This window comes from Longispora fulva (assembly GCF_015751905.1).
Classification (GTDB): domain Bacteria; phylum Actinomycetota; class Actinomycetes; order Mycobacteriales; family Micromonosporaceae; genus Longispora; species Longispora fulva.
On record NZ_JADOUF010000001.1, the window covers coordinates 5710095 to 5766049 of the forward strand.

Consider the following 55955-nt stretch of genomic DNA (forward strand, 5'->3'; position numbering starts at 1 on the left):
CGGATACCAGGAAGCCGACCCTCGTGGCCGGTTCGTTGTGCCTGGAACGCGCCGCTGCCGCGCCACCATCGTGGCTGGATGACCGCCGCGCGAGGTGCCCATTCGCGGGACTCCCGGACGAGCTGGGCGAACACCGGCAACAAGAACGACTCGGTCTTACCCGAGCCTGTGCCCGTGCCGACGATGACGTCCTTTCCCGCCAACGAGGCGCGGAGAGCCTGCTCCTGATGGATGTAGGCCCGCTCATGTGGAAGCAGCCCCGCGGCGACGAGGTCAGCAGCCTCGCTGAGGCCGATGGCAGCGAAGGTCTCCGCCAGGGAATTCTCGGCGGAGGGAAAAGTGGGCATCAGCTCCACATAGGGGTCTGTGAACACCGAGCCGCCACGCTTCAGGAGCCGTCGACGTTCCCGTTCGATCTCGTTGTCCCGCAGCTCATAGGCTGTTTCGTAGTATCGAAGAAAGGCATCCTCGAGATATTCCTGCAGGCCGTCGAGTGTCAGGGAACTGCGAGCCTTCGGCGTGGTCACCGTTTGAATACTAGTGTTCCGTCGCTGTCCCGGAGGTCCTGTTTGAGCAGTGCCGCGACCTGATGTGCAGTCGGAGCATCAACATTTTCGTATACCAAACATGGCTGATCCGCGCGGCCCAAGCGGCCGCGGCAAGGCGGAAGGCCGGTACGTAGCGTAAGGGCACGATCGATGAGCTCCGGCAGCCGCGCGTTGGCCGGCGCCAGCAACCGCCTCGCGATCGGGTCATGCGTCAGGAGCTCGGTGTGGCCGTAGCTCGCCCGGGCAAGCCATTGACCGTTCTGACTCGAGACCAGAGTCATGATGCCCTCCGCGTCACGCCAGGCATGCTTCTTCTGGCCGTTCACTGTGTACTGATAGAACCCAGATGGCGCATCCGTGTTTCGTTGCACCCACTGCCAACCACCGGACGGCGTGGGACTCCATCGGTGCGGATCGGCCCCCGGGCTGACTTCCATCTGCTGACCGACGACAACCGCCTGGTCCAAGGAAGGCTGCATCTCCAGCAACCGCACAGGTACCTGACCGGAGAGACTCACGCCCAGCACGCCCAGGCCTGCACGGACACGGTCGCGGCAGCCACCATCCCACTCGACGTAGACGACAGTCGGCCCGAGCGGCTGGCCCGCCGCTGTTCTCGGATTTCGATAGTGGACAGTCAGGCTGATAACCGCTGCCGCAACCGCAGGATCGTCGTCATCCGGATCGTCGATGCGCTCAAGGAGTCGAAGGGGGCGGGCACCCGCGAGCACATGCAGGCCGGCGGCGGCCGGCAGTGCCACCAGTACCGCAGGCGAGACCGCCACCTGGCGCCGCGACCAGTCCGGTTCGACGTGGCCCAGTCGCATGAGCGTCAGGAGAGCCGACCGTGCTTGTCCAGCCGAGCTTTGCATGTCGTACCGGCCACACGCCCACGACCAGCTCTCCGCGAAGGCGTCGTACGACGCGCGACCATCCTCACGCTCGGACAGCCACTTGAGCACATCGTCGTAGGGGTTCCGCGGGTCGACCGCGTGTGTCACGTCGGCCCGGAGCGGCAGCTCGACGTGCTGCATCGGAGGCTCCGGAGGTGCCGTCTGTCGTCGACGCATCGCCGCTTCCAGGACCCGTGCCATCCCCTTGTCGGGCTCGCCCACCCACCGCCAACCGCGCTCCGCGACGAACTCGGGGACGAGATCCTGACGGGATTGTGAACGCGCGTGGCCCGGCAATCGGGCGGCACCGGATGGGATCGCCAGGACGTGCTTGACATGCTGGAGCCCGGAGCGGACCACAAAATACGCGGCATGGCTGAAGCTCGACCGGATCGTGTGCATGACATCGACGGAGGCCGGTTCGAGGCCAATCTCGCGAAGCCACTGCGGCGTGGACGGCCAGACCTGCCGGATGTCCCCTTCCGCGGTCAGCACCAGGCACTCTCCGCCGGGTGGACAACGCACCGTGAGTGCCTCGGGGATCGACACCCCGCGCAGGTCGGCTCCACTCAACGAGGCGGCGTGAGCGGCTCCGTCGCGTGCGGGTTCACCAAACTCATACCCTGCGTCATGGGGGCGGATCGGTCTGGCGAGTCGGCCGGTCCTTGCCGTCTCCCGGGCAAAGGAGATCGTCTGGAACCTGATCCGGCCGAACTCCGACGAGAAGACATGATCACCCGGTTCGGGTATGAACTCAGACAAGCTGACCCTGCGCTGATTCGGCGCGATGCTCAACATCTCCCCGTCGAAGCGCACCGACGACAGGCCGCCAACGGGGAGGTCGACATCGGGCTCGCCACCCACCAGATAGGTGTGGGGGCCGATCGGCAGGCCTCCGACCACAGATATCCGCTGACCGGACGCCGCCCCGAACCGGGCCAGATTCAGAGAGGTCAGCAGGTCGGACTCCGGATCAAGGCGGAGATCGAGAAACCACGACCAGCCGGCCACGTCGGCCGCCTGGGGCACAGCGCGAAGACCCGCTTCTCGCAACGCCGCCGCCACCTTGGCCGTCTGCCTCCTATGGGCCAGGACATGACAGGTGGTTGGCTGGTCGATACCTCGGCACTGCAATCGACCACCCAGTGACGGATCATTGCGGAACACATAGATTTCACGACCACCGAACTGAACCGCTGTCCGGTCAGTCAGTTCGTGCAGGTAGCCGATCTCCAGGAGTTGTGCGGCCGGGGTGTCTATGCCGACGATGGCGTACCGGTCGAACGAGTCGAACTCCTGGGACTGGCCGTGCCCGATGTCCAGGGGGACACCGTGCCACGCCGGGGCGACTTCGATCACGCCGCTAAAGACGCCCTCCCACTCGTCATACTGAAGCAGTCCCCGCCGGGGACTCGAAAGCCGCACCCGGAATCCGTCCCGCCGCCACCGCTTCGCCTCGTCGGCCAGGACCTCCTGCAGAATCTCGCGCGTTGACTCGTGAGCGAACCTTTGCAGCAGGCCAAAGGCCGTCGCGCCGCGATATCGCAGCCACTCCAGGAATTCCTGCACTGGCGGCGCTCCGTCACCCGGGAATGCCGACTCGTCGAGGAACTCCTCGATGAAGCGGCGCTCCGAATGACGGATCAGGCCTTGGCTGCGGGCCCAACCCTGGAGCGTCCAGCGCGGATGCGCACGGGCGGTGCGGGCCCCGTAAGCGGCGCCGGGCCCGTCCAGCCAGTCGTTCCACACCTGCCACAGCACCGGCACATGATGGTCGTAGCCGGGTGGAGCCGTCGCAACGGCGTCCAGGCCCAGGAGCTGGTTCTGCCTCCGGTAGATGCCATAGGGCCCCACCGGCTCCTCTGTCACGGCCAGAACGGTCATGGCGAGGTGGGCGGCCAGAGGCGGAGCGCCGGCAAAGCCCAGGCGCCGCCAGCGTTGTGCGGCCTCGGCTCCTCGACGGAATGGTTCCCTACCGGCATGCGCCTGAAAATCTCTCACGAACTCGCTGACGGCTTTCGCCGGCTCCAGTCCTGACAGCTTGCCGAGCAGTTCCCGATCAACATAGAGATAGAGCGGCACGCCGGCCTGACCACGCGCCATGACGTCTTCGAGCAGGGCTTTGTTCCACTGCTCAAGGCCCATCACCGCGGTCCAGCGATACACCGTACCGACGAAGGCTCAGAAGGAGATCCGGTGCCAGCAGTGCTCTCGAACTCTTGGCAGGCTGTGGAACGACATGATGCACCTGTCGTCAAGGAATTCCTCCCCGACACGTGATGGACGACGGGAATCTCCGCCGCACCTGGATATTATTCCATTGTCGACCTGCCAGTGAAATTCGTGGATCCTCCACTTGTCGGCAAGGACCGACCTGGTCGCCAGTCTTCCCCAACCGGGTGGCCGATCAGTTGGGCCAGGTCGGACGTCAGCGGGTATACCTGTTCCTCCGGCAGAGTGCGCACGGCACCGGCCTCATCACCACCTCGCACCAGCCCACGAATCCTGTTCGCGAGTCCTGTGACGTCGATGATTCCCACGATCCACTCATCGACATACCGACTCACCGCCTCGCCACCCAGTCCAACCTGGAGGGACCGGTGCGGCAACGGAGCCAGGCTCAACGACCGCTCCGGATCCCACTGCACCCGCACCGGACTGTTCCGCAACTCCCGCGCCCACTCCTCCCGGCTCGCGTGCCGATCGCGGTCGAAATGGCTGAGACAGGAGTGCGCCAGGGCCCGCTCACACCCGGGCCGCGTGATCTCCACAGCCAGGACGTGCTCCTGCCCAGGCTTGGTCCCCCAACCATCGTGCACCCGCCCGCCACCGGTTTTCCGATCAAACCCATCATGCGGTTACGAAAGGTCCCTCACCCGGGTTCCATCGGCGACACCGGACCCGCCCTGCGGGGCCCAGTCAGCAGGGACTCACGGGGCCAAGGTGTCCAGGATCCCCTGGCCGTACTTGGCCAGCTTGTTCTCGCCCACCCCGCTGATCGTCCCCAGCGCGGCCAGTGACGTCGGCTGTTCCGTCGCGATCTGGCGCAGGGTCGCGTCGTGGAAGATGACGTACGCCGGGACGCCCTGCTCCTTGGCCTGGGCGGCCCGCCACGCGCGGAGCGCCTCGAACACGGGCACGGCCTCGGGGGCCAGGTCGGTGACGGGCGTGCTCTTGGAGACCCGGGACGAGCGCGAGGCGCGTTCCGGTTCGCGGCGGAGCATCACCTGGCGGCGGGATTTCAGGACGTCGTCGCTGGACTCGGTGAGGACCAGGGTGCCGTAGTCGCCCTCGACGGCGAGCAGGCTCTGGGCGAGGAGCTGGCGGACGACGCCGCGCCACTCGGTGTCCTTGAGTTCTGTGCCGATGCCGAAGACCTTGAGCTGGTCGTGGTCGTGCTGGACGACCTTGTCGGTGCGCTTGCCGAGCAGGATGTCGATGGACTGGCCGGCGCCGAACTTCTGGTTGCGTTCGTTGCGGAGCCGGTAGACCGTGGAGAGGAGTTTCTGGGCCGGGACGGTGCCGTCCCAGGACTCGGGCGGGTTGAGGCAGGTGTCGCAGTTGCCGCAGGGGTCGCTCTTCTGGCCGAAGTAGGCGAGGAGTTGGACGCGGCGGCACTGGACGGTTTCGCACAGGGCGAGCATGGCGTCGAGGTGGGTGCCGAGGCGTCGGCGGTGCGCGGCGTCGCCCTCGGACGTGTCGATCATCTTGCGCTGCTGGACGACGTCCTGCAGCCCGTACGCGAGCCAGGCCGTGGACGGGAGGCCGTCGCGGCCTGCCCGGCCGGTCTCCTGGTAGTACCCCTCGACGGATTTTGGCAGGTCGAGGTGGGCCACGAAGCGGACGTCGGGCTTGTCGATGCCCATGCCGAAGGCGATGGTGGCGACCATGACCAGGCCGTCCTCGCGGAGGAAGCGGGACTGGTTGGCGGCGCGGACCCGGGAGTCGAGCCCCGCGTGGTACGGCAGGGCCGGGACGCCGTTGGCGACCAGGAACTCGGCGGTCTTCTCCACGGAGGCCCGCGACAGGCAGTAGACGATGCCGGCGTCGCCCGGGTGCTCGGTGCGCAGCAGGTCGAGGAGCTGCTTCTTCTGGTCATTCTTCGGCGCGATCCGGTACTGGATGTTGGGCCGGTCGAAGCTCGCGACGAAGTGCCGGGCGTCCTCCAGGTTGAGCCGGGTCGCGATCTCCGCGTGGGTGGCCTCGGTGGCGGTGGCGGTGAGCGCGATCCTGGGCACGTCCGGCCAGCGCTCGTGCAGCATCGACAGCGCGAGGTAGTCGGGGCGGAAGTCGTGGCCCCACTGCGCGACGCAGTGCGCCTCGTCGATGGCGAACAGGGAGATCTTGCCCTGGTCGAGGAGCCGGACCGTGGAGTCGACCCGCAGCCGCTCCGGGGCCAGGTAGAGCAGGTCGAGGTCGCCGGACAGGAAGTCCCGCTCGACCTGGCGGCGGGACTCGGCGTCCTGGGTGGAGTTGAGGAAGCCGGCGCGCACGCCGAGCGCGGTCAGCGCGTCGACCTGGTCCTGCATGAGCGCGATCAGCGGCGACACGACGACGCCGACGCCCGCGCGGACGAGCGCGGGGATCTGGTAGCACAGGGACTTGCCGCCACCGGTGGGCATGAGCACGAGCGCATCGCCGCCGGCCACCACCTGGTCGATGATCGCCTGCTGGTTGCCCCGGAAGGCGTCGTAGCCGAAGATCCGGTGCAGAACCTCGAGAGCGTCATTTCCGGTACTGGTGACAGCCATCCACCGATTCTACGGTGGCCCGTTTCCGCCGCCAACGGGCGTTTCGGCACTAGCATTGTCGGCATGATGAGGCGTGTGAGGTCGGGTGTCGCCGCCGTGGGCGGGTTGTTCGCCGGTGCGCTGGTCGCCGGCCCGGCCTGGGCCGACGGTCTGGAGGAGTCCCGGCGGGGAATGGGGGCGATCCGGGGCGTCGGGCTGGTGTGTTGCCTGGTGGTGGTGGGTCTGGTCGTGCTCGGGGCCCTGATCGGGATCTCGGTCACCCGCAAACGGCGCAAGTAGAAAGGGGTGCGTCCGATTCCTTCAAGACCTCCGCCCGGGCCGGGTCCTACGGTGGTCGTATGACAGCGCAGCTCAGTTTCGTCGGCATCGTCGTCGCCGACATGGCCAGGACTCTCGCCTTCTACCGCCGCCTCGGGCTGGACCTGCCGGCCGCGGCGGACAGCGAGCCGCACGTGGAGTACGACCTGCCCGGTGGGTTCAAGCTGGTCTGGGACACCGTCGACGTGGTCCGGTCGTTCGACCCGGACTGGACGGCGCCGGTCGGGGGGCACCGCACCAGCCTGGCGTTCCGGTTCGCCGACCCGGCGGAGGTCGACGGGGCGTACGCCGACCTGGTCGCCGAGGGCTACCGCGGCCACAAGGAGCCGTGGGACGCGTTCTGGGGTCAGCGGTACGCGGTGCTGCTGGACCCGGACGGCAACGGCGTCGACCTGCTGGCACCTCTGGCGTAGCCGTCAGCGCAGCTCGCCCAGTGTCACCCCGGTGAGCGCACGCACCTCCCGGGACAGGTGGGCCTGGTCGGCGTACCCGGCGGTCGTCGCCACGTCGGCGAACGCCCGGCCCGACCGGGCCAGCCCGAGCGCCCGGTCGAGGCGGAACACCCTGGCCAGGGTCTTGGCCCCGTACCCGAATCCCGCCAGGCTCCGGCGGTGCAGCTGCCGGTCGCTGAGCCCGACGGCCGCGGCGGTGCCCGCGACGGTGTGACCGGCGCGCAGCCGGCCGGCGACGGCCGCCAGCAGGGGGTCGGGCGGCCCCGTCTCGCCGAGCAGCTCCGCGACCAGGGACTCCAGCTCCCCGGGCCGGTCGGTCGAGCCGGTGATCCGGTCGGCGTACCGCCGGACCCGGGCCGCCGGCCACAGGTCGGCGAGCGGCACCCGCTGGTCGCGCACCTCGCAGGCGGGGACGCCGAGGACGGTCGGGCCGGTACCGGGCGCGAACCGCAGCCCGACGAACCGCGCTCCGGGCGCGGAGACCGCGAGGTGCGCCGTGGTGTCCGGTCCCGCGACGAGCAGCGTGCCGTCGGCCCAGATCAGGTCGAGGGAGCCGTCGGGGAGGATCCGGGACGTGCCGGCGTCCCCGGCGGGCACGGTGACGGCCCACAGGACTCCGCCGACGGCTGGACGTTCCCGGTACACCCCGGCAGTATCGCAGTCCGCGGAGATCACAGCCGGCGCACAGGTAACCGAAAGACCTCGCACAGCCTTCCCCGGCTCACTGGACGGGAACTGACGCGAGGGAGGGAACCGCCATGACGCACGACCACGATCAGGGCCTGTCCTGGGACCTGCCGAGGCTGGTGGACCGCCGGCTGGCCCTGGGCCTGCTGGGCGGGGTCGGCGTGGCCTCGCTGCTCGGCTGCTCGACCAGTGAGACAACGACACCGACAGCGACGCCGTCAGCCACCGGCACCACCGCCGACTGCGCCACGAAGATCCCCGAGGAGACGGCCGGGCCGTACCCGGGCGACGGCTCCAACGGGCCGAACATCCTCACCCGGTCGGGCATCGTCCGCGGCGACATCCGGTCCAGTTTCGCCGGTTCCTCAGGCGTCGCGCGGGGCGTGCCGCTCACGATCCGGCTCGCGGTGCTGCAAGATTGCACACCCCTGGCCAAGGCGGCCGTCTACCTGTGGCACTGCGATCAGGAGGGGCGGTACTCGATGTACTCCAACGGGGTCACGAACGAGAACTACCTCCGCGGCGTGCAGGAGACCGACGCCCAGGGCCAGGTGGCGTTCACGAGCGTCTTCCCCGCCGCGTACTCCGGCCGGTGGCCGCACATCCACTTCGAGGTGTACCCCAGCCTGTCCGCTGCCTCGACCGGCAAGGGCAAGCTGGTGACGTCCCAGCTCGCGCTGCCCTCGGCGGCCTGCCAGGCGGTGTACGCGACCGACGGCTACTCCGCCAGCGTGCGCAACCTGTCCCAGACGTCGCTCGGCTCGGACATGGTGTTCCGGGACGGCTACCAGACCCAGCTGGCGACGGTGACCGGCGGCGTGTCGGAGGGCTTCGTCGCGACTCTGTCCATGTCGGTCTAGCACGCGCTGACCGCCACGCTGGCACCGTCCGGCGCGGCCCGCAGATCTCGGCTCACCGTGCCGTACACCGCGAGGACCAGCATCAGGGCCGTGTCGACCAGGACGGTGCCGTGCGGGCCGAGCCAGGCGATCAGGGCCCCGGTGCCCAGGGTGCCGACCGGGAGCACGGCGTAGGACAGCAGGGTGACGAACGCCTGGATCCGGCCCAGTTCGTCCTCGGGCATGCCGGTGAGCATGTAACGCATCTGGATCACGTTCATCATCGAGATCGCCACGCTCAGCCCGGCCCAGACCAGGCCCACCCACACCGGGGCCAGGCCCAGCGCGAGCAGCGGGAACAGCGCGACGGTGGCCCAGCCCCGGAGCACCACTGCCGCGACGAGCCCGATGTGCCGTTCGATCCGGGGCGCGAGCAGCGCGCCGAGCACCCCGCCGGCCGCGGCGATCGCGAACACCACTCCGGTCCCGGTCGGGCTGCCGCCGTCCCGCCGGACCAGCAGGGTGATCAGGATGGCGATCCCCGCGAACGGCAGGTCCCCGGCGACCGTGATCAGGGTCAGCGCCCGCAGTCGCCGGTTCGTGGCCACCCGGTGCGCGCCGAGGGTGAGGTCGGCGCGCCAGTCGACCGGCGCGGGCGGGGCCTCGGCGTTCAGCCTGGCCCTGACGAGCGCCACGCAGCAGGCGACGACGCCGAAGGACAGCGCGTCCACGACGAACGGGCCGGTCGCCGACCGGGTGATCAGCAGCCCGGCCAGGGGCGGGCCGAGGATGGACGCCAGGTTCCAGATCACCTCCGACTGCCCGGCCGCCGCGCCGAGCCAGTCCTCGGGGACGATCCGGGGCAGCGCGGCGACCTGCGTGATGCTGAAGACGACGCCGGCACAACCGTTGACGAGAGCCACCCCATATATCAGGTACGACGTGAGCAGCCCGAACCCGTGCGCCAGCGGGATCGTCCCGGTGGCCGCCAGGCTGGTCAGGCTGGCCGCGATCAGGAGCGCCCGGCGGGGCAGCCGGTCGACGAGCGCGCCGACGGGCAGGCTGAGCAGCGCGTACGGCCCCACCTCGCACGCCGCGGCGATCCCAGCGCCGAGCGCGGAGCCGGTCACGTGCAGCACGAGCAGCGGGTAGGCGATCAGCGACATCGCCGTGCCGACGGTGGAGACCAGGTTGCCGAGCCACCACAGCCGGTAGTCCCGGCTCCCCCAGAGGTTCACCGCCGGATTGTGTCGTCCGGCGCATCGGCCGGCAACGGAATTCGACCGTCCCGCGCGGCCGTATCTATGATCAACTTGCTGACATGACGAACTCTCAACTCGATCAGGCCAGGGCCCTGCACGCTCTGCACCGTTCCGGGCGGGTGCTCGCCCTGCCCAACGCGTGGGACGTCGCCAGCGCCCGCGTCGTCGAGGACGCCGGCTCGCCGGCCGTCGCCACCACCAGCGCCGGGGTCGCCTGGAGCCTCGGCTTCCCCGACGGCGACCACCTGGCCGTCGACCGGGCGCTCGACCTGGTCGCCCGGATCGTCGCGGCCGTGGACGTGCCGGTCACGGCCGACATCGAAGGCGGGTACGGCGACGTGGCCGCCACGATCACCGGCGTCATCGCGGCGGGCGCGGTCGGCGTCAACCTGGAGGACAGCGGCACCGCCCGGCCCGAGCGGTACGCGACCGCCCGGCGCGCGGCCGAGGCCACCGGGATCCCGCTGTTCCTGAACGCGCGGATCGACACCTACCTGTTCGGCAACCCGGACTTCGAGGAGACGGTCAGCCGGGCGCATGCGTACCTCGCGGCCGGCGCGGACGGCATCTTCGTCCCCGGCGTCGCGGACCCCGAGGTGATCGCCGCGCTAGTCAAGGCGATCCCGGCCCCGGTGAACGTCCTCGTCGGTCCCGGTTCGCCCACTGTGGACGAGCTGGGCGCGCTCGGCGTGGCCCGGGCCAGCCTCGGCTCCTCGGTGGCCCAGGCGGCGTACGGCCTGGCCCGGCGGGCCGCCACCGAGTTCCTGTCCACCGGGGGCTACTCGGCGCTCACGGAGGCCGAGGACTACGGCCGGCTCAACGGCCTGCTCAGTCCGAAGAAGGACAACTAGCCGCGCGCCCGGCCGGGTCCCCGCTCCCGGCCGGGCCGCACCGCCGGATTCGGCTTCGGGCCCCGCCGGGCCCTGCGATGATCAGGGACGTGGCCGAGACGACTCCCCTGTGGTACCGCAGAATGACCTCCCGCACGTCCGACGAGCGGCACCGGGCGGCGACCCCGCTGGAGCTGTTCTTCGACCTGTGCTTCGTGGTGGCCGTCGCCCAGGCCGGGTCGAAGCTGCACCACGCCCTGTCGGAGAACCACGTCGGCCACGGCGTGCTCAGCTACCTGGCCGTGTTCTTCGCGATCTGGTGGGCGTGGATGAACTTCACCTGGTTCGCCTCGGCCTACGACACCGACGACGGCGTGTACCGGATCACCACCCTGGTCCAGATCGCCGGCGCCCTGATCGTGGCGGCCGGCGTGCCCCGGGCGTTCGACAGCGCCGACTACGGCGTGGTCACCTTCGGGTACGTCCTGATGCGCCTCGCCATGATCTTCCAGTGGCTCCGCGCGGCGCACGGCGACCCGGAGCACCGCCCGGTCGCGCTCCGCTACGCCCTCGGCGTCTTCCTGGTGCAGCTCGGCTGGGTGGCCCGCCTCGCGCTGCCGGAGAAGGTGTTCCTGCCGGCGTTCGCGTTCCTGGTGGTCTGCGAGCTGGCCGTCCCGGCGTGGGCGGAGCGGAGGAACCCCACCGCCTGGCACCCGCACCACATCGCCGAGCGCTACGGGCTGTTCACCCTGATCGTGCTGGGCGAGTCCGTCCTCGCGGCCACGCTGGCCATCCAGACGGCCCTGGACAGCGGACAGGCCGGGGCCGGGTTGTTCTCGCTGGCCGGCGCCGGCCTGGTGATCGTGTTCTCGATGTGGTGGATCTACTTCGACAAGCCGGCCCACGCGCTCCTGACCTCGCAGGGCACCGCCCTGCGCTGGGGCTACGGCCACTACCTCGTACTCGCCTCGGCGGCCGGTGTGGGCGCCGGCCTGGCGGTCTCCGTCGACTACGACGCGCACCAGGCACACATCTCCGGGACGGTCGCCGGTTTCGCGACGGCCGTACCGGTGGCGGTGTTCCTGGTGAGCGTCTGGTTCCTGATGGTCTGTCCACACCTGCGCGGCCCGGTCGCGGCTGCGATGCCGGTGACAGCGTGCCTCGTGTTGGCCACCCCGTTCACCGGCGCCCCGGTACACGTCATCGCCGGGTTGTTGGTGGTCCTGGTCGCGGTGCTGGTGGTGGACAGCCGGAGGACCCGGCTACTAGCGTAACCAGACTCCGTCTCGGACTACGGTGAAAGTGCCCATTGTTCTTTCCTCCATCGTGCAGGAAAGGGCACACCTGGGCGCGCGAAACTGAGCCAACATGCGTGGCAAATGAATTCCCCCGTGGTGCCCTACAGCGTTTACGTCTTGGCTGTCGCGACATCCACAATGGTGCCAGGGGATTTCACCATCGCCAATTCATTTCCGTTCGCGCAGAGCGTGACCGGCCCAGCGGATCGCCATCGCGAGGCCGAAGACCACGATCGCGATCACGGCGGAGGTCATCGCGACCCGGCCGTACCCGCCGTCGCGCCGGGGGTCGAGGAAGGGGTAGGGGTACCAGTGGACGATCGGGCCTCTGACCAGGGAGTACCCCAGGTAGGCGATCGGGAAGACGAGCCAGAGGAGTACCCGGCGGAACTCCAGGCGGCGGTGCGGCGGGTCGAGCACCCAGTCGAGGAGCACCACGACGGGCATCAGTCGGTGCACCACGAAGTTGCACCACGGCACCGTGGTGTCGACCTTGATGCCGGAGAGCAGGATGGCGTACACGATGCCGGTCGTCGTCATGTAGAGCGTGACGGCCCCTCTGAGCTGGTCGAATCGCCGGGAGCCGTATCTGGCGCACAACAGGAACGTCACAACCGTGAGAAGATTCGACAGGATCGTGAAGAAACTGAAGAAGTTTCCGATCCGATAGTCGGGAATGTTGCGCAACAGATACCCGAGTTGCCATCCGACGGCGAACAGGATCAACAAAGCGCCAAAGACACGGTATGCGCGCACCCAGTTGCTCATCACACCATTTCACCTCAATCGAGGCCCGGGTATGCTCGAAACCACTGTGACTACCATCGACACCAGCATCCGCACGTTCTACCCGCGCCGTGGCCGGGTGAGCCCCCTGCACGAGGACTCCAGCGCCCGCCTCTGGCCGGTCTACGGAGTGGCCCTCGACACCGCGACCACCTCCTTCGGGCGGGTCGCGCCCCTCGTCATGGAGATCGGCTCCGGGATGGGCGACGCGACCGCGGCGATGGCCGCCGCCGACCCCGACCGCGACTATCTGGCGGTGGAGGTGCACTTCCGGGGGGTGGCGAATCTGCTCCGCCTCGTCGAGGAGCGCGGCCTGACCAACGTCCGGGTCTTCGACGGCGACGCCCTCGACCTGGTCCGGGCCCTGCCCGAGGCGAGCCTCGACGCGGTGCACGTCTACTTCCCCGACCCGTGGCCCAAGGTCCGCCACCACAAGCGCCGGCTGATCCAGCCCGCGAACACCGCGCTGCTGCGCTCCCGGCTCGTGCCGGGCGGCACGCTGCACTGCGCGACGGACTGGGCGGAGTACGCCGAGGGGATGCTGGCGACCATGACCGCCGACCCGGAGCTGGTCAACGCCTTCGAGGGGTACGCGCCGCGGCCGGAGCACCGGCCGCTGACCAACTTCGAGAAGCGCGGCATCAAGCAGGGTCGCCGGATCTTCGACCTGATCTACCGCCGCACCGGCTGAACCGCAGGTGCCTGGCCGTTAGGTCTCGCGTTCCCGGGACCGGGCCGGCCGGTGCTCCTCGAACTCCACGGGCCCCACACTACCGACCGGTACCGGCGCGCCCGCACGGGGCCACAATGGCGTACTCGCAGGTCACAACGGTCGAAACGATGCCGTAGGCCCCCCAGCGCGTGGTAGGGCCAGTCCCGCCACGTGCCTCGTTCACCTTCCGATCACCGTGCGGTCACCCCGCCTCTCTAGCGTCCGGAGGGTAGAGCCCACTTCCGACAGAAGTCCTGATTGGATCGCCCGCCACGGCGTGATCTGACCGGGCGGGCCCATCCTCAGGGCCGGGCCTATCCGAACCTAAGGAGACGCGCGATGCAGCGCTTGCGCAACAGGGCGGTCACGGCGGGGGTTGTCCTCGCGGCGGCCGTCGCCGGACTGGTCGTCACCACGGCCGGGAGCGCCTCGGCCACCGACGAGCTGAGCGTCAACAGCAAGGTCCACAACGTGATCTACCTGCTGGGCGACGGCATGGGCCGCACCCACATCACCGCAGGCCGTCAGCGCTACTACGGCGCGGCCGGCAAGCTGAACATGGAGACGATGCCGTTCACCGGAGTGGTGTCCACCTACGCTGTCGAGCGGGGCACGTCCCGTCCGTCGCTGGTGACCGACTCGGCGAGTTCCGCGACCGCGTGGTCCTCCGGCGTGAAGACCTACAACGCCGCGCTCGGCATCGACAGCTTCGGCAAGCGCATGCCGACGCTGATGGAGCAGGCCAAGGCCGAGGGCTTCGACACCGGTAACGTCAGCACCGCCGAGATCACCGACGCCACCCCGGCCGGCATGTTCAGCCACGCGCTGCTGCGCGGCTGCCAGGGCCCGACGTACTCCGACGCGTCCTGCCTGATCAAGAAGGCCGACGGCACGTACGAGCCGGCCCCGGCCGACAAGACCCTCGTCACGCCGATCGCCGAGCAGATCGCTCGCAACAACACCGCCGACGTCATCTTCGGCGGCGGCCTGGCCCGGTTCGAGCCGGACGACCAGAAGGCCATGCAGGACAACGGCTACCAGGTGCTGGGCAGCTTCGGCGACCCGGCGCTGCCGTCGCAGACGGCGGCCAGCCAGAAGGTCGCCACCCACGCCGACCTCGACGCGGCCAAGGGCAAGAAGGTCATCGGTCTGTTCAACCGGGGCAACCTGACCGTCGAGGCCGCCAAGGGCGCGCTGCCCGACGGCGCGCCGCAGAAGGCCGAGCCGACCCTGGCCGAGTTGACCCGCAAGTCGATCGACCTGCTCGACGCCCGCCAGCGCGGGGTCGAGCACAAGGGCTTCCTGCTCCAGGTCGAGGGCGCGCAGATCGACAAGCGCTCGCACGCCAACGACGCCGCCCAGACCCTCGGTGAGGTGAAGGCGTTCGACGACGCGGTCGCCGTGGCACTGGACTTCGCCCGCCGCGACAAGCACACCCTGGTGATCGTGACGGCCGACCACGAGTGCGCCGGCTTCAACATCATCGAGAAGGGCAGCTACACCAACGCCGAGGCCGTCGCGCCGCCGGCCAACGTCGACGCGGGCAACCCCGCCAACAACAGCACTCCTTCGCGTCCCTCCTCGGGCGCCAAGGACCCGGTCCGCTCGTCGGGCTTCGTCAACGCTCCCGACGCGCCGAGCGGCAAGGACCCGAAGAACTTCGGCCCGGCCACGTTCCGCACCCCGGACGACGCGGCTGATGTGAAGGACGGCACGGCCGACGCCAGCCTGTGGCTGACGTACCTGTCCGGTAACCACACGGGTGCCGACGTGAATATCTTCGCGTTCGGGCCTGGCGGCCAGCAGTTCGCCGCGAGCCAGGACAACACCGAGCTCTACCGCAAGATGTACGTGGCGCTGCTCCACAAGACGCCGTAGTCACGCCCGGTGGGGGCGGGCTCCCCGCCCCCACCGACCACCCCTGAGGACTGTCGATGAGAGTTACCCGTGTCGTTGTGGCCGCCCTGTGCTGCCTCACCGCCGTCGCGCTGACCGGCTGCGACGACCAGAAGACGCCCCGTGTGGCGCAGCCCGCCGTCACGCTCACCCCGCGAGCCGCCCCCTCTCCGGCTGCGACCCTGGCCAGCCCGCCCCCGGCGGGCAGCGTGGTGATGGAGAGCGGACCGTTCAACGACCGGGTGAAGATCACTGGACTTGTCCTGAACGGCGGGGTCAAGCCGACCGTGCACGGTCACCTCGCGGTGACCTCCGACATCAGCTACCTGCTCGCCCTGGACGTGCGCGCGGCGTTCTACGACGCCAGCGGCGCGCTGGTCTGCGTCGGCCACTTCGAGTACCACGAGGAGGAGGACCAGCCGGGCGGCCTGGCGGCTGAGCACGACGGGATCGACTTCACGGTCACGCCTCCGGTCGGGGCGGCTTCGGCGGCCACCAGCGCCGTGCTGGCCATTCCCGTGCTCGTCAACGAGTAGCTCACACCACGTCGAAGTTGGCCATCATCGCCATGTCCTCGTGTTCGAGGTTGTGGCAGTGCAGCATGTAGCGCCCCTTGTAGCCGGCGAAGCGGACCAGCACCTCCACCACCCCGTACGGCCGGATGTCCACGGTGTCCTTCCAGCCGCCGTCCGACTCCTCCGGCTTGCGCCCGGTCCGGCTCAGGACCTGGAACTGCGCCAGATGCACGTGCACCGGATGGTGGAAGTCGCTGGTGAACCGCCACAACTCGACGGTGTCAAGCTTCGGCGCCGCGAGCGAACCTGACGGGTCGTAGGGCTGACCGTTGATGGTCCAGCGCCCTCCCTGGAGCCGGAAGTCGAACTGCCGGGTGGCGACCGCGTCCTCCCGCCGGAGCACCGGGACGGACCCCAGGGTCGCGGGGACCGGCGAGGAGGCGTCCCGCTCCGCGCGGGCCACCCGGAAGCGGAGCACGTCGCGGGTCCGGCCGTCGCCGAGCGCGTTGGTCCAGGTCAGCTCGGTGCCGACCGGGTATCCGGAGAAGTCGACGACGACGTCGTAGCGTTCGCCGGGGGCGAGGGTGACCGCGTCCAGCCGGACCGGCGCGGCGAGCAGCCCGCCGTCGCTGCCGATCTGGGTGAGGGGCAGGCCGGTGAGCTGGTAGCGGCGCGCGTTGGAGCCGTTGATCAGGCGGAACCGGTACCGGGTGTTGGCCACGTCCAGAACCGGCCACGGCGCGCCGTTGACGAGGATGACGTCCCCGAAGACGCCGGACATGTAGTCGTCGGTGACTCCCGGGTTGGTCAGCGTGGAGTCCAGTTCCGGGTAGCGGAACTCGCCGTGCGCGTCGAAGGACCGGTCGCAGATCAGGAGTGGGATGTCCTTGTCGCCGGTGGGGAGGCCGAGGCGGTCCTCGTCGTTGTCGCCGACCAGGAACGCCCCGGCGAGCCCGCGCCACACCTGCGGAGCGCTGAAGTCCATCCGGTGGTCGTGGTACCAGAGCGTGGCGGCGCGCTGGGTCATCGGGTACACGTAGTCGCGGGTGCGGTCGTGGATCGTGTAGTCGGACGGCTTCATGGCCATTCCGGCGTGACGGGTGTGCACCGGGTAGCCGGCGGGGACGACCAGGTCGGTGGGGAAGCCGTCGGAGTCGGGGGGCGTGACGCCGCCGTGCAGGTGGGTGGACGTGGGGACGGGCAGCTCGTTGCGGACCGTGACGACGACTTTGCGGCCGGCCCGGGCGCGGAAGGTGGGGCCGGGGAAGGTGCCGTCGTACCCCCAGATGGTGGTTCTGCTGCCCGGCAGGATCTCGACCCTCGCGACCTTCTGCACCACCTCGTAGTAGTCGGTGGTGTCGTCGCGGCGGACGGTTCTCGCGACCTGCGGGATGGGCAGCGGCACCTTGAAGGCCGGCGGGACCGGTGCCGTGCTGGGCAGCGCCTGGCCGGTGCCGGCCCCGTCCGTGGCGCAGCCGGCCAGGGTCGCGATCCCGGCGGCCCCGGCCAGTCCGAGCAGCCCGCGCCGGCCGATCACGCGCCGGTCCACTTCGGACGGTAGCGGAAGGACCACACGGTCAGCACGGCCAACACCCCGAAGATCGACATTCCGAGGGGTACGTGCCCCTGGAGCACCCGGCCGTAGCCGAGTCCGATCTGGGTGACGATCAGGATCCACAGCCCGGCCGAGGCCGGCACCGGCCACCACGGGCCGCGTCCGGGGCGCACCAGCAACGCCGTGCACGGCACCAGCACCGTGGCGATCAGTGCGATCAGGATGGCGTTGGCACTGTGGATGCCCAGCAGCGCCACGTGCCCGCTGATGAAGCCGCCGGCCAGGGCCGCCTGGGTGAGGACCAGTGCCGCCAGGAGCAGGCACAGCACCCGGACCGGGTAGATCGGCCACCGCTGGCCGCGTCTGAGGGGGGAGGACATATGTTGATCATGGTCGCCGGCCTGGTCGGGCGCCATCCGTTATTCCCCGGACCGGCCCCCTAGGGGAAGCCGCCCGCCGGTCCGGCGACGAACCGGGACTATCCCCAGCCCTCGCGGGCCGCGTACCAGCCGAGTTGGATTCTGGTCTGGACGCCCGCCAGCTCCATCAGGAAGTGCACCCGGCGCTGGACGGTGCGCATCGACATCCCCAGGTGCACCGAGATCGACCGGTCGGTGAGGCCGGCGAGCATCAGGGACAGGATCCGGGCGTCGTCGGGGGCCAGCGCCGCGCTGTCGGTGGGCCGCAGCGGCCGGGCCCGGGCCCAGGTGCCCTCGAACAACGCGATCAGGGCCTCCAGTAGCCCGCTGGCGTGCAGCATCACGGCCCCGGGCTCGCCGTGCTCGGACCTAGCTGGCTCAGTGGCGGGCAGCGACACGAGGGCCAGCTCCCGGTCGGCCATGATGAGCTTGACCGGCAGCTTCTCGACAACCCGGATCTCCTCGCCTGCCGCTACGGATGCCAAGGCCGCTTCAGCCGTGCCGGGTTCATCAAGTGCCGCTCGTTCGATCACCACCCGATAGCGGACACCTTTTGCGACCAATTTGTCCTCGGCGGCGTTCTCCTCGCGGGGCACGGCCACCGGCCGGGAGGTGACGAAGGCGCGGACCTCCTCGCGGGCCGAGCGCTGGATCTGGTCGAACCGGTGCCGGACGCCGTCCACGCCCGTGATGACCTCGATCAGGTCGCTGATCGCCCGGCCGGCCACGGCGCGCCGGTGCTCCTCGGCGAGGGTCGCGACCGCCAGCTCCGCCCGGCGCAGGTCGTCGTGCCGCTGGCCGAGCAGGGTGCCGAGCGCGACGGTCGGGGGCGCGGCGACGAACCGGTCCCGGTCGCCGCCGGAGCGGGCGGCCAGTCCCCGGGCCGCGAGGGTCTCCAGGGCGTGCATGATCTCGGCTGTACCCCGGCCGAGCAGCTCAGCGAGGTGCGGGGCGGTGGCGGAGGGCAGGGCGACCAGGCCCCGGTACGTGTCCTCCGCCAGGGCGTCGAGCCCCAGTACGCCCAGCGGGGTCGTCACCTGGCGAGTATGAGTCAGGGCGTAAATACGTCACAAGCAGTGTGTTCAGATTGTGACGCCTAAGTGCCAGGGTTACGCGCCTGGGCACCGGCGGGCGGGCGTCAGGTGAGCAAGCAGTCTACCCATACCCCCCAGGGGGTATGGGTAGACTGGACGGTATGACCACCCCGACCCGCGGCTACACCGCCACCAAGGATCAGCTCCTCGCCCGGCTCCGGCGGATCGAGGGCCAGGTGCGCGGGATCGAGAAGATGGTCGAGGAGGACCGGTACTGCATCGACGTCCTCACCCAGATCTCCGCCATCCAGGCCGCCCTCGACAAGGTCGGCCTGGGCCTGCTCGACGGCCACGCCCGGCACTGCATGCACGAGGGCGCGACGGAGGGCAAGGCCGAGGAGATGGCCGACGAGATGCTCTCCGCCGTCGCCCGGCTCATGCGGCGCGGCTGACGCCGGCCGGATGAGCCGGAACGACGGCTTCGCGGCGTGCGCTTCGCGCGACGCCGCGCGACATCACGGCCTGGTAAGGGCCGCCACCGGGTAGTTCGGGGTGAGGCTCGGCAGCTGCCCGCCGGTGAGGCTCCGCACCGCCGGAGGCCTCTCCAGCTGGTACGGCGGGATGTCGAACGTCCCGCTCACGTCGATCACCAGGTGCGTGTTCCCGGCGTGGTTGTACACGTTGAACCGGTTGTCCGTCCCGAGCAGGGTGATCGTGGCATTCGGCACGGTCTGCCCGCGGGCCGGGTTGAGGTTACTGGCGGTGGGCCGCTCCGGCAGCCCGGTGCGCCACAGGGTCAGGAAGGTGTTGTCGGTCGGGGTGACCCCCGTGACGTTGAGCCCGACGGCGACAGTCTTCGGTCCGGCGATCGCGCCCGGCACCTCGATGGGCGTGATGGACTGCGGGCCGAGGACGTGCGCGCCCTGACCCTCGCGGGTGTCCGCGATCCGGGTCGGCGTCAACGGGTTGAACCGTAGGCCGGTCTCCAGGCTGCCGCTGACGTACACGCCCACGATGTCCACCACGATGTGGGTGGTGGAGGTGAGGTGGTTGTACACCGAGAAGGACATGAACTCGGAGCAGTTCTGCAGCGGGCAGGGCATCACCGGGACGACGGCCAGGTTCGGCACGATCGTGTGCGGCGCGAAGTTCAGGGTCGAGGACTCCGGCGGGAGGTTGTTCCCGTTCCACGCGGTGAAGAAGCCCGGGCCCGTCGGGTCCACGGCCGTGATGTTCACCGCGACCGCCCGGATGTCGGGGGTCAGTCCGGTGTAGCCGAGCGGGATGGTGACCCAGTCGCCGCCGCCGAGCGGGCCGTAGCCCCACTCGCGGGAGTCCAGCAGCCGCTGCACCTTGACCGGGACGTACTCGTTCCCCAGGCCCCGGTTGTTGAGCACCTCGTTGTTCGCGGCGTAGAAGCCGACGACGTCGACGATGACGTGGGTGTTGCCGCCGTGGTTGTAGATCGACACCTGGCCGCCGTCGCCGACCCGGACGGTGACCGAGTTGGCACCGGTCCATCCGGCCGGGAAGTTGAGGTTGGACGCGGTCGGGCGGCCGACCCCCTTCGGGTAGACGGTGAGGAAGCTCGCGGAGGTGCCCTCGGTGACGGTCACGTTCAGCACGACGGAGGACACGCCACTCGACGGGATGTTCCCCCGGCCGGTGACCTGGAGGTTCAGCGTCGCGCCGGCCCCGACCTTGGCGGCGGGGGCGCCGTTGCCGGAGCGGGTGTCCAGGATCCGCGCGGAGTCCACCGGGTAGTAGGTGCCCTCGGCGCCGATGATGCCGTAGCCGTGCAGATCCACGGCCCTGCGGGTCCCGGCGGTGTCGTCGGGCATCGTCAGGGTGGCGGTCTGGTCGCCCTTGGCGGTGGGGTGTGCGGCGACGCTCACCGTGCAGCTCTTGCCGACGGCGAACACGTGGCCGGAACAGGTGTCGGACTTGATGCGGAAGGCTCCCGGCGCGGAGCCGGCGAAGGCCGCCTGGCCGAAGGTCACTGGCCCGGTGCCCCCGACCGTGAAGGTCACGTCCTTTGCCGGGGCGTCCCGGCCGATGTCGGTGCCGTCCCAGCCGAGGAACTTGGTGCTGCTCCGGGCGAGCTTGTAGCCCACGCTGGAGTTCCACCGCAGCTCGCCGGACATGCCCTTGCAGTTGGGGAACCGGTAGGACGCGGCGAAGACCGTGATGTCCCCGGCCTGGTTGCGCTGCACCTCGTGGATCGTCAGGGTCCCGGGCAGCTCGTTGTCCATGCACGCCTGGCCGTCGATCCCGTTGTCCAGACCGGCGTGGGTCGCGTCGGCGAACCGGGTCGTCGGGAACGTGCCGGGCACCAGCGCGGTGCCGGTCGGCGGCGTGATCCAGAGGTAGAGGTTTCCGCCGCCCTGGCCGTACGCGTACGTGCTGACGCCGTCGGTGCCGTAGCGGGAGAAGTTGATGTCCGACTCGAACGTGTAGTCGTGCCAGGTGCTCTCGACGGCCAGCACGTTGTAGGGCGCGCTGGGCGCCGCCTGAGCTGCCGTTCCGGTGGTCAGTGACGCGCCCAGGACAAGGGCCGCCAGGGCAAACATGCGCAATCCGCGCATTTGCACTCCCCGTGAAGTACTATGAAGGGTTTTGAAAAATCACGGTAACCGCGCGTTCTTCAGTGACGCAAGTGGATAGCCGACAGACGCTCAGTCGCCCGGCGACAACGCCACCCACAACGACAGGCCCGCGAGGACCGCGCACAGTGGGGAGTAGATGCGCAGGTCGAGCGCGTTGAACTCCGGCATCGAGGAGCCGCGCACCCCCGCCCCGACGAGCCCGCCGACGCCGCGCAGGCCGAGGACGGCCGCGACGGTGAAGGCTCCCGCCGCGTACACCCATCGGGGTCCGATCTCGGGGACCAGGCCCGCGCGGGCCGCGACCACGTAGCCCGCGACGGCGATCAGGCCGGCCACCAGCCCGGTGAGCGCGCCGGACGGCGTGCGGTCCTCGGGGACGCCGACGACGAGCCTCGCGAAGTCCGCGCGGGTGGCCAGCGGCCACGGCGAGAAGATCCAGATCACGTGCAGGGCCGAGATGAGCGCCAATGTCACGGCCGCGACGCCCGCTGCGATTCTCATCGGGTACTCCGATCCATACAGTTGTGTACGGAAGACCATACAGTACTGTATGTTGTATGCCGAAACCCCGACTGACCAGGGAAGACTGGACCCGGGCCGCCCTGGCTGCGATGTCGCGGGGCGGTCCAGCTGCGGTGGCCGTCGACCCGCTGGCCAAGATCCTCGGCGCGACCAGGGGCAGCTTCTACTGGCACTTCACCGACCGCGAGGCCCTCCTGGTCGCCGCCCTCGAACTGTGGGAACAGGTCGCCACCGAGGACCTGATCGCGGTGATGGAGAAGATCCGCAACCCGCTCGACCGGCTCCGCACCCTGCTGCACGAGGCCCTCCGGGACCGCCGGCCGAACGACGTCCACCTGGAGCCGGCGATCGTCGCGCACGCCCACGACCCGGTCGTCGCCCCGGTGCTGCGCCGGGTCACCGAGCGGCGGATCGGCTATCTCACGGAGTGCTACCGGCAGCTCGGCATGGCCCCGGACGCGGCCCGCCGGCAGGGCGTCGTGGCGTACGCGACATATCTGGGCTGGGTCGAACTGCGGGCCGCCGCGCCGGACATCGTCCCGGAGGTCACCAGGGACGCCTCCGCCATGGATCACCTTCTTGGTCAATTGACGCCGAAGACGGGCAATGACCACCTAGCGTGACCATATGAAGAAATGGGTGATCGCCCTCATCATCGGTCTGGTGGTCCTGCTGATCTGCTGCGGGGTCGGCCTCTTCGTGTTCTACAAGTTCTTCGACAAGGCGACCGCCACCCGCAGCGCGTACGACAGCGTCCAGGAGGGGGAGTCGCGCTCGGACGCCGAGAACGCGATGGGCAGCAGCGGGCTGCCGTCCGACCAGACGAAGAACCCGCCGTCGGGTACCGAGTGCCGGATGTGGATCAACCGCGACACCGCCAAGGAGGGCTTCGAGCTCTGCTACACCGACGGCCGGGTGAGCACGAAGACGACGTTCGCCGTGAACTGACCCCCGCCGGTGGCAACGCGGTTGCCGCTCCGGGGCATCGGCGGGGATGATCTTCGGGTGGATCTCACCGAGCAGCGCGTCACCTGGGCGGAGCTCTTCCTCGACCTGGTCTGGGTCTTCGCCGTCACCCAGATCGCGGGGGTGCTCGCCACCGCCGCCGGCCCGCTGGACATCGTCCGGGCCCTCCTGCTCCTCGCCCCACTGTGGTGGGGCTGGGTCGGCGTCACCCTGCTCGGCAACCTCACCGGCGCCCGGCTCGACGGGGCCCGCGGCCGGCTGACCCTGTTCGCGCTGGCCGGGTGCGGGCTGGGCATGGCCATCGCCGCCCCGCACGGCTTCAGCCGGTGGGGCGGCCTGGCCCTCGTCGGGTTCTACACGCTGCTCCGGCTGCTGCTCTGGCTCGCCGCCGTCCCGATCGTCGGCGCGCGGCACCTCGACCCGTTCTCGGTCACCCTGCTGGTGACCTGCCCCCTGTACCTGGTCGGCGCCCTCCTCGACGGGCCGTGGCGGCTCGGGGTCTGGTTCCTGGCGGCGTTCGTCGGGCCGTTCGTTTTCCGGCCCAAGGTCAAGGGCCACCGGTTCGAGGCCTCGCACCTGCCCGAGCGGTTCGGGCTGTTCGTGATCATCGCGCTGGGCGAGAGCGTCGTGGCGATCGGCGGGCAGGCCACCGGGAAGCTCTCCGACTGGGCGACGATCCCCCTTGCCCTGGTCACGATCGTGGGACTGTGGTGGACGTACTTCCACTACGGCGCGCCCGCCGTCCGGCACGCGTTGGAGACCGACCCGGTCCAGGCCAGGATCGTGCGCCAGGTGTTCAGCGTCGCGCACTTCGGGTACGTGTTCGCGATCATCCTCATCGCCGTCGGGCTGAAGAAGACGGTCGGACACCCGTTCGACCTGCCGCACAAGCCGGCCGAACTCATGCTCGCGCCCGGGGTGGCGCTCTATCTCGCCGGGTTCTGCTACGCCCGGTGGCGGATGTTCGGCGCGGCCCTGTGGCCCCGGCTCGGCGGCGCGCTCGCGGGCGTCGCACTCGCGTTCGCGGCGCCGTTCCTGCCGCAGATTCTCACGGCGGGCCTGGTCACGGCGGTGCTGCTCGCCGTGAACGGGATCGAGGCCTGGGTCGTCGAGACTGGCCGAACGCTGCCGGTGGTGGCTCTGCGACGCGGATAATGTCGCGTATGCGGGGAGTCGGGGTGTGGGCCGTCGGGGTCACCGGCGTCCTGCAGACCGGCGGCTGGATCGCCGACGAGATCCCGGCGGCACTCAGCCTGCCCCGCCCGCCGTCCTGGGTGTGGGCCATGCTCTGCCTGGTCAACGCCGTGCTGGTGTTCGCGCCGGCGGAGCTGCTGTCCCAGCGCGGCCGGAACCCCGCCGCCCGGATGGCCGGCCAGATCTGGGCGACGGCGGCGGTGGCGCTGGCGTTGATGGGGCTGGCCCGGCTCGTACCCATCCCGCACGACGAACTTTCCCTCGGCTCCCTGGCCGTGCTCACCGGCCTGGTGGCCGTCGGAGTACGGGTGTTCCGGGGGTGGCAGCGGCCCGCCGGCCGGCCCAGCGGCTGGGCCGTCGCGGTCGGGCTCGCCTGCCTGCTGCCCTGGCTGGTGTTCGGCGCGCTCGGCGGGCGGCTGGAGACGGCGATGGCGGTCCTCGCCGGCATCGCGGCCGGCGCGCTGGCCCGCTCGGTGCTCGACGGCCGGTTCTGGGCGGCGTTCGGCGGCGACCGGTTCCTCGCCGGCTCCGTCGCCGGAGTGGCGCTGTGCGTCCTGGCCGCCGGGATCGGCGCGTTCGGCATCAACCTCTTCGAACTCCTGCTCCTGCCGCCGTTGGGCTACGTGGCGGCCCGGCTGCGGCACACCTGGCTGCTGGTCGCGATCGCCGCCCTGGGGCCGCTGGCCTTCGTGGACCCCGAGGAGATGAACTTCGTCCTCGGCTTCTCCGACGTGCTGTTCTACGGGGTGGTCTCCGCGCTGTGCTCCGGGGCCATCGCCGCGGTGGCCGGGTTCGTGCTGCCCGGGACCCTGCGGCGCGGGTTCGCGGCGGCGCTGGTGATGACCGTGGTGGCCGGGTCGGCGTACGCGCTGCTCGGCAGCCCCGACTTCTACGGCAACCGACTCTTCGTGATCATGAAAGCCCAGGCGGCCGTGCAGGGCCTCGCCGGGCCGGTCGAGGTGCACCGCAAGCTCGTCGACACCGCGGAGACCAGCCAGGCGGACCTCCGCGAGCTGCTGACCAGCAAACACATCCCCTTCACCCCGTACTACCTGGTCAACGCCATCGAGCTCGACGGCGGCCCGGTGCTCCGCCTCCGGCTGGCCGCCCGCGCGGACGTCGACCGGGTCCTGATCAGCCAGCGGCTCCGCCCGATCAAGGAACGCGGCGAGCCCGACACCGGCACCCCCGGCCCGCTGACCGGCCCCACCTGGGACATCCGGAGCATCGGGGCCGACCGGGTCTGGCAGGACCTCGGGGTACGCGGCGCCGGCACCCTGGTCGGGCACGTCGATACCGGGGCCGACGGGCACCACCCGGCGCTCGCGGGGGGCTTCCGGGGCGGGGCCGACTCGTGGTTCGACCCCTGGTACCACTCCGGCGAGCCCCAGGACCTCGACGGCCACGGGACGGGCACCGCGAGCCTCGCCGTCGGCCGGGGCGGGGTCGGCGTGGCCCCCGACGCGCAGTGGATCGGCTGCTCGAACACCGCGCGGAACATGGCGAGCCCCGGGCTGCACCTGGACTGCCTGCAGTTCGTGTTCGCGCCGTTCCCGGCGGGCGGGGATCCGTTCAGGGACGGCGACCCGACCCGCGGGGCCCGGATCCTGACCAACTCGTGGGACTGCACCGACGAGGAGGGCTGCGACGCCCAGTCGCTGTACCCGGCTGCCAGAGCCCTGGAGGCCGCCGGCGTGTTCGTGGCGGCGGCAGCCGGCAACTCTGGGCCGTTCTGCCGGAGCATCACTGAGCCACTGGCCACGTATCCGCAGGTCACCACCGTGGGGGCCACGAACAAGGATGACCAGATCGCGTCGTACTCCAGCCGGGGCCCGGTCGGCCCGCTCGTGAAGCCCGACATCCTGGCCCCGGGGACCGACGTCGTCCTGGCCCGGCCGGGCGGCGGCTATGGCACGGCGTTCGGCACCTCGATGTCGACGCCGCTGGTGGCCGGGGTGGTGGCCCTGATGTGGTCGGCGAACCCGGCCCTGGTCGGGGACCTGGCCAGGACCCGGTCGATCCTGGCGCTGACCGCCCGGCCCACGGTGAAGATCCCGCCGTCGCACCACCTGTTCGAGCAGAGGAACTGCGGCAAAGTCGGCAATCCGGGCATCGTCGACGCGTATGCAGCGGTGTCGATGGCCCAAGGGCGGTCCTGACCCGGCGTGATCCACAACATGCCTGGTTGACAGTGGTGACGGCCCTCGGAACACTGACCATCAGTGACCGAGTGGGGAAAGTCCGGTGAGATTCCGGCGCTGACCCGCAACGGTAAGAGCCCGAGCACCCGCCGGTCACGTCGGTACACCCTCCCGTCGTGGTCTACGGGATGGCGCCCGGGGCCTCCGGGATCCATCATGGACCCGGACTGTAAAGGCCGAAATATGCGCAGATCCATGCTCCTGCCGGTCGCCGCCGTGGCCCTGAGCCTCGGGCTCGCCGCCCCGGCCCAGGCCGCCCCCACCGTCACCAAGGACGCCGCCCAGGCCGCCGCCGGCTGGCTGGCCACCCAGCTCAAGGACGGCGATCGCCTGCAGTCCTCCGGCTACGACGACGCCGGCCTGACCATCGACGCGGTCCTCGCGTTCGACGCGGTCGGCGTGGCCGGCGACGCCGCCGCCAAGGCCACCACGTGGCTGACCAAGCCCGACAGCGTCGCGAACTACGTCGGCGACGGCGTCAAGGAGTCCTACGCCGGCGCGCACGCCAAACTCGCGCTCCTCGCCCTGGCCCAGGGCCGCGACCCCGAGGCGGTCGGCGGTCGCAAGCTGTTCACCGAGCTGGCCGCACTCCAGGAGGAGTCGGGCCGCTACTCCGACAAGTCCGAGTACGGCAACTTCAGCAACACCTTCGGCCAGTCGTTCGCCGTGCTCGCCCTTCAGCGCACCCCGGCCAAGGCCCCGAAGAAAGCCGTGGACTTCCTGGTCGCCAGCCAGTGCGCCGACGGCGGGTTCCCGCAGGACTTCGCGCAGTCCACGTGCGTCAGCAGCGTCGACGCGACCGGCCTGGTCGTGCAGGCCCTGCTCGCCAGCGGGAAGTCGGCGGAAGCCACCAAGGCCCTCGACTGGCTGACCGGCCGGCAGCAGGCGGGCGGCGGGTTCACCTCCGGCGTCGCGGTGCCCGACAAGGACCACCCGGTCAACGCCAACAGCACCGGCAACGCCCTCGCAGCCCTGCGGGCCGGCGGCCGCACCGTTGCGGGGGACAAGGCCGCCGCGTACCTGACCGGTCTGCAGATCGGTTGTGCCGGGCCGGCCGACCAGCGCGGCGCGATCACGTTCGACGGCACGTTCACCGCCGGCAAGGCCCCCCGGGCCACGGCCGGCGCGCTGTTCAGCCTCGCCAAGGGCTCACTGGCCACGGTCAGCGACAAGGGCATCGCGGCCGGCGCCCCGAGCCTCGACTGCACCGTGCCGGCCACCTCCGCCCCGGCCACCGCCGGACCGCAGCTGCCCGTCACCGGCGCCCCGACCGGGCTTCTGGCCACGACCGGTGCCGCGCTGCTGGTCCTGGGCATGCTGGTCGTGACCCTGGCCCGGCGTCGGCGCTCGGCGTGACCCTCCGACGGCTCCTCGCCGCCGCGGCCTGTGCCGCGGCGGCGGTCGTCGTCCCAGCCGCCCCGGCACAGGCCGCCTGCTCGGGGGTGACCGTCGTCGTGGACTTCGGGTCGCTCGGCGGCGGCGTGCAGACCCGGTGCGCCGGCGGCGACCCGGGCACCGGCCTGGCGGCGCTGGACTCCGCCGGGTTCGGCTACACCTTCGTGCCCCGGCAACCCGGGCTGATCTGCCAGCTCAACAGCAGGCCCGACCCGTGCAACGGTGCGCCGAAGGACGCCTACTGGGCCTACTTCCACGCCCGTGCCGGCGGCTCGTGGACCTACAGCGACGAGGGCGCCGGTAGTTACGACCCGGCCCCGGGCAGCGTCGAGGGCTGGGCGTTCGGGGCCGGCCGGCAGCCCGGCATCGCGCCCCCGGCCGCCCCGGCTCCCCCGCCGCCCCCGGCCCCCGCCCCGCCCGCGCCGCAGACCCCGGGCCCGGGCCATCCGGAGCCGGAGAAAACCACGGCACCTGGCCCGCAGTCGGCCGCGCCGTCGGCGGCGACCGGCACGACGCCGGTTCCGGATTCCTCTTCGTTACGAGTGACCGAGGCCCCCACCGAGCCCGGCCGATCCCCGGTCGGGGCGGACCAGCGGCCGGAAGGGGCCACCAGCCTGCCCTGGCAGGGGGGTCTGCTTCTCGTGGCCGTGATCGCCGGGCTCGCGCTGTGGCAGGTCAAGCGGCGCCGTGCCGCCTAGGCTGCACCCGGGCGCGTGGTGGGTGTGGGCGCTGGCCCTCGGTACCGCCGCGAGCCGGACCACGAACCCGTGGCTGGGGGGCCTCGCCCTGGCGGTCGCGGGGTACGTGGTCGCCGCCCGGCGCTCGGCCGAGCCGTGGGCCGACTCGTACAAGGTGTTCCTCCGGTTCGGGCTGGTCGCGATCGCCTTCCGGCTCGGGTTCCACGCCCTCCTCGGCGGGTACGGCGGCACGCACGTCCTCGTCACCCTGCCCCGGATCCCGCTGCCCGACTGGGCGCACGGCATCCGCCTGGGCGGCCCGGTGACCGCCGAGGGCCTCGTCGCGTCGTTCTACGACGGGCTCCGGCTCGCCGTGCTCCTCGGCTGCATCGGGGCCGCGAATGCGCTGGCCAACCCGAAACGCCTGCTCCGCAGCCTGCCGGCCGCACTGTACGAGGTGAGCGTCGCCGTGGTCGTCGGCCTGACGGTCGCCCCGCAACTGGTCGCCAGCGTCCGGCAGGTCAGGCGGGCCCGGGCGCTGCGCGGGGACACGAAGCGCCGGGCGCGCGCGATCCTGGTCCCCGTCGTCACCGACGCCCTCGACCGGGCGCTGGCCCTGGCCGCGGCGATGGATTCCCGGGGCTACGGCCGGCGCGGCCCGGCACACCGGTTGACCGGCGCGTTGGTGCTGGTCGGTCTGCTCGGCGCGTGCCTCGGCCTGTACGCGCTCCTCGACGGCCGCAGCCCGGTCCTGGTCAGCGGCCCGATCCTGGCCCTCGGGCTGGCCCTCGCGGTCGGCGGGCTGGTGCTGGGCGGCCGACGGGTGACCCGCAGCCGGTACCGGCCGGACCGGTGGGGGTGGCGCGAGTGTGCCGTCGTCCTCAGTGGACTCCTGGCCGTGGCGGGTGTCTACCTCTTCCCCGCGGACCTCACCCCCGCCGTCGTGCCGCTGGCCGTGCCGGGGCTGCCGGCGTTACCCGCGCTCGGGGTGCTGTGCGCCCTGGCGCCCGCGTGGATCCGGAGTACCCGATGATCGAATTCGACGGTGTGAGCGTGACCTACCCGGACGCGCCAGGGCCGACACTGTGCGACGTGCGGCTGCACGTGCCCGAGGGCGAGTTGTGCCTGCTCGCCGGGCGGACCGGTTCGGGAAAGTCCACGCTGCTCAAGTGCGTCAACGGCCTCGTCCCGCACTTCACCGGCGGCACGCTGACCGGCACCGTGACCGTCGACGGCCGCGACACCCGCCTGCACCCGCCGCGCGAACTCGCCGACCTCGTCGGCTACGTCGGCCAGGACCCGGTCAGCGGTTTCGTCACCGACAACGTCGAGGACGAACTCGCCTACTCGATGGAGTCCCTCGGCCTGGCCAACCCGGTGATGCGCAAGCGGGTCGAGGAGACCATCGACCTGCTCGGCCTCGCCGACCTGCGGCACCGGCCGCTCGCCCAGCTGTCCGGCGGGCAGCAGCAGCGGGTCGCGATCGGGGCCGCGCTGACCGCCCACCCGCGGATCCTGGTGCTCGACGAGCCGACGTCGGCCCTCGACCCGGGCGCCGCCGAGGAGGTACTCGCGGCGCTGCACCGCCTCGTGCACGACCTCGGCGTGACCGTCCTGCTGGCCGAGCACCGCCTGGAACGGGTCGTGCAGTACGCCGACCGGGTCGTGCTGCTGCCGTCCGGGCTGGCCGGGACGCCCGGGGAGGTGCTGGCCGGCTCGGAGGTCGCGCCGCCGGTGGTCCGGCTGGGCGATGTCCTCGGCTGGGAGTCGCATCCCGTGTCGATCCGCGACGCCCGCCGGCTGGCGCGCGGAGCGGCCCTGCCCGCCGCCGGTGCCGCCAACTCCCCGGGCCCCGGTTCCGCTCAACCGCTCCTCACCGTGCGCGGCGCGGCCCTGCGCTACGGCTCCACCACCGCCCTGGCCGGCGTCGACCTCGCCGTCGCCCGGGGCGAGCGCCTGGCCGTCATGGGCCGCAACGGCGCCGGCAAGTCCAGCCTGCTCTGGGGGATCCAGGGCACCGGCGACCTCGACGCCGGCACGGTCACCGTCGACGGCGAACACCCCCGCGCGCTCCGGGCCGCCCACCGCCGCCGCCTCGCAGGCCTGGTCCCCCAGCAGCCCACCGACCTGCTGTATCTGGAGACCGTCGCCGCCGAGTGCGCCCAGGCCGACCTCGAGTCCGGGGCCCGGGCCGGAACCTGCCGCGCCATCCTCGACCGGCTCGCCCCGGGCCTGCGCGACGCGCTGCACCCCCGGGACGCCTCGGAAGGTCAACGACTTTCCCTGGTACTGGCCATCGCCCTCACCGCCAGCCCCGCCCTGCTCCTCCTCGACGAGCCGACCCGGGGCCTCGACCATCCGGGCAAGGCGGCCCTCGCGGCCCTTCTGGCCGACCTGTCCGCGCGGGGGCACGCCGTCATCGTGACAACCCACGACGTGGAGTTCGTCGCCGAGTACGCCACCCGGGTCGTCGTCCTCGCCGACGGCGAGGTCGTGGCGGACGGGCCGACGGCGGAGGTCGTGACGGCGTCCCCGGTGTTCGCCCCCCAGGTGTCGAAGATCCTGCCGGGTTACCTGACGGTCGAGGCCGTGGCGCGGGCCCTCGGCGAGGTCCGGCCGTGACCAGGCCACCGGGGGCCGCGCCGGATCTGCCGGCGCCACCGGTGTCCGGAGCCCCCGGCAGGGGCGGCGCCACCAGGCTCGTTCACCTACGGACCCGCTCCGTCCTCACCATCACCCTGGCCAGCCTCTTCGGCCTGGGTGCGGTCGGCTGGCCGCTGTTCATCAGCCCGCGCTCCACCCTCGCGCACGGCGTCGACGCCCCCTGGGTGTTCGCACTGATGCTGCCGCTGATCCTCGCGGTCGTCCTCGCCGAGATCAGCGAGGGCGGGATGGACGCGAAGGCCGTGGCCCTCCTCGGCGTGCTCTCCGCCGCCGGCGCGGCCCTGCGGCCCTTCGGTGCGGGCACCGCAGGGATCGAGACGGTGTTCTTCCTGCTCGTCCTGGGCGGCCGGGTGTTCGGGCCCGGCTTCGGCTTCGTGCTCGGCAGTACCACCCTGTTCACGTCCGCGCTGCTCACCGCGGGGGTCGGGCCGTGGCTGCCGTACCAGATGCTGGGTGCGGCCTGGTTCGGCCTCGGCGCGGGTCTCCTGCCCCGGCTGCGCGGCAGGCTCGAACCGGTCCTGCTCGCCGGCTACGCCGCGGTCGCCAGCCTCGGCTACGGCCTGGTGATGAACCTGTCGTTCTGGCCGTTCGGCACGGGCTCGGGCCTGAGCAGCATCGCGTACGTCCCGGGCGCCCCGGTCGGCGACAACCTGGTCCGCCTGGTCGGCTACATGCTGGCGACGTCCCTGGGCTGGGACGTGGGCCGCGCGCTCACCACGAGCGTCCTGGTCCTGGTCACGGCCCCGGTCATGCTCCGCACCCTGCGCCGCGCGGCCCGCCGCGCCACCTTCCCCATCCGCTGACGCCGGCAGCGCCCGGGCCGGCGGGCGTGGCCGCACCAGGCCGGACGGCGTTGTTCAGCCGCCCGCGACGGACGGCAGCACCTGCACCTCGGCCCCGTCCGGCACCGGCGTCTCCAACCCCGCCGGCTCCCCGTTGACATACACGTTCACATACCGCCGGATCGCACCCTGCTCATCGCGCACCCGCCGCTCCAGCAGCGGAAACTCCCGCCCGAGCGCGTCGAGCACCGCGCGCAGCTCCCCCGGCTCCCCCGCCAGCCGCGAGGCACCGCCCGCGTCGGCGCGCAGCACCCCGGGGAGCAGGATGGTCACGCCCACGACGCGGCCCGGACGACGAGCACGTCGGGGAGGTGCGACGCGACGAGGCCCCAGGTGTCGCCCTCGTCGGCGCTGCCGTAGACCTCGCCGTTGCGGGTGCCGAAGTAGACCCCGGCCGTGGGCGCGTCGTCGCAGCACATCGCGTCGCGCAGCACCGTGCCGTAATGGGCGGTCTCCGGCAGGCCAGCGCCGAGTTCGGACCAGGTCTGGCCCTCGTTCTCGGAGCGGTAGACCCGGGCCCGGTAGCCGACGGGCCAGCGTTTCGCATCGGCCTCCAGCGGGAAGTTGTAGATCACGCCGGGGCGGTGCGGGTGGTTGACCATCGCGAAGCCGAAGTCGCTGGGCAGACCCTCGGCGATGGACTGCCAGGTCGCGCCGGCGTCGTCGGACCGGTACACCCCGTGGTGGTTCTGGGCGAAGAACTGTTCCGGCCGGTCGGGGTGCCGGGACACCTTGTGCACGCACTGGCCGAACTCTGGCCACGGGTCGGGCAGGAAGTACGCCTTGATGCCGGTGTTGCTCGGAGCCCACGACGCGCCGCCGTCCCCGGTGCGGTACACCCCGCCGGTGGACATCGCGACCAGCATCGACGCCGGGTCGGTGGGGTGCGGGAGCACGGTGTGGATGGCCTGGCCGCCGAAGCCGGCGCCCCACTGGGGGCGGTGCGGGTGGTCCCACAGGGCCCGGACCAGCTCGAACGACCGGCCGCCGTCGGCCGACTTGAACAGCGCCGAGGGTTCGGTGCCGGCGAAGACGACGTCGGGTTCGGTGCCGGGGGTGAGCTGCCAGACCCGGCGCAGGGCCTCGCCGGTGTCGGCGGGGAACGCGATCGGCGCGGCGTCGGGTTCCTGCCAGGTCGCGCCGAGGTCGTCGCTGGTGGCCACGCTGGGCCCGAAGTGCGAGCTGTCGACGCCGACGAGCAGCCGGGGGCGGCCGGCCCTGGTGTCGATGGCGACCGAATACACCCCGGTCATGGGGAAGTGCGGGCCGGTGAGCTCCCAGGTGTGCCGGTCATCGCTCGTGGCGAGGAACAGCCCCTTCCCGGTACCGATCGCGAGGAGCACAGTCATCCGTCCAGTATCCGGCCGACTGTGGGGCCCCCGTCCCGTAGATTGAGAAACTTCACTGTCCATGACCTATCCGATCGGGCACGATCGGATAACGGTCCGGGAGTTTTTCCCGTGGGCCGTCGCAAGGGACATTAGGCGTGAGCCATCCATTCGGGACAGTTTCGCAAAGTGCCTGCTAGGCGGTGCTTAAATTTTCGGCCTTAACCATTCCCGTTCACACTGTTCGTGAATGGACTTTAGCGACCCTTAAGGTTCACTTGGGTTCCTCTTCATGCACAAACCTCGATACTTCGTTACATCCACTGGGCCGGCAGGCGGAGCAGACCCTGTCGGTTCGGTGGGATCAACTTTTCGGCAGTGACTTCAGGTACTCGTTGTACCGCACCCATTCGTCATCCTCCCCGCCCGCGGCGGAGCGGTCCGCCGCCCGGTCGAGGCGGCGCTGTTCGCGCTCGTCGGCCCGGATCCACTGGATGACGAGAATGACGAACACGATCGCGCTGGGGATCTCGCCGAAGCTCCACGTGATGCCGGCCCCGAGGTACTGGTCGGCCAGCGGGTCCGTCATCCACGGCGGCCGGACCAGGCTGAACCAGTCGTCGGCGATCAGCGACTGGGCCTGCATCAGGATGACGCCGAAGAACGCGTGGAACACCATCCCGCCGAAGTGGATCAGGATCAGCACGGGGTGCGAGACCTGCCGCCGGCCGGGGTCGATCCCGATGATCACCCAGAAGAAGAGGTACCCGGCGAGGATGAAGTGGGTCAGCATCGCCAGGTGACCGAGGTGGCTCTCCATCAGGGTGGCGAACAGCGAGCTGAAGTACAGCGCGTACAGGCTGACCACGAAGATGATCAGGGCTACGACGGGGTGGGTGAAGAACTTCAGCACCCGGCTGTGCAGGGCCAGCATCAGCCACTCGCGCGGGCCCCGGTCGCCGGCCGAGCGCGGGTCCGTCGCGGTGCCGGCCGGCCCGACCGGGCGCAGCGCGCGGAGCGCGAGGGTCAGGGGCGCGCCGAGCACCAACAGGATCGGGATCAGCATCGACAGGATCATGTGCTGCATCATGTGCGCGCTGAACAGCACGTACGCGTACCTGGCCAGGCCGAGGTTGGTGATCGCGCCGAGGAGGAGCAGGCCGCCGACCCAGGACAGGGTGCGGCCGAGCGGCCAGCGGACCCCGTTGCGGTGCAGCCGCCACACGCCGGCGAGGTAGAAGCCGATCCCGGCGAGCACCAGGGTCAGGAAGAACAGGTCCGGCAGGAACCCGCCGAACATCGACCCCAGGTCCGGGGCCGGCGGCATCGGGAAGCCGAGCAGGTCGGTGACCCGGTCGGGGTCCGCCGGGTTGGTGGGCACCGGGGTGGGCGTGCGCGACAGGCCGACCGCCAGGCCGAAGACCGCGGCCATCAGCAGCAGCTCGCCCGCCGCCAGTCGACGGAACAGGCCCGGCCGGTCGGCCAGCCGGCGCAGGACGTGGGTGCGGTGCGCGACGCCGCAGGCCCCGAGGAGCACCAGCCCGGCGACCTTGGCGAGCACCAGGCGGCCGTAGGAGCTGCCGAACACCTCTGCCCAGCTGCCGAGCCGGACTGCGGCGTTCGCGACCCCGGAGAAGACAACCAGAACAAAACACCCAAGAGCCATCCGACTGTACCGGCCGGCGGCCACCAGCAGCGCCGGCGTCCGCCGCACCGCGAGCAGCGCCGCGAGCCCGCCCAGCCACAGCACGGCCCCGCCGACGTGCAGCGCCATGCTGGTGACGGCGACCTGGTGGTTGCCGGCCCCGGCCGCGTGCCCGGTGAACGCCGGCGGCAGCGCCGTGACCAGCGCGAGGACCGCGAGCAGCGCCGCACCGGTCCGGGACAGCACCACCCGGCAGCCGACGAACAGCACGAGCGCGAGCACGACCTGCAACAGGTACGCCTTGCCCATCACCACCGTGGTCCAGAAGCTCCACAGCATCGTCGCGCTGAGCTCGTCGGCGGGCCGGCCGAGCAGGTTGGCGACGGTGAGCACGCTGAGCAGCACGGCGGCGACCGCCCAGGCCAGGGCCAGCCAGCCGGCCCGGCGGAGCAGCGGATAACCCTCGGGTCCGACCGTGGGCCCCTTGCCAGGGGTGAGGAACGCCGCGGCGACCGCGTACCCGACGGTGACCGCGCCGAGGACGTCGAGGAGCACCCGGGTCACCGGCAACCCGTAGGTCACCAGGTCACCGGGATCCGGCAGGCCGGGGACGGGGGAGCCCAGGGCGCCGCCCAGGTTCAGCACCCAGAGAAGAACCAGGACCGCGACGGCGCCGAAAGCGCCGACGAAGCCGATACTGCGCAATCGGCGACTTCCGCCTTTCAGCAAAGGGCGCTTCAAGTCGTCAGTCGTCTGCAACGTCACGCGCTTACTTTGCCCCTCTTCTTCCCGAGGACCAGACCCAGGGCCAGGACTGCGAGAAGTGCGCCACCCCCGGCGGCCCACCAGAGCCAGGCGGGCGCCGCGAAGTCGGACTCCGTGGACTTCTTCCCCGGCTTCGGGCCCTCGCTGGGCTCCTGGTCGCCCGGGATCGCCGCGGTGAAGCCGAACGCGCCCGTGACCGGGTGCCCGTCGGCGGACACGACCCGCCACGCGACCTTGTAGTCGCCGGACTTCAGCGGGTGCACCGGCTGGGACACGGTGTTGTCGGTGACGCTGAGGTCCCCGACGCTGTAGGACACGTTGCCCGGACCGTTGACGACCACGGTGCTGAACCGGCCGTCGACCCCCTCGTTGAACCGCAGGCTGACCTCGGTGATCTGCTGCTTGACGATCGCTCCGTCGGTGGGCGAACTGCCCTCCAACGTGCTGTGCGCGGCGGCCGGAGCCGCGGTGGCCAGCAACCCCGTGAACGCTAGTGCGACGACAACCAGCGCACGCTTCATGATCTTGAAACCTTCCGTAACGATGGGCGCTCCGGCTCTCGGCGAAGACCCGCCCTGAATTGGTAGTCGGCTACGCGTCGTCCACAGTTCCACTGGTGTCCCCCGTCACACGATCCTCCTTAGGGGTAAATCTCCGGGAGCGTCCCCGATTCGCTCAGGGGATTTCTCCGGCACGCTGTGGGCATGACGAAGCTCAGGAACGTGGCCGTGGGCGTGATCGCCCTGCTCAGTGTCGGCGCACTGGCCGCATGCGGGCTGGACGACTTGACCGAGAACCGCGAGGAGAACGCGTACGAGGTGACCGACGCCGTCACCAAGCTGGACATCCAGGCCCAGGCCGGCGCGGTCACGGTCCGGGCCGGCACCGGTCCGATCAAGGTCAAGGAGATCCTCCGGTACAACGGCTCGAAGCCCAAGGCCACCCACGTCGTCGCCGACGGCACGCTCCGGCTCGTCGACGGCGGCTGCTCCGGCATCCGCAACTGCGGGGTGGAGTACGAGGTGACGGTACCCGCCACCCTGGGCGTGACGGTCAAGACCAGCGCCGGCGCGGTGGACGCCTCCGGGCTGAGCGGCGAGGTGAGCCTGGAGACGAACGCCGGCAGCGTCGAGGCGCTGACCATGGGCACCAAGAAGCTGAGGATCCGCAGCGACGCCGGCCGGATCCGCGCGGAGTTCACGGTCGTGCCCGACGACGTGGACGTGCAGACCAGCGCCGGCTCGGTGGCGGTGGTGGTGCCGTCCGGCTCGACGTACGCGGTGGACGCGAAGACCAGCGCCGGCAGCCGGGACATCACGGTGCAGACGGATCCCGCGTCCGGGCACAAGATCCGGGCGGAGACGAGCGCCGGGAAGATCGAGGTCCGTAACGGGTGACCCAGGTCTCACGCCAGACACTTGAACGTGTTCAACTCGGGGGTCTACTCTCCTGTTGAACACGTTCAAGTCTGGAGTGTAGCAATGGACCTCACCGTCATCTCGTACATCGCCTACCTGCTGATCAGCATCGGGCTCACCGTCTGGGTCGCCCAGACCCTCAGCAAGGCCGGCAAGATCTTCCTGATCGACGTCTTCAAGGGCAACGCCGAACTCAGCTCGTCGGTGAACCACCTGCTCGTCGTCGGGTTCTACCTGCTCAACCTCGGGTTCGTCGCCCTGTTCATGAAGATGACCGACCAGGTCAACGGCCAACGACAGGTCTTCGAGGCCGTCGCGCTCAAGGTCGGCACCGTGCTGCTCGTGCTCGGCGTCCTGCACCTGTTCAACCTGTACGTGCTGAACAAGTTCCGGCGGCGCAGTGCCATGGACGGCCAGAAGTTCCCGCCGGTGCCGCCGCAGATGATGACCCGGATCGCGCCCCCGCAGCAGCAGTTCCGGCCGCCGATGGCCCCGCCGGCCGCCCCGCAGATGTGATGGACCGCCTCACCGTGCTCTACGACGAGCACTGCTCCTTCTGCCGACTGTGCCGGGACTGGGTCGTGAAGCAGGCCCATCTGGTACCCCTCGAATTCCTCGCCGCCGGGTCAGCCGAGGCCCGGCGGCGGTACCCCGACATCGACCCGGTCGCCACGTTGCGGGACGTCACGGTGGTCGCCGACAACGGGGCCGTGTACTGCGGCCCCAACGCCTGGGTCGTCATCCTCTGGGCGCTGTCGGAACACCGGCCCATGGCATTGAAGCTGGCCCACCCGCGATCCGCGCCCCTGGCCAGGGCCGCCGTCGCCGCGGCCGGCCAGATCAGGCTTGCGGTGCGGACGAATCCGGACCAGTACGGTAGTGACTGTGACGACAAGCAGTGTGGATAGCAAGGGTGCCGCCACCAGGGCCCTGATCCTCGAGACGGCGATGCGGCTCTTCCAGGAGCGCGGCTACGGCAAGACGACGATGCGCGCCATCGCCGAGGCCGCCGGGGTCTCCGTCGGAAACGCCTACTACTACTTCGCGTCCAAGGAACAGCTCATCCAGGGCTTCTACGACCGGCTGCAGGCCGATCACCTGGTCGCCGCACGCCAGGCCCTCGCGGGAGAGACGGACCTGGCGCGGCGGCTCGGGGTGGTGCTGAAGACGTGGCTGGACGTCGCGGAGCCGTACCACCAGTTCGCGGCGCAGTTCTTCGTCACGGCCGCCGACCCGGCCAGCCCGCTCAGCCCGTTCTCCTCGGACTCGAAGGAGGCCAGGGACGCAAGCATCGAGATCCAGGTCGAGGCGGTGTACGGCGCGACGACGAAGATCGACGGGAAGCTGCGCGAGACCATGCCGGAGTTGGCGTGGCTGGGCATGATGGGCCTGGTGCTGTACTGGATCCACGACACCTCGCCCGGCCGCGCGCAGAGCTACAAACTCGTCGACCAGTGCGTGCCGATCCTCAGCAAGGTGGTCAAGCTGAGCCGGTATCCGATCGCCAAGGCGATGATCCGCGAGGTGGCGGAGATCTGTCTGGAGCACGGGATCAGCCCGCGGATCCCGAAGCCGCCGGCCCGGCCGGAGGCTTCGGCGAAGTAGGCCCCGGTACGACCCGATGGCGCGGCGGGCGGCGCGGGTCAGCGCGCCGCCCGCGCCTCAGCGCCGCCCTCCCCGGACGGCCGCCCACACGGGTGCGCGTCAGCGCCAGCCCACGTCGATCCGGGCCCCGGCCCAGTCGAAGAAGTGCACTCTGTCCATGTGCACCCCGATCCCCATCGGCGCCCCCGGCTGCAGGTCCGGCGCGGCCCCCAACCGGACGGCCAGTTCGGCCCGCCGCCGGGTGTGCCGGCCCTCCGGCGTCGTGGCGACCGTCTGCACGTCGGGCCGCTTCCGGAACCGGGCGAGGAATCCGCGGTCCAGCTTCGGCGCGGTGACCGGACCGGTCGGGTCGTCGATGACGACGGCGAAGGCGCCGATGTCCAGGTACGCCAGCGACTCGTGGCCGTGGTGCTCGACGTAGCGGACCCGGCCGCGTAGTTCGTGGCCGCCGGCGACCAGGGCCTCGGCGCGCAGGCCGACGACGATCCGCTCGCCGTGGTAGTGCGCGAGCGCCCGGGCGCGCAGGTCGTCCCATGGCACGTTGAGCTCCTGCTCGCCGATGCGGAGGGCGACCCGGCTGCCGTCGTACACGTGCACGACGGCCTCGAGCAGGTTGATCTTCGGGGTGCCGAGGAGGGCTGCGACGTACATGGTGGCGGGGCGGCCGTACACCTCTGCCGGGGTTCCGACGTCCTGGAGCACCCCGCGCCGCATGATCGCGATCCGGTCCGCGACGGTCAGGGCCTCGGCCTGGTCGTGGGTGACGTACACCGTCGTCGCGCCGAGGTCGCGGACCATCGAGGAGATCTCGGCCCGCAGCTCGGCGCGGAGTCCACTGTCGAGGCTGGACAGCGGCTCGTCCATCAGGAAGAGCCGGGGCCGCCGGACGATGGCCCGGCCCATCGCGACCCGCTGCCGCTGGCCGCCGGACAGCTGGCTCGGCTTGCGGTTGAGCAGCTCGCCGATGCCGAGGGCCGCGGCGACGTCTGCGACCCGTTCGCTCTGCTCCTCGACGGAGACCCCGGCGAGGCGGAGCGGGAAGGCGATGTTGCCGGCGACCGTCAGCTGCGGGTACAGGGCGTAGTCCTGGAAGACCATCGCCACGTGCCGGTCCCTGGGCGGGATGTCCAGCGCGGGCTCGCCGTCGAGCAGGAGTTGGCCCGTGGTGGGGTCCTCCAGCCCGGCGATGATCCGCAACAGGGTGGACTTGCCGCACCCGGACGGACCGAGCAGCACCATGACCTCGCCGTCCCGGACATCGAGACTCACGTTGTCGACAGCTACGGTGCCGTCCGGAAAGGCTTTGGTGATCTTCTGGAGGCCAACCGTGGACATCCCGACACTGTGCGACCGGACGTAGACCGTGGGCTATCCCCCGATTAGCTCAACATTCAATGACGTTGACGGCGAGCCCGCCGCGGGCGGTCTCTTTGTACTTAACCTTCATATCCGCCCCCGTTTCCCGCATGGTCTTGATGACCTTGTCGAGGGAGACGAAATGGTCCCCGTCGCCGCGGAGTGCGAGCCGCGCGGCGGTGATGGCCTTGATGGACGCCACGGCGTTGCGTTCGATGCACGGGATCTGCACCAGGCCGCCGATCGGGTCGCAGGTCAGGCCCAGGTTGTGCTCCATAGCGATCTCCGCGGCGTTCTCGACCTGGTCAGGGGTGCCGCCGAGGACCTCGGCGAGCCCGGCCGCCGCCATCGAGCACGCCGACCCGACCTCGCCCTGGCAGCCGACCTCGGCCCCGGAGATCGACGCGTTCTCCTTGAACAGGACACCGACCGCAGCGGCGGTGAGGAGGAATTTTACAATTCCATCATCTGTCGCGCCGGGCACGAAACGCCAGTAATAGTGCATGACCGCCGGGACGATGCCGGCCGCGCCATTCGTCGGCGCGGTCACGACCCGGCCACCGGCGGCGTTCTCCTCATTGACGGCCAACGCGAACAGCGTCACCCAGTCCATCACCCGCAGTGGATCGGTGACGAAATGCTCTGACTCCATCTGCCGCTTGAGCTCCATCGCCCGGCGGCGGACCTTCAGGCCGCCCGGCAGGACGCCCTCGGTCGACACCCCGGTCTGCACGCAGTCGCGCATCACCTGCCAGATGTGCAGCAACCCGGCCCGGATGTCGGCCTCCGACCGCCAGGACAGCTCGTTGGCCATCATGATCTCGGAGATCGACTTGCCGGACTCCTTGGTCATCCGCAGCAGCTCGTCGCCCGTCCTGAACGGGAACGCGACCGGGGTCTCATCCTCCTTGATCTGCCCGGTGTGCTCGTCGATGACGAACCCGCCACCCACCGAGTAGTACGTCTTGGACCGCAGCACATGACCGGCGGCGTCGATCGCGGTGAACCGCATCCCGTTCGGGTGCAACGGCAATGACTTGCGGCGGTGCAACGTCAGCTCGAACTTCGCCGGGTGCACGCCGAGGATGTCGACCACCCCGGCCGCCCGGATCTCGGCGACCCGCGCGTCGGCCGTGGCGGTGTCCACCGTCTCCGGGGCCTCACCGACCAGGCCCAACAGCACAGCCTTGTCGCTGCCGTGCCCGTGGCCGGTGGCCCCGAGCGAGCCGAACAGCTGCGCGTCGATCGTGGCCACGTCAGCGAGGAGCGCGTCGGCCTTCAGACCGCCGACGAATGTCCGGGCAGCCCGCATCGGCCCGACGGTATGCGAACTCGACGGACCGATACCGACCTTGAACAGGTCAAAGACACTGATCATTGCTGTTCCTCACGCTGCCGCTGGCGCCGTTGCCAACCGCGTCGAGCGTAGCCGCCGCCCGGGGTGTCACCTCAAAAGTAACGCCCAGATCACGTCGGCCAGACGATGTTGATCAGGGGCTCGCCGGCCTCGTACCTGCGAATCTGCTCTTCGATCAGTTTCCGCCCCCGTGGGTAGAAGGCGGTCGTCAGGCCACCCACGTGCGGACTGATCAGGACATTGGGGGCGGACCACAGCGGGTGGTCGGCCGGCAGCGGCTCCGGGTCGGTCACGTCGAGCGCGGCGCGCAGCCGGCCGGAGGTCAGCTCGGCGACCAGCGCGTCGGTGTCCACGACCGGGCCCCTGGCCACGTTGACCAGCAGCGCGCCGTCCTTCATCGCCGCGAGGAAGTCGGCCCCGACCAGGCCCCGGGTCTCCTCGGTGAGCGGGGTGATCAGGATGACGACGTCCGCGTCGGGCAGCAGCTTCACGACGTCGGAGATCGGGTGCACGCCGTCCCGGGCGGACCTGGCCACCCGGGTCACGGACACCTCGAACCCGGCGAGCCGGCGCTCGATGGCCTCGCCGATCGAGCCGTAGCCGACGATCAGCACATTCGCGTCCGCGAGGGACGGGCGCTCGTCGCGGACCCAGAGGCCCTGGTCGGCGGCCCGGACGTACCCGGCGACGTTGCGCTGGGCCGCGAGCGTGAGGGTGAGGGCCAGCTCGGCGGTGGACGCGTCGTGCACGCCGCGCGCGTTGGCCAGCAGCAGGCCGGGGCGCATCAGGTGCATCGCGTGCTCGTAGCCGGCGGTCAGCAGCTGCACGACCCGCAGGGCCGGCATGTCCACGATCGGCTGGTGGTACTTCTTGTCGAACGTGTACGGCGGCACGAAGAACTCAACATCGTCGAGCACGCTGGGTAGGGGGGTGGAGCCGTCCCACACCTCGACATCGAGGTCGGACAGCCGGTCAGCGGACTCCGCGAAAGGGATCAGATAGCGCACAGCGATAATTGTGCTGTGTTCCGCGAGATCCGACAGTGGTTCGATCCCCATGAGGTGCGTGAGACGGGCGACACTCCCGACTACCGCTTCTCCCTCGCCAACGAGCGCACGTTCCTCGCCTGGCTCCGTACGGCACTGGCCCTGGTGGGCGGTGGGCTCGCAGCGGCCCAGTTCGTCACCACGCCAGCGGCCCCCTATGTCCGGACCGTGGTCGCCGTGGTGCTGCTCCTGTTGGGTGGCGGGTGCGCGCTGCGGGCCGTGGACCACTGGATCCGGTGCGAGCGCGCGATGCGTACCGGTAAGGATCTTCCGCCGCAGCGGTTCCCCGCCGTGCTGGCCCTGTCCCTGGGGATCGGGGCTGCGGGCCTGATCGTGCTGGTCATCGCCGGGGGGTTCAGCCGGTGAGGCTCCTGGCCCCCGACGGCGGGCTCCAGCCGGAGCGCACCCGGCTGGCGTGGCGGCGCACCGTGTTGTCCTCTGCCGTGGTGACGCTGCTCGCGGCCCGGCTGTGCGCACACGAGCCGCTGCTGCTGGCCGGGGTGGTGATCGCGTGGCTCGTGCTGCTGCGGGCCGGGTTCTGGCGGGTGGCGGCGATGGGCGTGCCGCACCCGACCCGTTTGCTGTTGCCGACCGCCCTGCTGGCCGCCAGCACGGTGTTCGCGCTCGCGATGCTGGGCCTTTTAACCCTTTTTTAGGGGTTACGAGTGGGGCCCGACCCGGCGCGCGTCGGCGGCACCGGGCCGGCCCGCGAGGCTCAGGCGAAGGCCGACAACCCGGTCAACTTCTGCCCGATCACCAGCTGGTGCACCTCCGAGGTGCCCTCGTACGTCAGCACACTCTCCAGGTTGTTCGCGTGCCGCATGATCGGGTACTCCCCCGAGATCCCGTTCGCGCCCAGCAGCGTCCGGCAGGTCCGGGCGATCTTCAGCGCCTCGCGCACGTTGTTCAGCTTGCCCACGCTGACCTGCTCCGGCTGCAGGGTGCCGGCGTCGGCGAGCCGGCCCAGGTGCAGGGCCAGCAGGTAGCCCTTCTGCAGCTCCAGGGCCATGTCGGCGAGCTTCGCCTGGGTGAGCTGGAACCCGGCGAGCGGCCGGCCGAACTGCTCCCGGGTCCCGACATACCGGATCGCCGTGTCCAGACAGTCCCGGGCAGCGCCGAGCGCCCCCCACACGATCCCGTACCGGGCCTCCGTCAGGCAGGACAGCGGGGCCTTGAGACCGCGCGCGCCGGGCAGCTGCGCTGAGGCGGGCAGCCGGACGTTGTCGAAGACCAGCTCGCCGGTCGCCGAGGCGCGCAGCGACATCTTGTGGTGGATCTCGTTGACCGTGACGCCCGGTTCGGCCAGCGGCACCACGAACCCGGTGATGCCCTCCTCGATCCGGGCCCAGACCACGGCCAGCTCGCCGACCGGCGCGTTCGTGATCCACATCTTGGTTCCCGACAGCAGCCAGTCGTCGCCGTCCCGCACCGCCCGGGTGGTCATGCCCGCCGGGTCGGAGCCGTGGTCGGGCTCGGTCAGGCCGAAGCACCCGATCGCCTCGCCGGCCGCCATCCGGGGCAGCCACTGCTGCTTCTGCTCCTCCGAGCCGTACTTCCAGATCGCGAACATCGCCAGCGAACCCTGGACGCTGACCAGGCTGCGCACGCCGGAGTCGCCGGCCTCCAGTTCCAGGCACGACAGGCCGTACGCGACGGCGGACACGCCCGCGCAGCCGTAGCCGGTCAGGTGCGCGCCGAGCAGGCCGAGTTTGCCCAGCTCACGAGCCAGCTCCCGGACCGGTGCCCGCCCGTTCTCGTACCATTCGGCCACATGCGGGCGGACCTGGTCGTCGACCAGCCGGCGCACGCTGTCGGCGAACGCGCGCTCCTCGGCGGACAACAGCGACTCGAGGGCGAGCAGCCCGATGGCGTCAGTCATGAGGTCACCGTATCGGCTGACCGTCGGGCATCATTGGCCACTATGAGCACCAGTCCGGACGGCCTCGGCCGTACCCCCGCCGAGCTGCCCGAATTTCACCTGCCGGAACCGGCCGCGACCATCGGTGCACCCACCGTCGCGGCCGGGCCCCCGACCCCCGCCCAGATCCCGCCGCGCACCACCGCGCTCCTCGGCGCCCTCGGCATCGCGCTGGTCACCGCCGGCACCCTGCTGCCCAATCTCGCCGTCGAGCTCGACGGCAAGGAGATGAGCCACGGCCTCGCCTCCGGCCTGGGCAGCCTGATCGGGATGCTGTCGCGGAGCGCGCTGTCCGACGGCTTCATCTACGGGCTCGGCGTGTTCGCGCTGATCGGCCTGCTGGTCGCGGCCGTGGCCAGCACGGGGCGGGTGAACACGACCGTCCGGCTCGCCGCCGCGGGCGTCGCCACGTATGTGCTCGGCTCGATGGTGACCCTCTACCTCAGCCTCGAACAGCAGCTGGGGCCGGGACAGGCCGAGTTCGACGACGTGGTGCGGCGCAACACCTCGGCACCGGAGCTGGTGGCCAAGCCGGGTGCCTACTGCGCGGTCCTCGGCATCGTGCTGCTCGCCGCCGCCGTGGCCGTCACCGGCCCCCGGCCGGCGTTCCTCGCCAGGATCGGGCGGGTCACCGAGCCGGTGGAGCTGGAGGAGGACGGGCGCGACATCGAGGTCACGGTCGGCTAGAGCTCGAGCACCCGGGCGTGGATCGTCGTGCGCTGCTGGAGCGCGGCGCGCAGCGCCCGGTGCACCCCGTCCTCCAGGTAGAGCGCGTCCTGGAAGCGGACCACGTGCGGGAACAGGTCGCCGTAGAAGGTGGAATCGTCGGCCAGCAGCCGGTCAAGTCCCAGCTCGCGCTTCGTGGTGATGAGCTGGTCGAGCCGCACCGGGCGCGGCGGGATCTCGGCCCACTCCTTGAGGCTCAGACCGTGCTCCGGGTACGGCTTGCCGTCGCGGACCGCTTTGAAAATCACGTACTGAGACTATCGCTCGCCACGATCCCCCACGTGCCGCGCCACTGCTCGCCGGGCTGCAGGGTGACGAGGTCCCGGCCGGACCGCAGCGCGTCGGGCGGGCAGGTCATCGGCTCGACCGCCACGGAGCGCCGGTGCCGGCCGTCGGGGAGCCCGTCCGCCGTGTACAGCTGCAGCCAGCGGAAGGACTGATCCGCCCACAGGGTGACAGACCTGCCGTCCGGGGCGGTCAGGGAACCGGTGATCCGGCCCCCCTCGTCGCGGACGGGCAGCCCGAAGGTGGTGTCCAGCCGGGTGTCGCCGAGCCGCCGGCCGGCCGTGTAGTCCCAGTCGGTGCCGTCGACCCTGGCCGCCCCGATCGGGAGAAGCCGGCCGTCGGTGAGCAGCCGGGACCGCATGCTCAGCCGCAGCACCACGTCGTCGATCGCGACCCCGTCGATCCGCAGGTAGGGGTGCGCGCCCAGCCCGAACGGCGCCGGACCCGGCCCGGTGTTCGTCGCGTGATGCTCGGCGCGCAGGCCGTCGGGGCCCACCGACCATCGGGTCCGCAGCAGCAGCCGGAAGGGGTAGCCGGGCGAGGCCGGCAGCTCGTACTCCATTGTCACCGCGTCGTCGGCGACCTCCACCGCCCGCCACGCGACCCAGTTGACCAGGCCGTGGATGGCGTTGTGCCAGTCGGGCTCACTCAGCGGCAACTGCCGGGGCACGCCGGCGAACGTGTAGCGCCCGTCGCGCACCCGGTTGGGCCACGGTGCGAGCACCTGACCGGCGGCGAACGGGCAGAGCGCGTCCTCGGGATACCCGTCGACGAGGTCGACGCCACCGGCCGAGTAGGACCGCAGGCCACCACCGACCTCGGTCACCACTGCGCGCTGATCGCCGGCGGCGATGGACCACTCCATAGCTCGCGACCATAGCGCGCCGCGAGACCAGACAAAACCCCCAGGCGAACTTATGGTGAAAGGCGCTCCACCAGCCAGCCGGCCGCGGAGTGCCGGAACCGCAGCCTGTCGTGCAGCCGGCTGCGCCGGCCCTGCCAGAACTCGACAGTCTGCGGCACCACCCGGAAACCTCCCCAGTGGTCGGGCGCCGGCACCTCCTCCGGCCACCGGTGCTCGGCGGCCTCCCACGCCGCCTCCAGGTCGGACCGCCCCGAGATGACCTCGGACTGCCGGCTGGCCCACGCGCCGAGCCGCGCGCCCCGGGGGCGGCTGGCGAAGTACTCCTCGGTCTCGGTGCGGGTGACCCGCTCCACCTCCCCGCACACCACGACCTGCCGGTGCAGCGCGTACCAGGGGAACACCAGGCTCGCGTACGGGTTGTCGATCAGCTCGCGGCCCTTGCGCGACTCGTAGTTGGTGAAGAAGACGAAGCCCCGGTCGTCCACGGACTTCAGCAGCACCGAACGCGCGGAGGGCCGGCCGTCGAGCGCCGCGGTGGCCAGCACCATCGCGTTGGGCTCCTCGACCCCGGTGCTCCGGGCGATGTCCAGCCACGCGGCGAACTGAGCCGGCCAGTCTTCTGCCAGGTCAGGCTCGTTCAACGGAAGATCGCCGTACTCCTGCCGCATCGCAGCCAGATTTGCCGCAGTGTCACCTATCACCCGCATATCCTGTCAGGGGACCAGCCCATTGGCTGAAAAAGTGAGGCACTCGCCACATCCCGGAGTGGTTTTCCCCCACAACCCCCTTCGAGGGGTCAAGATGTCGCGCAAGGCACTACTGATGGTCGCGGCCCGCCACACCGGCGGTCCGGGCCACCGGGCGCACGGTCTCGGGCCGGAGGCGCGCGTCCCGGACATCCGTCATCTTTGGCGTACGGATCCTGGGAGTACTAAATGTCCGACTTCAAGCCCGGGCTTGAGGGTGTCATCGCCTTCGAGTCCGAGATCGCCGAACCTGACAAGGAAGGCGGTGCGCTGCGGTATCGCGGCGTCGACATCGAAGACCTGATCGGTCGGGTGTCGTTCGGGAACGTGTGGGCACTGCTGGTCGACGGGAAGTTCGGGCCCGGGCTACCGCCCGCCGAGCCGTTCCCGGTACCGGTGCACTCCGGCGACATCCGGGTCGACGTCCAGTCCGCGGTCGCGATGCTCGCGCCGTACTGGGGCCTCGGCCAGCTGCTCGACATCTCCGACGAGCAGGCCCGCGCCGACCTCGCCCGGGTGTCGGTGACCGCGCTGTCCTTCGTCGCGCAGTCCGCGCGCGGGGTGGGCCTGCCGGCCGTCCCGCAGAAGGAGATCGACACCGCCGCCACGATCGTGGAACGGTTCATGAAGCGCTGGCGGGGCGAGCCCGACCCCCGGCACGTCAAGGCCGTCGACGCGTACTTCATCTCCGCCGCCGAGCACGGCATGAACGCCTCGACGTTCACCACCCGGGTCGTCGCCTCCACCGGCGCGGACGCGGCAGCCTGTATCTCCTCCGGCATCGGCGCCCTCTCGGGCCCGCTGCACGGCGGCGCCCCCTCCCGGGTGCTCGAGATGCTCGAGGGCGTGGAGCGCACCGGCGACGCCGACGCCTACGTCAAGGGCGTCCTCGACCGGGGCGAGCGCCTGATGGGCTTCGGCCACCGGGTGTACCGGGCGGAGGACCCGCGCGCCCGCGTGCTCCGCCGCACCGCCCGCGAGCTCAATGCCCCGCGGTTCGAGGTCGCCGAGGCGCTGGAGAAGGCCGCGCTGGCCGAGCTGCACGCCCGCAAGCCCGACCGGGTGCTCGCGACGAACGTCGAGTTCTGGTCGGCCGTCGTGCTGGACTTCGCCGAGGTCCCCGCGCACATGTTCACCTCGATGTTCACCTGCGCCCGGGTCGCCGGGTGGAGCGCGCACATCCTGGAGCAGAAGAAGCTGGGCCGGCTCGTCCGGCCGTCGGCGACGTACATCGGCCCCGCGCCGCGCAAGCCGTCCGACGTCGAGGGCTTCGACCAGATCGCGCGTTAATCGAGTCGTTAACGACCGTTCAGGGGCCGCCTTCGGGTGGCCCCTTTTCGTTGGGATAGTCTGGTCGGACACGGCAGCGTCGCCGGGGCACCTGGAAGAACCCGATGAGAGGACGCTGTCCTGTGATCATTCCCGAGAACCTCAAGCCCGCCGACGGCCGGTTCGGCTGCGGCCCGTCGAAGGTCCGCCCCGTCGCCGTCGCGGCCCTCGCGGACGTGGCGACCACGTTCCTGGGCACCTCCCACCGGCAGGCCACCGTCAAGAACGAGGTCGCCCGGCTCCGGCGCGGCCTGGCCCAGCTGTTCAGCCTCCCCGAGGGCTACGAGGTCGTGATCGGCAACGGCGGCACCACGGCGTTCTGGGAGGTCGCGACGTTCGGCCTGATCCGGGACCGCGCCCAGTTCGCCTCGTTCGGCGAGTTCGGCTCGAAGTTCGTGTCCTCGGTCAAGGCCGCGCCGTTCCTGGGCGAGCCCAGCGTGCGCAAGGCCGACCCGGGCAGCGCCCCGACCCTGGTCGCCGAGGCCGGCATCGACGCCTACTGCATCCCGCAGAACGAGACCTCGACCGGCGTGGCCGTGCCGATTCGTCGCGTGGAAGGCGCCGACGAGGGCGCGTTGCTGCTGGTCGACGCCACCTCGGCGGCCGGCGGGCTCGCGGTCGACATCACCGAGACCGACGTGTACTACTTCGCGCCGCAGAAGTGCTTCGGCTCCGACGGCGGCCTGTGGATCGCCGTCATGTCGCCGGCGGCCATCGCGCGCGCCTTCGAGATCAAGGAGTCGGGGCGCTACATCCCGGCCTTCCTCGACCTGGTGACGGCGATCGAGCAGTCCCGCCTGGAGCAGACGTACAACACCCCGGCGCTGGCCACGATCTTCCTCGCGGCCGAGCAGACCGACTGGATGCTCGCGAACGGCGGGCTGGAGTGGTGCGCGAAGCGGACCGCCGAGTCGGCCGGCGTGCTCTACGACTGGGCCCTCAACTCCCCGGTCGCCGCGCCCTACGTCGTGGAGGAGAGCCTGCGGTCCAACGTGGTCGCCACGATCGACTTCGACGACAGCGTGGACGCGACGGCGATCGCCAAGGCGCTGCGGGCGAACGGGATCGTGGACACCGAGCCGTACCGCAAGCTCGGTCGCAACCAGCTCCGGATCGCGCTGTTCCCGAGCGTGGAGCCCGCGGACGTCGAGGCACTGACCAAGTGCATCGACTTCGTGCTCGCAGGACTGTAATTTTTCTGGCACCGGCACGCTGCAGAGCGTGCCGGTGCTAGCTTTTTACCCCCTTTTGGGGTACTCGTCTCTGAGATTGCCCCGGCGTGCCTCGCACAGAGCCGCTATCGTTCGTCGTACGGTGTCCAGACAGGCGCCCCGACGGGACGGAGGATCGCGATGCGGCCGGTACGCTTCGTCGCCCTCTCCGAGGACGGCCAGGCGCTGGTGCTCGCCGACGAGGTCGGCCGACTGCTGGCGCTCCCCATCGACGACCAGATGACGTCGGCGCTGCGGCACGACCGCACCGCGCTGCGCACGCATCCCGCGAGCCCCGCCATGGGCGCGCAGACAGCACTGTCCCCGCGCGACATCCAGGCCCGGATCCGCTGTGGCGAGTCCGCCGAGGACGTGGCCCGGGTGGCCAACGTGCCGGTCGACCGCGTCCTGAGGTACGCGGGCCCGGTGCTCCAGGAGCGGGCCATGCTCGCCCAGCACGCGCGGCGTACCCGGCTGCGCACCTCCGACCGGGGCGCGTCCCTGGCCGAGGTCGTCGACGCCCGGCTCGGCAAGCACGGCGTGGACGCCGAGAAGGTCTCCTGGGACGCCTACCGCCGCGACGACGGCACCTGGCGCGTCGTCGCCACGTGGCCGAGCGGCAAGGCGACGGCGCAGGCGGTCTGGGAGCTGGACAAGGCCCGCCAGGTCGTCATCCCGTCCGACGACATGTCGCACTACCTGTGCACGGAGCGCCCCGCCCCGCTGCTCGGCCAGGACCCGGCCCCCGAGCCGGCCCGGCACGGACACGACCCGGCGGGCCCGCCGCCGCGCGCGCTGCGGCCGGCCGACCAGCTGGCCCAGGGCGGCGACCCGATCCGGGCCGGCCGCGACGCGCTGCTCGCCTCGCTGGAGCGTCCGCTGGACCGGCCGGGCCGCAGCCTGGAGCCGGCCGCGCGGCAGCAGTCGCCGACCGCGCCGGGCAAGCTGTCGGTGTCCGCGTTCGCCGAGGACGACATGGACGCGCCGAAGGAGGTGCCGGCCGTGCCGTCGCTCGCCGTGCTCCGGCCCCGCCGGCAGTCGGCGACTCCGTCGGTGGCCGACCCGGGCTCCGCGGACAAACCTCGCAAGAAGCTGCCCAGCTGGGACGATGTTCTTTTCGGCAGCGCTCCCACCGCCAACGGCGGAACGTCCTGAGCAGTGTCCCCACAGCCGTTCAACCAGTGCGGATCATCACAGGTCGTTAGCCAAACTAATGAGTTAGGCTAACGATCGTGATGGTTCGGCCAACGGACAACCAGGCCCGACTCGCCGCGACCCTGCGACAGTCGATCATGCGTCTCAACCGCAGCCTGCGTCGGGCCCGCCCGATCAGCGAGCTCACCCCGAGTCAGCTCTCCGCCCTGACCAGCCTCGACCTGGCCGGCGCACTGACCCCTCGCGAGCTCGCCGACACCGAGCGGGTCCAACCGCCGACGATGACGAAGGTCATCGCCAAGTTGGAAGAACTGGGCCTCGTGCAGCGCACCCCGCACCCGACCGACGGGCGGCAGGTCATCCTGGCGACCACGGAGACGGCGCGGAGCCTGCTCGGCGACAACCAGCGAGCCCGCGACGCGTGGCTCGCCGAGCGCCTCGCCGAGCTGACCGCCGACGAACGCGAGGCCCTGAGCAAGGCCGCTGAGCTGCTGGAGCGCATAGCCCGGAGCTGAAGGTCGAGCCATCCCACGTAAGCACCATCTACGTAGGAGGCGCACCACTTCGTGTTCCGGTCATTCAGGATACGCAACTACAGACTCTTCATTCTCGGACAGTTCATCTCCCTCACCGGCGGCTGGATGCAGATCGTCGCCCAGGACTGGTTGGTGCTCCAGCTCTCCGACAACTCGGGCACCGCGCTCGGGATCGTCACCGCGCTGCAGTTCCTGCCGATCCTGGTCTTCACGTTGTACGCCGGCAAGCTCGCCGACCGCCTCGACAAGCGCAAACTCCTGATCGCGGTCAACGCCGTGTGGGCAGTACTCGCCGCGTCCCTGGGCATCCTCGTGATCAGCGGCGGGGTGCAGCTGTGGCACGTGTTCGTCTTCGCCGCCGTCTTCGGCGCGGTCAACGCCGTCGAGGTACCGGTCCGGCAGTCGTTCGCCAGCGAACTCGTGGGCACCGACCTGCTCCCCAACGCGCTGTCGCTGAGCGCCGCCACCTTCAACACCGCCCGGATCGTCGGCCCCGCGCTGGCCGGCCTGTGCATCGCCTGGCTCGGCACCGGCCCGGTGTTCGTGCTCAACGCGCTCACCTACGCCGGCCCCATGGTCGGACTGCTGATGATGAAGTCGACGGACCTGTACCGGGCCCGGCTGGCCAAGAAGCCCGGCAACGTCCGCGACGGGCTCGCCTATGTCCGGCGCCGGCCCGACCTGATGCTGCCGATGGCGTTGATGGGCGTGATCGCGATGCTCGGGTACAACTTCCAGCTCACCCTGGCCATCATGTCCAAGACCGTGTTCCACAACGGGGCGGCGTCGTTCGGGTTGCTCACCTCCGTGCTCGCCCTCGGCGCGCTGTGCGGAGCGCTGGCCGGCACCGGGCGCGACGGCCGACCGTCGGTCTACGTGATCCTCGGCGGGGCGCTGGCCTTCGGGGTGCTGGAGACCATCCTCGGCTTCGCCCCGACCTACCTGACCATGATCGCGCTGCTCTTCCCGACCGGTTTCGCCATGGTGTACTTCGCGCAGGCCTGCAACCAGCGGGTACAGATGGGGGTGCCAGCGGAGTACCGGGGCAGGGTGATGTCCCTCTACATGCTGGTCTTCGCCGGTACGACGCCGATCGGCGCGCCGGTCATCGGCTGGCTCGCCGAGAACGTCAGCGCCCGGTCCAGCATCTGGGTCGGCGGCATCGCGTCGATCGTGACCGCGCTGGTGGCCCTTGTCGTGCGGATCAGGGTGCGGGGCGTGCAGGTCACGTTCCGGGCGAGGCCGTGGCCCACGCTGCGGTTCGCCGAACCCGATGTCGACGAGCTGAGCATGTCCGTGTTGCCGGGACGCGCGCTGATGGGTCGGTTCGCCCGCTAGCACCGGGACGGCGGTCCGACAGGTCGACCGGGGCGGCGGCGCGGCCGGCGTGCCTGGTTAGGCGGTTGGCCGGAAGTTGTCGTACCCGGGTGGCAGGGTGCGGGTATGGAGTTCGTTGACTTTCGCGCCCGGCTCGCCGACGACACGGCCCGGCTGGCCGCCGTCGCCACCGATCTCGACGCCCGGGTGCCGTCGTGTCCCGACTGGACGGTCGAGGACCTGGTCCGGCACGTGGCCCAGGTCTACCTGCACAAGGTGCAGTGCATGCGCCTCGGCCACCACCCGGAGGACTGGCCGCACGACCACTCCGCCGAGCCGGCGCTGGCACTGCTGACCCGGGCACACGCGGAGCTGGAGGCCGAGTTCGCGGCCCGCGCGCCGGAGTCGACGACCTACACGTGGTATGGCCCGGACCAGACCGTCGGGTTCTGGGTCCGCCGGATGGCCCAGGAGGCCGCCGTGCACCGGGTCGACGCGGAGCTGGCCGCCGGGCAGGTGACCCTGGTCGCTGCGGATCTCGCCGCCGACGGGGTGGACGAGGTGCTGCGGATCTTCCTGGCGTGGACCTCGATCCAGTGGCCGGAGGACTACACGCTGACCGATGCGCCGGTCGTCGAGGTGCGCACGGGCGGGCGGTCCTGGTTCGTCCGGCCGACGGTCGCCGGGGTGTTCGTGGAAGCCGAGGGGGAGGCCGCCACGACGATCAGCGGAGAGCCGTCGGACGTGCTGCTGTGGCTGTGGCGGCGGGTCGGGGACGACGCTGTGACGATCACCGGGGATCCGGCGGGCGCGAAGACCCTGCACGACCTCCTGGAGGCCGGCACCCAGTGACCACTCGACCGCACCAGACCAACGGGCCGGCCAGCAGACCGCTGGCCCGGGGCGGGGGCCGGCAGGGCGCTGGCCTGGGGCGCTGTCGGGAGGGTGGCAGGCAATCGGCTGGCGTCGAAGCCGCCGGCGGCCTAGCCTGGGGACGTGGCCGCCCTTCACTTCGTGACAGTCGGCGTCGCCCTGACAACACTGGCAGCGACGCCGATCGTGATCGCCTGGCTGGTCGTCCGCGCTGACGACCTCGCCGGGTATGCGGGCGACGTCATGGACCGGCTTCCCGGCCAGGACCCCACCCCCCGGCATCCGCCGATCGAGGAGACCGCCGCCGAGTTGCGCCGGATCGCCGAGGCCCTCCGCGCGCCGGTCTCCGTGGCGGCGGAGATCGCCGAGCTGGAGCAGTCCGAGCGCGAGTCCGTGGAGCTGGAGCGGCTGGCTCGCCAGCTGGAGCTCGACTCCGAGGACGTGGAGATCGCCGCCCCCTCGGAGGACACCCTGCACCGGGCCGCGCTGTGGCGGGCCGAGCTGCGCCGGGAGGCCCTGTGGATCTCCTACGACGAGCAGCTGCGCGAGGCGTGCCGGGCGTTGGGCGTGCCGCAGCAGCTGGACTCGGTGGTGGGGGTGGAGCTGGAGTTGGAGCGGCTGCGTGTGACGGACGAGCTCGCCCAGGCGGGCCTGACCCTCCTCGTCTGACCGACACGACCCGCCCACAGCACCCGCCAGCACCAGCACCGATCCAAGGCCTCACGCTGACGGCAACCGGCGGCATCACTAGCCACCCACCCCGAGCAACGCCGCCCACCCGGCCGGACAGGCGAGCAACGCCCACCCTGCTGGGCGGCACTCCGCCGTCCAGCCGCCGCGCCGAGCCGGACCGGTCCGTGGCGGGTAGTACCTACATTCCGGTCAGGGACTCGATCGGCCCGCGCAGGAAGTACACGACGAAGAGGGCCGCCACGCACCACAGGATCGGGTGCACCTCTCGCGCCTTGCCCCGGACCAGTTTGAGCAGCGCGTAGGACACGACGCCCGCCCCGATGCCGTTGGAGATCGAGTAGGTGAACGGCATCAGGACGATCGTCAGGAACGCCGGGATGGCGATCTCGTAGTCGGTCCAGTCGATGGACCGTACCCCGGTCATCATGAGGAATCCGACGACGACCAGCGCCGTGGTGGCCGCCTCGAACGGCACGATCGTGACCAGGGGCGCGAAGAACATCGCGAGTAGGAACAGCGCCCCGGTGACGAGGTTGGCCAGGCCGGTCCGGGCGCCCTCGGCCACGCCGGCCGCCGACTCGATGTAGGAGGTGTTGGAGGAGACGCTGGCCGCGCCGCCGGCCGCCGCGGCGATCGAGTCGACGAGCAGGATCTGCTGGGAGCGGGGCGGGTTGCCGTCCGCGTCCAGCAGCGATCCCTCGGCGCCGACCGCGACCATGGTGCCCATCGTGTCGAAGAAGTCGGTGAGCAGCAGGGTGAAGACGAACATGGCGCTGACGACGAGGCCGGCGCGTTCCCAGGAGCCGAACAGGTCGAATCTGCCGAGCAGGCTCAGGTCGGGGCTGTCCACGAGGGTGGTGGGCAGCGTGGGCACGTTGAGCTGCCAGCCGCGCGGGTTGGCCACGACGCTGCCGGCATGGGCGAAGCGTTCCACGACGATGGCGAGGGCCGTGGTGCCGAGGATGCCGATCAGGAACGCGCCGCGTACCTTGCGGACGACGAGGATGAGCAGGGCGAGCAGGCCGACGACGAAGACCAGGGTGGGCCAGCCGAGGAGTTTGCCGGAGATGCCCATGCCGATCGGGGGCGTGCCGACGCCGGTGGAGCGGACGAAGCCGGCGTCGACGAAGCCGATCAGGGCCAGGAAGAGGCCGATGCCGACGCCGATGGCGTTCTTGAGCGCGACGGGTACGGCGCGGAACATGAGCGCGCGCAGGCCGGTGAGGACGAGTACCCCGATGATCAGGCCCTCGATGACGACGAGTCCCATCGCGTCGGCCCAGGTCATGTGGGGTGCGATCTCGTAGGCGACCATGGCGTTGACGCCGAGGCCTGCGGCGAGGGCGAGCGGGAAGCGCGCGACGACGCCCATCAGGATGGTCATCAGACCGGCGACGAGCGCGGTGGCGGCTGCGAGGGCGGCGACCTTGAGGTGCGCTCCGGAGCCGTCGACGGCCTTGCCGAGGATGAGCGGGTTGAGGACGACGATGTAGGCCATCGTGAAGAACGTGGCGAAGCCGCCGCGGACCTCACGGGCCATCGTGGAGCCTCGGGCGCTGATCTCGAAGTACCGGTCAAGGGTGTTCATGCTGACAAAACCTCCTGGGCGGGTCGGATCATCCTGCCATCAGGTCTTGCCTGGAATCAGCTCAGCTGCCACGTTGTCGGGATGAAGAAGCTACTCATGATCATGAGTGCTGTTCTGGCCCTGGGGATCAGCGCGACGCCAGCGTTCGCTGCTCCCCCCGGCGAGTTCGGTACAGACTGGGACGATCCCTCCACCGCAGCCCCGGCGATCGAGCGGCCGGCCGGCCCCTCGTGCACGGTGCGCATCGTGACCCACCAGTTCGTGAACTTCGACCCGTACACGGCGACCTACCAGCCTCCGGCCGGGTGTGCCGGCGACTGGGGCAAGGTCG

57 protein-coding genes and 1 riboswitch (2 of these 58 cut by a window edge) are annotated in these 55955 nt (G+C 70.8%); of the genes, 33 read left to right on the forward strand and 24 right to left on the reverse strand.

The genetic code is table 11. The features are described 5' to 3' along the window. The 4 genes from IW245_RS25710 to recQ all read right to left on the reverse strand — a co-directional run. Positions 1-527: the start of a DEAD/DEAH box helicase gene (locus IW245_RS25710; protein WP_197005728.1), read on the reverse strand. The gene continues 4825 nt to the left of window position 1, outside the view; 527 of the gene's 5352 nt are visible here — the first part of the coding sequence; the start codon lies at positions 525-527; the stop codon falls past the left edge of the window. Further along, the gene (locus IW245_RS25715; RefSeq protein WP_197005729.1) at positions 524-3607 is read right to left on the reverse strand and encodes a hypothetical protein; all 3084 of its coding nucleotides are present in this window, start codon (positions 3605-3607) and stop codon (positions 524-526) included. Before IW245_RS25715 ends, IW245_RS25710 begins: the two co-directional genes overlap by 4 nt. A 146-nt stretch (positions 3608-3753) precedes the next feature. Further along, entirely contained in the window at positions 3754-4260 is a 507-nt protein-coding gene (locus IW245_RS25720; RefSeq protein WP_197005730.1) for a DUF4291 family protein, read from the reverse strand. Positions 4261-4371: 111 nt separating this feature from the next. Continuing rightward, positions 4372-6192 (reverse strand): DNA helicase RecQ, encoded by a 1821-nt coding sequence (gene recQ / locus IW245_RS25725; RefSeq protein WP_197005731.1) that lies wholly within the window; start codon positions 6190-6192, stop codon positions 4372-4374. A 63-nt stretch (positions 6193-6255) separates the two neighbouring features. Between recQ and IW245_RS25730 the strand changes: the two genes are divergently transcribed. Beyond that, positions 6256-6471 (forward strand): hypothetical protein, encoded by a 216-nt coding sequence (locus IW245_RS25730; RefSeq protein ID WP_197005732.1) that lies wholly within the window; start codon positions 6256-6258, stop codon positions 6469-6471. 59 nt (positions 6472-6530) lie between these two features. Then, positions 6531-6923, forward strand: a complete 393-nt coding sequence (locus tag IW245_RS25735) for a VOC family protein (RefSeq protein WP_197005733.1) — start codon at positions 6531-6533, stop codon at positions 6921-6923. A 3-nt stretch (positions 6924-6926) separates the two neighbouring features. On the opposite strand, the gene IW245_RS25740 is transcribed toward IW245_RS25735, so the two are convergent. Next, positions 6927-7607, reverse strand: a complete 681-nt coding sequence (locus IW245_RS25740; protein WP_197005734.1) for a helix-turn-helix transcriptional regulator — start codon at positions 7605-7607, stop codon at positions 6927-6929. A 113-nt stretch (positions 7608-7720) separates the two neighbouring features. On the opposite strand from IW245_RS25740, the gene IW245_RS25745 reads away from it, so the two are divergent. Then, positions 7721-8509 (forward strand): dioxygenase family protein, encoded by a 789-nt coding sequence (locus IW245_RS25745; RefSeq protein ID WP_197005735.1) that lies wholly within the window; start codon positions 7721-7723, stop codon positions 8507-8509. Here the strand turns inward: IW245_RS25745 and IW245_RS25750 are convergent. Then, positions 8506-9726, reverse strand: a complete 1221-nt coding sequence (locus IW245_RS25750) for an MFS transporter (protein ID WP_197005736.1) — start codon at positions 9724-9726, stop codon at positions 8506-8508. The genes IW245_RS25745 and IW245_RS25750 overlap by 4 nt on opposite strands. An 83-nt stretch (positions 9727-9809) precedes the next feature. Here IW245_RS25750 and IW245_RS25755 point away from each other — a divergent pair, with 83 nt between their 5' ends. After that, the gene (locus IW245_RS25755; RefSeq protein ID WP_197005737.1) at positions 9810-10601 is read left to right on the forward strand and encodes an isocitrate lyase/PEP mutase family protein; all 792 of its coding nucleotides are present in this window, start codon (positions 9810-9812) and stop codon (positions 10599-10601) included. Between the two features lie 89 nt (positions 10602-10690). After that, positions 10691-11854 (forward strand): low temperature requirement protein A, encoded by a 1164-nt coding sequence (locus tag IW245_RS25760; RefSeq protein ID WP_233472926.1) that lies wholly within the window; start codon positions 10691-10693, stop codon positions 11852-11854. Positions 11855-12046: 192 nt separating this feature from the next. Here IW245_RS25760 and IW245_RS25765 read toward each other — a convergent pair whose 3' ends face one another. Continuing rightward, positions 12047-12607 (reverse strand): Pr6Pr family membrane protein, encoded by a 561-nt coding sequence (locus IW245_RS25765; protein ID WP_231398935.1) that lies wholly within the window; start codon positions 12605-12607, stop codon positions 12047-12049. 70 nt (positions 12608-12677) lie between these two features. Here IW245_RS25765 and trmB point away from each other — a divergent pair, with 70 nt between their 5' ends. From trmB to IW245_RS25780, 3 genes are all read left to right on the forward strand, one after another. After that, positions 12678-13355, forward strand: a complete 678-nt coding sequence (gene trmB, locus IW245_RS25770) for a tRNA (guanosine(46)-N7)-methyltransferase TrmB (protein ID WP_372445244.1) — start codon at positions 12678-12680, stop codon at positions 13353-13355. Positions 13356-13715: 360 nt separating this feature from the next. Next, a complete protein-coding gene (locus tag IW245_RS25775) occupies positions 13716-15254 on the forward strand; it encodes an alkaline phosphatase (protein WP_197005741.1) in 1539 nt (512 codons plus the stop codon). Between the two features lie 56 nt (positions 15255-15310). After that, positions 15311-15808: a hypothetical protein gene (locus tag IW245_RS25780; RefSeq protein ID WP_197005742.1), complete on the forward strand. Its 498-nt coding sequence runs from the start codon at positions 15311-15313 to the stop codon at positions 15806-15808. A 1-nt stretch (position 15809) separates the two neighbouring features. Here IW245_RS25780 and IW245_RS25785 read toward each other — a convergent pair whose 3' ends face one another. From IW245_RS25785 to IW245_RS25795, 3 genes are all read right to left on the reverse strand, one after another. After that, a complete protein-coding gene (locus IW245_RS25785) occupies positions 15810-17336 on the reverse strand; it encodes a multicopper oxidase family protein (protein WP_197005743.1) in 1527 nt (508 codons plus the stop codon). After that, positions 17321-17722, reverse strand: coding sequence for a hypothetical protein (locus tag IW245_RS25790; protein WP_197005744.1), 402 nt, complete (start codon positions 17720-17722; stop codon positions 17321-17323). Before IW245_RS25790 ends, IW245_RS25785 begins: the two co-directional genes overlap by 16 nt. Before the next feature lie 98 nt (positions 17723-17820). Beyond that, positions 17821-18798: a helix-turn-helix domain-containing protein gene (locus tag IW245_RS25795; protein WP_197005745.1), complete on the reverse strand. Its 978-nt coding sequence runs from the start codon at positions 18796-18798 to the stop codon at positions 17821-17823. Between the two features lie 158 nt (positions 18799-18956). Here IW245_RS25795 and IW245_RS25800 point away from each other — a divergent pair, with 158 nt between their 5' ends. After that, positions 18957-19247: a metal-sensitive transcriptional regulator gene (locus IW245_RS25800; RefSeq protein WP_197005746.1), complete on the forward strand. Its 291-nt coding sequence runs from the start codon at positions 18957-18959 to the stop codon at positions 19245-19247. Positions 19248-19310: 63 nt separating this feature from the next. Here the strand turns inward: IW245_RS25800 and IW245_RS25805 are convergent, their stop codons facing one another. Further along, entirely contained in the window at positions 19311-21380 is a 2070-nt protein-coding gene (locus IW245_RS25805; RefSeq protein WP_197005747.1) for a hypothetical protein, read from the reverse strand. Between the two features lie 90 nt (positions 21381-21470). Next, entirely contained in the window at positions 21471-21902 is a 432-nt protein-coding gene (locus IW245_RS25810) for a DUF3995 domain-containing protein (protein ID WP_197005748.1), read from the reverse strand. A gap of 56 nt (positions 21903-21958) precedes the next feature. Between IW245_RS25810 and IW245_RS25815 the strand changes: the two genes are divergently transcribed. The 9 genes from IW245_RS25815 to IW245_RS25855 all read left to right on the forward strand — a co-directional run bounded on the left by IW245_RS25815 (position 21959) and on the right by IW245_RS25855 (position 31823). Beyond that, positions 21959-22546, forward strand: coding sequence for a TetR/AcrR family transcriptional regulator (locus tag IW245_RS25815; protein ID WP_197005749.1), 588 nt, complete (start codon positions 21959-21961; stop codon positions 22544-22546). 4 nt (positions 22547-22550) lie between these two features. After that, positions 22551-22871, forward strand: a complete 321-nt coding sequence (locus IW245_RS25820) for a hypothetical protein (protein WP_197005750.1) — start codon at positions 22551-22553, stop codon at positions 22869-22871. 57 nt (positions 22872-22928) lie between these two features. Further along, positions 22929-24044 carry a low temperature requirement protein A gene (locus IW245_RS25825; RefSeq protein WP_197005751.1) on the forward strand — a complete coding sequence of 372 codons (1116 nt, stop codon included), beginning with the start codon at positions 22929-22931 and terminating at the stop codon, positions 24042-24044. An 8-nt stretch (positions 24045-24052) separates the two neighbouring features. Beyond that, complete coding sequence (locus IW245_RS25830) at positions 24053-26242, forward strand: S8 family serine peptidase (protein ID WP_231398937.1); 2190 nt, start codon at positions 24053-24055, stop codon at positions 26240-26242. Between the two features lie 64 nt (positions 26243-26306). Further along, a riboswitch (adenosylcobalamin-variant (AdoCbl-variant) riboswitch) is annotated at positions 26307-26380 on the forward strand. A gap of 87 nt (positions 26381-26467) precedes the next feature. Continuing rightward, positions 26468-27640 carry a prenyltransferase/squalene oxidase repeat-containing protein gene (locus IW245_RS25835; RefSeq protein WP_197005753.1) on the forward strand — a complete coding sequence of 391 codons (1173 nt, stop codon included), beginning with the start codon at positions 26468-26470 and terminating at the stop codon, positions 27638-27640. Then, positions 27637-28377: a hypothetical protein gene (locus tag IW245_RS25840; RefSeq protein ID WP_197005754.1), complete on the forward strand. Its 741-nt coding sequence runs from the start codon at positions 27637-27639 to the stop codon at positions 28375-28377. Before IW245_RS25835 ends, IW245_RS25840 begins: the two co-directional genes overlap by 4 nt. Continuing rightward, positions 28367-29389: a CbiQ family ECF transporter T component gene (locus IW245_RS25845; protein WP_197005755.1), complete on the forward strand. Its 1023-nt coding sequence runs from the start codon at positions 28367-28369 to the stop codon at positions 29387-29389. Before IW245_RS25840 ends, IW245_RS25845 begins: the two co-directional genes overlap by 11 nt. After that, positions 29386-30978: an ABC transporter ATP-binding protein gene (locus IW245_RS25850; RefSeq protein WP_197005756.1), complete on the forward strand. Its 1593-nt coding sequence runs from the start codon at positions 29386-29388 to the stop codon at positions 30976-30978. Before IW245_RS25845 ends, IW245_RS25850 begins: the two co-directional genes overlap by 4 nt. Continuing rightward, on the forward strand, positions 30975-31823 hold the full coding sequence (locus tag IW245_RS25855; RefSeq protein WP_233472929.1) for an ECF transporter S component: 849 nt from the start codon (positions 30975-30977) through the stop codon (positions 31821-31823). Before IW245_RS25850 ends, IW245_RS25855 begins: the two co-directional genes overlap by 4 nt. Positions 31824-31877: 54 nt before the next feature. Here IW245_RS25855 and IW245_RS25860 read toward each other — a convergent pair whose 3' ends face one another. The 4 genes from IW245_RS25860 to IW245_RS25875 all read right to left on the reverse strand — a co-directional run bounded on the left by IW245_RS25860 (position 31878) and on the right by IW245_RS25875 (position 36121). Continuing rightward, positions 31878-32135, reverse strand: a complete 258-nt coding sequence (locus IW245_RS25860) for a MoaD/ThiS family protein (RefSeq protein ID WP_233472930.1) — start codon at positions 32133-32135, stop codon at positions 31878-31880. After that, complete coding sequence (locus tag IW245_RS25865; RefSeq protein ID WP_197005758.1) at positions 32132-33211, reverse strand: sialidase family protein; 1080 nt, start codon at positions 33209-33211, stop codon at positions 32132-32134. Before IW245_RS25865 ends, IW245_RS25860 begins: the two co-directional genes overlap by 4 nt. A gap of 343 nt (positions 33212-33554) precedes the next feature. Next, a complete protein-coding gene (locus IW245_RS25870) occupies positions 33555-35540 on the reverse strand; it encodes a bifunctional copper resistance protein CopD/cytochrome c oxidase assembly protein (protein ID WP_197005759.1) in 1986 nt (661 codons plus the stop codon). Positions 35541-35596: 56 nt separating this feature from the next. Continuing rightward, the gene (locus IW245_RS25875; protein WP_197005760.1) at positions 35597-36121 is read right to left on the reverse strand and encodes a copper resistance CopC family protein; all 525 of its coding nucleotides are present in this window, start codon (positions 36119-36121) and stop codon (positions 35597-35599) included. Between the two features lie 183 nt (positions 36122-36304). On the opposite strand from IW245_RS25875, the gene IW245_RS25880 reads away from it, so the two are divergent. From IW245_RS25880 to IW245_RS25895, 4 genes are all read left to right on the forward strand, one after another. Further along, positions 36305-36997 (forward strand): DUF4097 family beta strand repeat-containing protein, encoded by a 693-nt coding sequence (locus tag IW245_RS25880; protein ID WP_197005761.1) that lies wholly within the window; start codon positions 36305-36307, stop codon positions 36995-36997. Positions 36998-37081: 84 nt separating this feature from the next. Continuing rightward, a complete protein-coding gene (locus IW245_RS25885) occupies positions 37082-37534 on the forward strand; it encodes a hypothetical protein (RefSeq protein ID WP_197005762.1) in 453 nt (150 codons plus the stop codon). Then, complete coding sequence (locus IW245_RS25890; protein WP_197005763.1) at positions 37534-37926, forward strand: thiol-disulfide oxidoreductase DCC family protein; 393 nt, start codon at positions 37534-37536, stop codon at positions 37924-37926. Before IW245_RS25885 ends, IW245_RS25890 begins: the two co-directional genes overlap by 1 nt. Next, complete coding sequence (locus IW245_RS25895; protein WP_233472931.1) at positions 37904-38623, forward strand: TetR/AcrR family transcriptional regulator; 720 nt, start codon at positions 37904-37906, stop codon at positions 38621-38623. Before IW245_RS25890 ends, IW245_RS25895 begins: the two co-directional genes overlap by 23 nt. Positions 38624-38722: 99 nt before the next feature. Here IW245_RS25895 and IW245_RS25900 read toward each other — a convergent pair whose 3' ends face one another. The 3 genes from IW245_RS25900 to IW245_RS25910 form a co-directional block, all read right to left on the reverse strand. After that, positions 38723-39958 (reverse strand): ABC transporter ATP-binding protein, encoded by a 1236-nt coding sequence (locus IW245_RS25900; protein ID WP_197005764.1) that lies wholly within the window; start codon positions 39956-39958, stop codon positions 38723-38725. Positions 39959-40007: 49 nt separating this feature from the next. Continuing rightward, positions 40008-41357 carry an L-serine ammonia-lyase gene (locus IW245_RS25905; protein WP_197005765.1) on the reverse strand — a complete coding sequence of 450 codons (1350 nt, stop codon included), beginning with the start codon at positions 41355-41357 and terminating at the stop codon, positions 40008-40010. Positions 41358-41446: 89 nt separating this feature from the next. Beyond that, entirely contained in the window at positions 41447-42343 is an 897-nt protein-coding gene (locus IW245_RS25910) for a 2-hydroxyacid dehydrogenase (RefSeq protein WP_233472932.1), read from the reverse strand. 15 nt (positions 42344-42358) lie between these two features. Between IW245_RS25910 and IW245_RS25915 the strand changes: the two genes are divergently transcribed. Further along, a complete protein-coding gene (locus IW245_RS25915) occupies positions 42359-42748 on the forward strand; it encodes a YidH family protein (protein ID WP_197005767.1) in 390 nt (129 codons plus the stop codon). After that, the gene (locus IW245_RS25920) at positions 42745-43038 is read left to right on the forward strand and encodes a DUF202 domain-containing protein (protein ID WP_197005768.1); all 294 of its coding nucleotides are present in this window, start codon (positions 42745-42747) and stop codon (positions 43036-43038) included. Before IW245_RS25915 ends, IW245_RS25920 begins: the two co-directional genes overlap by 4 nt. Positions 43039-43097: 59 nt before the next feature. Here IW245_RS25920 and IW245_RS25925 read toward each other — a convergent pair whose 3' ends face one another. Next, on the reverse strand, positions 43098-44261 hold the full coding sequence (locus tag IW245_RS25925) for an acyl-CoA dehydrogenase family protein (protein WP_197005769.1): 1164 nt from the start codon (positions 44259-44261) through the stop codon (positions 43098-43100). A 42-nt stretch (positions 44262-44303) separates the two neighbouring features. Here IW245_RS25925 and IW245_RS25930 point away from each other — a divergent pair, with 42 nt between their 5' ends. Beyond that, positions 44304-44987, forward strand: coding sequence for a hypothetical protein (locus tag IW245_RS25930; protein ID WP_197005770.1), 684 nt, complete (start codon positions 44304-44306; stop codon positions 44985-44987). On the opposite strand, the gene IW245_RS25935 is transcribed toward IW245_RS25930, so the two are convergent. From IW245_RS25935 to pdxH, 3 genes are read right to left on the reverse strand one after another with little or no spacing between them, the layout of a single operon-like run. After that, complete coding sequence (locus tag IW245_RS25935; protein WP_197005771.1) at positions 44984-45274, reverse strand: type II toxin-antitoxin system VapB family antitoxin; 291 nt, start codon at positions 45272-45274, stop codon at positions 44984-44986. The two genes, IW245_RS25930 and IW245_RS25935, sit on opposite strands and share 4 nt — an antisense overlap. Continuing rightward, on the reverse strand, positions 45271-46176 hold the full coding sequence (locus tag IW245_RS25940) for an aldose 1-epimerase family protein (protein ID WP_197005772.1): 906 nt from the start codon (positions 46174-46176) through the stop codon (positions 45271-45273). Before IW245_RS25940 ends, IW245_RS25935 begins: the two co-directional genes overlap by 4 nt. Positions 46177-46226: 50 nt before the next feature. Continuing rightward, positions 46227-46883 (reverse strand): pyridoxamine 5'-phosphate oxidase, encoded by a 657-nt coding sequence (pdxH, locus tag IW245_RS25945; protein WP_267920021.1) that lies wholly within the window; start codon positions 46881-46883, stop codon positions 46227-46229. 228 nt (positions 46884-47111) lie between these two features. Between pdxH and IW245_RS25950 the strand changes: the two genes are divergently transcribed. The 7 genes from IW245_RS25950 (at position 47112) to IW245_RS25980 (ending at position 54012) form a co-directional block, all read left to right on the forward strand. Next, the gene (locus tag IW245_RS25950) at positions 47112-48212 is read left to right on the forward strand and encodes a citrate synthase 2 (RefSeq protein ID WP_197005774.1); all 1101 of its coding nucleotides are present in this window, start codon (positions 47112-47114) and stop codon (positions 48210-48212) included. Between the two features lie 104 nt (positions 48213-48316). Further along, positions 48317-49444 (forward strand): phosphoserine transaminase, encoded by a 1128-nt coding sequence (gene serC / locus IW245_RS25955; protein WP_197005775.1) that lies wholly within the window; start codon positions 48317-48319, stop codon positions 49442-49444. 159 nt (positions 49445-49603) lie between these two features. Next, entirely contained in the window at positions 49604-50617 is a 1014-nt protein-coding gene (gene sepH / locus IW245_RS25960) for a septation protein SepH (RefSeq protein WP_197005776.1), read from the forward strand. An 80-nt stretch (positions 50618-50697) separates the two neighbouring features. Then, positions 50698-51132, forward strand: coding sequence for a MarR family winged helix-turn-helix transcriptional regulator (locus tag IW245_RS25965; RefSeq protein ID WP_197008683.1), 435 nt, complete (start codon positions 50698-50700; stop codon positions 51130-51132). Positions 51133-51183: 51 nt separating this feature from the next. Next, complete coding sequence (locus IW245_RS25970) at positions 51184-52491, forward strand: MFS transporter (protein ID WP_197005777.1); 1308 nt, start codon at positions 51184-51186, stop codon at positions 52489-52491. A 105-nt stretch (positions 52492-52596) separates the two neighbouring features. Continuing rightward, positions 52597-53322 (forward strand): maleylpyruvate isomerase family mycothiol-dependent enzyme, encoded by a 726-nt coding sequence (locus IW245_RS25975; protein ID WP_197005778.1) that lies wholly within the window; start codon positions 52597-52599, stop codon positions 53320-53322. Positions 53323-53466: 144 nt separating this feature from the next. After that, positions 53467-54012, forward strand: a complete 546-nt coding sequence (locus tag IW245_RS25980) for a hypothetical protein (RefSeq protein WP_197005779.1) — start codon at positions 53467-53469, stop codon at positions 54010-54012. A 202-nt stretch (positions 54013-54214) separates the two neighbouring features. Here IW245_RS25980 and IW245_RS25985 read toward each other — a convergent pair whose 3' ends face one another. Beyond that, a complete protein-coding gene (locus IW245_RS25985) occupies positions 54215-55624 on the reverse strand; it encodes an NCS2 family permease (RefSeq protein ID WP_197005780.1) in 1410 nt (469 codons plus the stop codon). Positions 55625-55705: 81 nt separating this feature from the next. On the opposite strand from IW245_RS25985, the gene IW245_RS25990 reads away from it, so the two are divergent. After that, on the forward strand, positions 55706-55955 hold the 5' portion of the coding sequence (locus IW245_RS25990) for a peptide-N4-asparagine amidase (RefSeq protein WP_197005781.1). Its footprint extends 1301 nt past the window's final position; the window shows 250 of its 1551 coding nt (coding positions 1-250); the start codon lies at positions 55706-55708; its stop codon lies off the right edge, out of view.

Coding starts and splice junctions, on each gene's coding strand:
- recQ (WP_197005731.1), bottom strand. CDS start 6,192: ATGGCTGTCACCAGTACCGGAAATGACGCTCTCGAGGTTCTGCACCGG.
- IW245_RS25730 (WP_197005732.1), top strand. CDS start 6,256: ATGATGAGGCGTGTGAGGTCGGGTGTCGCCGCCGTGGGCGGGTTGTTC.
- IW245_RS25735 (WP_197005733.1), top strand. CDS start 6,531: ATGACAGCGCAGCTCAGTTTCGTCGGCATCGTCGTCGCCGACATGGCC.
- IW245_RS25745 (WP_197005735.1), top strand. CDS start 7,721: ATGACGCACGACCACGATCAGGGCCTGTCCTGGGACCTGCCGAGGCTG.
- IW245_RS25755 (WP_197005737.1), top strand. CDS start 9,810: ATGACGAACTCTCAACTCGATCAGGCCAGGGCCCTGCACGCTCTGCAC.
- trmB (WP_372445244.1), top strand. CDS start 12,678: ATGCTCGAAACCACTGTGACTACCATCGACACCAGCATCCGCACGTTC.
- IW245_RS25775 (WP_197005741.1), top strand. CDS start 13,716: ATGCAGCGCTTGCGCAACAGGGCGGTCACGGCGGGGGTTGTCCTCGCG.
- IW245_RS25780 (WP_197005742.1), top strand. CDS start 15,311: ATGAGAGTTACCCGTGTCGTTGTGGCCGCCCTGTGCTGCCTCACCGCC.
- IW245_RS25790 (WP_197005744.1), bottom strand. CDS start 17,722: ATGTCCTCCCCCCTCAGACGCGGCCAGCGGTGGCCGATCTACCCGGTC.
- IW245_RS25800 (WP_197005746.1), top strand. CDS start 18,957: ATGACCACCCCGACCCGCGGCTACACCGCCACCAAGGATCAGCTCCTC.
- IW245_RS25805 (WP_197005747.1), bottom strand. CDS start 21,380: ATGCGCGGATTGCGCATGTTTGCCCTGGCGGCCCTTGTCCTGGGCGCG.
- IW245_RS25810 (WP_197005748.1), bottom strand. CDS start 21,902: ATGAGAATCGCAGCGGGCGTCGCGGCCGTGACATTGGCGCTCATCTCG.
- IW245_RS25815 (WP_197005749.1), top strand. CDS start 21,959: ATGCCGAAACCCCGACTGACCAGGGAAGACTGGACCCGGGCCGCCCTG.
- IW245_RS25820 (WP_197005750.1), top strand. CDS start 22,551: ATGAAGAAATGGGTGATCGCCCTCATCATCGGTCTGGTGGTCCTGCTG.
- IW245_RS25830 (WP_231398937.1), top strand. CDS start 24,053: ATGCGGGGAGTCGGGGTGTGGGCCGTCGGGGTCACCGGCGTCCTGCAG.
- IW245_RS25835 (WP_197005753.1), top strand. CDS start 26,468: ATGCGCAGATCCATGCTCCTGCCGGTCGCCGCCGTGGCCCTGAGCCTC.
- IW245_RS25850 (WP_197005756.1), top strand. CDS start 29,386: ATGATCGAATTCGACGGTGTGAGCGTGACCTACCCGGACGCGCCAGGG.
- IW245_RS25865 (WP_197005758.1), bottom strand. CDS start 33,211: ATGACTGTGCTCCTCGCGATCGGTACCGGGAAGGGGCTGTTCCTCGCC.
- IW245_RS25875 (WP_197005760.1), bottom strand. CDS start 36,121: ATGAAGCGTGCGCTGGTTGTCGTCGCACTAGCGTTCACGGGGTTGCTG.
- IW245_RS25880 (WP_197005761.1), top strand. CDS start 36,305: ATGACGAAGCTCAGGAACGTGGCCGTGGGCGTGATCGCCCTGCTCAGT.
- IW245_RS25885 (WP_197005762.1), top strand. CDS start 37,082: ATGGACCTCACCGTCATCTCGTACATCGCCTACCTGCTGATCAGCATC.
- IW245_RS25890 (WP_197005763.1), top strand. CDS start 37,534: ATGGACCGCCTCACCGTGCTCTACGACGAGCACTGCTCCTTCTGCCGA.
- IW245_RS25900 (WP_197005764.1), bottom strand. CDS start 39,958: ATGTCCACGGTTGGCCTCCAGAAGATCACCAAAGCCTTTCCGGACGGC.
- IW245_RS25905 (WP_197005765.1), bottom strand. CDS start 41,357: ATGATCAGTGTCTTTGACCTGTTCAAGGTCGGTATCGGTCCGTCGAGT.
- IW245_RS25925 (WP_197005769.1), bottom strand. CDS start 44,261: ATGACTGACGCCATCGGGCTGCTCGCCCTCGAGTCGCTGTTGTCCGCC.
- IW245_RS25930 (WP_197005770.1), top strand. CDS start 44,304: ATGAGCACCAGTCCGGACGGCCTCGGCCGTACCCCCGCCGAGCTGCCC.
- IW245_RS25940 (WP_197005772.1), bottom strand. CDS start 46,176: ATGGAGTGGTCCATCGCCGCCGGCGATCAGCGCGCAGTGGTGACCGAG.
- pdxH (WP_267920021.1), bottom strand. CDS start 46,883: ATGCGGGTGATAGGTGACACTGCGGCAAATCTGGCTGCGATGCGGCAG.
- IW245_RS25950 (WP_197005774.1), top strand. CDS start 47,112: ATGTCCGACTTCAAGCCCGGGCTTGAGGGTGTCATCGCCTTCGAGTCC.
- serC (WP_197005775.1), top strand. CDS start 48,317: ATGAGAGGACGCTGTCCTGTGATCATTCCCGAGAACCTCAAGCCCGCC.
- sepH (WP_197005776.1), top strand. CDS start 49,604: ATGCGGCCGGTACGCTTCGTCGCCCTCTCCGAGGACGGCCAGGCGCTG.
- IW245_RS25965 (WP_197008683.1), top strand. CDS start 50,698: ATGGTTCGGCCAACGGACAACCAGGCCCGACTCGCCGCGACCCTGCGA.
- IW245_RS25975 (WP_197005778.1), top strand. CDS start 52,597: ATGGAGTTCGTTGACTTTCGCGCCCGGCTCGCCGACGACACGGCCCGG.
- IW245_RS25985 (WP_197005780.1), bottom strand. CDS start 55,624: ATGAACACCCTTGACCGGTACTTCGAGATCAGCGCCCGAGGCTCCACG.